The organism is Micrococcales bacterium, assembly GCA_016703125.1.
Classification (GTDB): domain Bacteria; phylum Actinomycetota; class Actinomycetes; order S36-B12; family UBA10799; genus JADKAV01.
In genome coordinates this window covers 114432-170999 of the sequence record JADJCR010000015.1, presented here as the reverse complement: position 1 = coordinate 170999, position 56568 = coordinate 114432, and the positions used below count along the sequence as shown (strand labels likewise).

Genomic DNA, 56568 nt, shown 5'->3' with positions numbered 1-56568 from the left:
GCCGCCACCAACGGCCTGCACCACTGGCTGTGGACCGGGTTCGTGCCCGAGCCGGGGAACATCCTGGTGTACGAGCACGGCCCGGTGTTCTTCCTCGTGATCGGGTACAGCTACCTGCTGCTGCTCGCCGCCCTGGCCATCGTCGTGGTGGCGTTCGGCCGGCACGACGACAGTTACCGCGGGCAGTTCACGTTGATGCTTGTGCTCGCCGCGTTCCCGATCCTGGGGTCGATCGCCTACGTCTTCGGGTTCAGTCCTTTCCCCGGCCAGGATCCGGCGCCGATCGCCTTCGCGGTCACGGCGGTGGGGATGACATGGGCGACGTTGCGGCAGGGTCTGCTCACCGTGGTCCCGATCGCGCAGGAGTCGGTGCTGGAGAACCTGCACGACGCCGTGCTGGTCCTCGATGCGGCCGACCGGGTGGCGATGGCCAACGCGGCGTTCTACAACTGGCTGGGGATCCGGCGGCGGGATCTTGCCGGCACACCCGTGGCCTCGGTGCTCGCGCCGTGGCCTGGGCTGCTGCAGACCGTCGACTCCGACCGCGATCACACCGATGTCTTCATCGAGCACCCCACCTCCCGCCACGTCGACGTGCACCGGGTAGTGGTCAGCGATGAGCGCGACCGGGTCCGCGGCCGGGTGCTGGTGCTGCGCGACATCAACGCCCTGCGCCTGACCGAACTCGAACTGCGTGACGCCAACGAGAAACTGACCGCGCAACTGGTGACGATCCAGACGCTGCAGGACGGGCTGCGCGAGCGAGCTGCGCGACCCGCTGACCGGCTTGCACAACCGGCGGTACCTCGAGGAGACGTTCGGCCGGGAACTGGCGCGCGCCGAGCGCGAGAACACGCCGCTGTGCATGTTGATGCTCGACCTGGACCACTTCAAAGCGCTCAACGACGAGCACGGGCATGCTGCCGGCGATCAGGTCCTGCGCTGGCTGGGCGACCTGCTGCGCGCCCGGCTGCGCCCCGGCGACATCGCCTGCCGGTACGGCGGTGAGGAGTTCATCATCCTCATGCCGTCAGCGCCGCTGGAAGTGACGCGGGAGCGGGCCGAGCAGTTGCGGGCGGCCCTGCCGCAGTTGGTGGGCACAGCCTCAGGCAACCGCTACCCGCAGGTGACGCTGTCAGCCGGGCTGGCGGCGTTCCCCGACCACGCCCGCAGCAGCAGCGAGTTGCGGCGGTGTGCGGATGTGGCGTTGTACGCCGCGAAACGGGCTGGGCGCGACCAGGTGGTCGTCTACAGCGAGCGGATGGGTTTCACGCCCGCACCGCGGGCCTGATCACGGCTGGGGCGGGCCCCAGAAGAACATGTCGAAGCGATCCGCGCCGGCAGCCACGGCCTCGGCGTACATGAACGCGCCGTCGTACAGCGGGGCGTCGAGGATGATCCCGTCGAGGCCGTCGGGTACCAGTTCGTGCAATTCGTGCAGGTCGTCGAGGTTCTTGACCCCGCCCTCCGCGATCACGTGCGCGTCGGTGGCGTCGCAGAACTCCTGGAGCAGGTGCCGGTCGTCGTGGCGCCAGCGGTGGTGCTCGGCGATGTCGCTCACCACGTAGCGGCTGCATCCGGCCTGGTCGAGCGTGGTGGCCACGGCAAGGGCGTCCGGGCGGCGGATGTCCAGCGCGACGGCCAGCAGATCGCCGTGCGCACCGAGCGCGTTCTGGGTCCACGTCAGGTCGGTCGGCTCGATGACGATGCGGCTGGGCTTGGCGGCCATCGCCGCCTGCAGTGCGGCCTCGGTGGCGATCTGGGAGGCCAGTTGCACGTGCGCGCCGGTGGCGCGGGCGATGGAGGCGTAGTTGGTGTCGCCGGGGTCGTTGTCGACCACGTGCACCCAGGCCGCGCCCTGCTCGGACCATGCGGCGATGGCCTGCTCCGCGGTGCCGTACTCGGCCTCCGTGCCGGGGACGAACGGGAGTTGGGCGGTGCCCTCGGTGACGGTGACCTGGGGAAGCAGCGCCAGCGGGTACAAAGTCATAGGGCCAGCCTAGTGGCCCGGCTACTCCGGTGACGGGCGGCGGCGGGAGGCCTTCAGCGACGAGCGCTTGCGCTTGGCGTCCATGCGGCGGGTCTGGGATGCGGCGCTCGGCCGGGTGCGGCGACGGCGCTTCCGCTTCGGCGCCAAGGCCGACTCCACCCTGCGGACCAGGCGGTGGCGGGCGGCCTGCCGGTTCTGCAACTGCGAGCGGTGCTCGGAGGCGGTGATGACGAACGGGGTGCGCAGGGCGTGCCGCTGGTAGGGGGTCAGCGCGTGGGAGGTGCGGGGGTCCCAGGTCAGCTCGACGCGGGAGTCGCTGGTGTTGACCGACTGCCCGCCGGGGCCCGAAGAACGGCTGAACCGCCAGTGCAGTTCGGTGGCGGGGATGGTCAGGGAGTCGTTGACGACGAGGTCGCCGGTGGGGTCAGGCATCGGCGATCACCCAGGTGTCCACGCGGATGTCGTGGCGCTGCGCCGGGATGCGCTCGAACACCTCGTCGTGCCAGATAAGGGCGACGGTACGGGCCTGCGGGACGGTCGGCACGAAGCGGTCGTAGTACCCACCGCCCTGGCCCAGGCGATGCCCGGTGGCGTCGACGGCCAGCGCGGGGACGATGACGGTGGCGGGTTCGGGGAGGGGGACGGGTTCGGGGGTGGGGCCCGGTCCGACGCCCCATGCCCGCCACGGGCGCGACGAGATGGCGGGGGTCCAGTGCAGGACCCGGCGGGCCCCGGCGATCGGCAGGTACACCTCGTCGCCGCGGGCCAGCAGTGCCTCGATGAGGTCCTCGGTGGGTGGTTCGCCGGGCAGGGCGACGTAGCAGCACACGACGCCCCGGGGGACGGCCGCGAGCACCCTCGCGGGGTAGCCCGAGTCCGGCACATGCCCGGCGGCACGGCGCGCACGCACCATGGCGCGCAGGTGTGCCTTGTCCATGCCGGCAAGGCTAGTGCCGCGTCAGCCGAAGAGGCCGCGCAGTTCGGCGTCCACGGCGGAGGTCGTGTCCACGACTGCGATGTCGGCGGGGTCGCCGGACTCCGGGCGCAGCAGGGTCTGCTCGGTCATCGTGGCGCGCACCGCGTCGGACAGGAATCGGGAGGGCTGGGACCAGGAATGCCGGTCGCCGGTGGGGCGATGGTGGTAGCGCAGCGGCACGTACACGTTGAGGTCGTGGCGGGCGCGGGTCACGGCCACGTAGAACAGTCGCCGCTCCTCCTCCAGGCCGTTACGGTCGGTCAGGGCCATGTCCGAGGGGATGTTGCCGTCGGCGGCGTGGATCACGTGCACCACGTCCCACTCCAGGCCCTTGGCCGAGTGCATCGTGCTGATCACCAGCCAGTCCTCGTCGATGGCCGGGGCGCCGGCCAGATCGCCGGTCGACCGCGGCGGATCCAGGGCGTGGTCGGCGGCGACGTCCGACAGTCGGGGCAGGGTGGCGGCGGCCTCGACGAGCACATCGAGGTCGGCCAGGCGCTCCTCGCCGTTGTCGTAGGCCGCGCGGATCAGCGGTGCCATGGCCTGTCGCAGTGGGTCGGCCTGCTTGGTTGCGACCGCCCGGGCCACGGCCTCCGCCGCTTCCTGGGCGCCGGCCGGCAACTCGTTGAGGGCCAGGGGCCAGCGCAGCAACACCTCGGCGTCCTCGCCGTCGTCGAGCAGACCCAAGGCGGTCAGGGCGCGTTTGGCCTTCGTCGGCCCCACCCCGGGCAGCAGTTGCAGGACGCGGAACCAGGCCACCTCGTCGCGGGGGTTGTCGGCGATCCGGAACGCGGCCAGCAGGTCCTTGACGTGGGCGGCCTCCAGGTAGCGCAGGCCGCCGTACTTCACGAAGGGGATGCCGCGGCGGCCCAGTTCGATCTCGAGGCGGTCGCTGTGGTGGGCGGCACGCACGAGCACCGCCTGCTCCTGCAGGGCCACCCCGGCTTCGCGCTGGGCCAGCACCTCCTCGCAGACGATCTGGCTCTGGTGGTCCTCGTCGGCGCAGCGGACCATCCGGGGCAGGGTGGCTGGCGCCGGGGCGGCGGCCCGCAGTCGCGTGGAGAAGCCCGCCGGGGCGTCATCGGCCAGAGTGTTCGCGGTGTCCAGGATCGCCTGCGTGCTGCGGTAGTTGACGGTGAGTTGCAGCGTGGTGGCGCCGGCGAAGTCGGCCTCGAAGTCGAGGATGTGGCGGGGGTCGGAGGCGCGGAACGAGTAGATCGCCTGCGCGTCGTCGCCCACCACGGTGATCCGGTCGTCGTGCCGGCGCAGCAGTTGCAGCAGTTCGACCTGCAGGGCGTTGACGTCCTGGTACTCATCGACGAGCACGTGGTCGTACATGCCGCCGAGGCTGCGGCCCACGAGGTCGTCGCGCAGGGCCTGCCGCCAGTGCAGTAGCAGGTCGTCGAAGTCCAGCAGGCCCAGCCGGCGTTTGCGAGTGAGGTACGCGGCGCACACCGCGCCGATCGGTTCGACGAGGTCGCTGGCCCACGGGGCGATGGCGTTGACCACGTCGGCCACCGGGGTGCCGGTGTCGACGGCGCGGGAGTAGATGTCGAGCAGGGTGGACTTGCGGGGCACCCGCCGGCCACCGGGCAGGTCCTTGAGCGTCTCGTCGCGCACCACGTCCATGACGTCGGCGGCGTCGGCCGGGTCGAGCACGGAGAAGCCCTCCGGCAGGCCGAGTCGCGCGGCGTGCTGGCGCAGGGTGCGGTGGGCCACGGAGTGGAACGTGCCGCCGGACACGCGGCCGGACTTGTACCCGATGCGGGCCAGGCGGGCGTGGCTGCGTTCGACCATCTGCCGTGCCGCGCGGCGGGTGAAGGTGAGCAGCAGGACGCGCTCCGCGGGGACGCCATCGGCCACGATGCGCGCCACCCGGGCACTGAGCGCGGTGGTCTTGCCGGTGCCCGCGCCGGCGAGCACCCGCAGCGGTCCGCCGTCGAACTGCGCGACCGCTCGCTGCTCGTCGTTGAGTCCTTCGAGGAGACCGTCTGCGTACATGTGTTCGAGAATAGCCGGTGAGACTGCTCGACAGGAAACTTCCCGGCGATTCGCAGTACGTTCGCAGCGGAGCGAAGGAGATGGAATGTCCAAGAAGATCTCGCGTGTCGACAAGTACCAGGCCAGCGCTGACGCCGTATGGGCGATGTTGTCCGACCGCGCGTACGTCGACAGCAAGTACCAGGCCCTCGGTGACATCTCCACCGATGTGCAGACCTTCGACACCTCGGACTCCGCGATCACGCTGAAGGTGGAGCGGATCGTGCCGGCCGACCTGCCGGACTTCGCCAAGAAGATCCTGGGCGACACCAACAAACTCGTGCAGACGGAGCACTGGACCGCCAGTGGCGGCAGTTACGTCTGCGACCTGCACATCGACTTCCCCGGCAAGCCGCTGAAGGTCACCGGCCGCCTCGAGGTCAAGCCGACCGGCGACGCGAGCGCCGACTGGGTGGTCAACATGGACGTCAAGGCCAGCGTCCCGCTCATCGGCGGGAAGCTGGAGGGGGTCGTGGAGAAGGAGACCCTGGCCAGCCTGGACAAGGAGTACGCCTTCAACCAGGAGTGGCTCGCCGGGCACTGAGCGACGCTGCTCGTACCATCGAAGGGTGCGCGCCCTTCTGCTCGAGAACATCCACCCCGATGGTGCCGCGGCGCTGGAAAGGGCCGGCTACGCCGTTGAAAGCCTGGACCGGGCGCTGGCCGGCGAAGAACTCGCGCGCCGGCTCGAGGGCGTGCAACTGCTGGGCGTCCGCTCGAAGACGCAGGTGAGCGCGCAGCACCTCCGCGAGGCGGACTCGCTGCTGGCCGTCGGAGCCTTCTGCATCGGCACCGACCAGATCGACCTGGCAGCGGCGACCGACGAGGGGGTCGCGGTGTTCAACGCCCCCTACTCCAACACCCGCTCGGTCGTGGAACTCGCGCTGGCGGAGATCATCGCGCTGACCCGTGGGATGGTGCAGAAGAACGCGCTGATGCACCAGGGCGTGTGGGACAAATCCGCCGCGGGGGCGCACGAGGTGCGCGGGCGCAGCCTGGGGATCATCGGCTACGGCAACATCGGCGCGCAACTGTCCGTGCTGGCCGAGGCGCTGGGCATGGTCGTGTACTTCTACGACACCGTCGACAAACTCGCGCTGGGCAACGCGCGCCGGTGCGGTTCGCTGGCCGAGTTGCTGGCCGTGGCCGACGTGGTGACGTTGCATGTGGACGGCCGTCCGGGCAACGCCGGACTTTTCGGCGAGCCGCAGTTCGCTGCCATGAAGCCCGGGGCGCTGTTCCTCAACCTGTCCCGCGGCTTCGTGATCGACACCGCCGCCCTGCGCGAACACCTGGTCAGCGGGCACCTCGGCGGTGCGGCCGTCGACGTGTTCCCCGTGGAGCCGGCGAGCCGGGGTGAGGAGTTCCGCAGCGAACTGCGGGGGTTGCCGAACGTCGTCCTGACCCCGCATATCGGTGGGTCCACGTTGGAGGCACAGCAGGACATCGGCCGTTTCGTCGCCGGGAAACTGGTCGACTTCGGCACTGACGGCTCAACGGTGCTCAGCGTCAACCTGCCGCCGCTGAGCCTGCCTGAGCATGAGGGCACGCACCGGCTGGCGCACCTGCACCGCAACGTCCCCGGTGTGCTCGCGGCGATCAACTCGGTGCTGGCGGCGCACGGCGTCAACGTCGAAGGTCAGTTGCTCGGAACCCGCGGGGAGTCGGGGTACGTGCTCACCGATGTCGGGGTCGACTACGCCGACGAGGTGCTCGACCAGCTCCGCGCCCTGCCCGAGACCGTGCGGTTGCGCGTCCTCTACTGAATCGCGACTTCGAAGGTATCGAGGGTCTGATGGTGGTGGCTGTGCCGTCACCCGAGTGACGGCCCGCCGTTCAGCGCGCTGATCCCGCTGCCGACCAGGATCGCTCCCACCCCGAGGCCGGCGATGATCGCGGCTTGCGCGCCGTAGCGGTCCAGCCACCCCGTGACCCTCCCGGTGACCGCGTCGCGGTGCTGGGGGCCGGCCCACACGTACGCCGCGACGATCGCGGTTTGGATGGCCAGCGCGGCGGCGGCATAGACGAGCACAGCGAACACCACCTCGACCACCGGCAGGTTCTTCGCGCCCACGTTGACCATCGCCACGATGAACACCACGTCCAGCAGGCTCTGCACGACGACCAGGATCGCGCCGAACCCGAACAGGCTCACCCCGGGCAGGTCGAGGCGGCGGCGCAGCGTCCCGGAGACCTCGGGGGTGCCGCGGCCCTGGCGCTGCTGCCACCACAGGTACAGCGCGAACCCGGCGAACAGCACCCCGCACGCGATCTCCACCGCCGGCTCCAGCCAGGGGTACTCCTTGGTCACACGCAGCATCACGTGACCGGCGCCGATCGCGAAGGCGACCCCGAGGACCATGATGCCCATCGCCGACCCGGCGAGGAACCACACCGAACGCCGGATGCCGTGGGGCTGGGTCAGCAGCAGCGGCATCACCGCGACGCCGACGGGGTCGACCGCTGCCAGGCCCAGGAAGCCGAGGGACACCAGCAGGCTGAGCACTGGTCGAGTCTGCCAGCAGGTGGGTGCGTTCGCGTGGTTAGCCTGGTGGGCATGCAGGCAGCGGTCGCGGCAGGTGCCCCGGGCACGGTGGAGGTGGCCCTGGAGGTCCTCGCCGAGGGCGGGAACGCCGTGGACGCCGCTGTCAGCGCCGCTTTCGCGATGCCGGTCACCGAACCGGGGCTGGCCAGCCTGGCCGGCGGCGGTTTCATGATGGTGCACGACGCTGACGGCGCGACCCACCTCATCGACTTCTTCGCCGCAGTGCCCACTCCGCACGACCACCCACAGCACGAGGTGATCACCGTGGAGTTCTCCGGGGCGGTGCAGGACTTCACGATCGGGCCGTCGACGGTGGCCGTGCCGGGGGTGCTCGGCGGCCTGCTGCGCGCCCACGAGCAGCACGGCCGGTTGTCTCGCGAAGAGATGCTGCGCCCGGCGCAGGCACTGGCCCGCCGGGGCGCGGCGATGACCGCGGCGCAGGCGCTGGTCCTGTACTTGATCGGTCCGATCGTCACCTCGACGCCGCAGGCCGCGGCCATCTACGCACCGGGCGGCCGGCTGCTGGCCGAGGGGGAGGTGCTCCACAACGACGCGTACGCGCATTTCCTCGACGAGGTCGCGGCCGGCCTGTCGCGACTGCCGGCCGAAGGCCCGCTGCACGAAGCGGACCTGGCCGCGTACCGGGTGTTCGAGCGCGAGCCACTCCGGGTGGAACTGGCCGGCGGAACGGTGTTCACCAACCCCGCCCCGTCGCTCGGCGGCTCGATCATCGCGTACGCGCTGGCTGAACTGCCCGCCGAACCCACCGCGCTGGACCTGCTCACGGCACTGCGCGACGCCACCGACCACACCAAGACGCTGGCGCCGACGTCGGTGCGCGGCACGACCCACCTCAGCGTCACCGACGGCGTGCAGACCGTCGCCATGACGGTGAGCAACGGTAGTTGTTCGGGAGTGATGCTCGGTGACACCGGCGTGCAGCTGAACAACATGATGGGGGAGAGCGACCTGCATCCCGATGGGCTGGCCTCACCGGTGGGGTCGCGCATCCGGTCGATGATGGCGCCGAGCCTGGTGGAGCGCGACGGGATCGTCACCGCCCTCGGGACCGGGGGCAGCGAGCGCATCCGCAGCGCCCTGACCCGGGTCATCGCGGGGCTGTTGCGCGGCGTGCCGCTGCAGGAAGCCATCGACGCGCCACGGGTGCACCTGGACAACGCGGGGGTGGTGCAGGTGGAGCCAGGGTTCCCCGCCGGGCAACTCGCATCTCTGCCGGAGCCGGTTTCGCACTGGCGGCACAAGGACTTCTACTTCGGTGGCGTGCACGCGGTGTCCAGTGACGCGGTGGCGGCCGCCGACGCCCGCCGGGGCGGGCACACCGGGCGCTTGTAGGGCTGGGCCAGGCGTTGGCCTACCGGTTGTCCGAGGTGGTCATGCCCAGCGAGGCCCGTGCGGCCTCCAGGCGGGCCACCGGGACCCGGAACGGCGAGCAGGACACGTAGTCCAGCCCGACCTCGTGGAAGAAGTGCACCGACTGCGGGTCGCCGCCATGCTCCCCGCACACGCCGAGGTGCAGGTCCGGACGGATCTCGCGCCCCTCGGTCGAGGCGATCTGCACGAGCCGGCCGACACCCTCGGCGTCGATGCTCTCGAACGGGGAGACCCCGAACACGCCCTTCTCGAGGTACAGGGAGAAGAACCCGGCCTCCACGTCGTCGCGGCTGAAGCCCCACGTGGTCTGGGTGAGGTCGTTGGTGCCGAAGGAGAAGAACTCCGCGCTATTGGCGATCTCACCGGCGGTCAGGGCCGCGCGCGGCAACTCGATCATCGTGCCGATCGGGAACCGCAGCGTGCAGCCGTGCTTGCTGGCCACATCGGCGAGCACCTGGGAGGCCTCGTCGATGATCAACTCGAGCTCGTGCACCGAACCGACCAGCGGGACCATGATCTCCGCTTTCGGGTCGCCGCCCAGACGCTGGCGGAAACACGCGGCCTCCGCGATGGCGCGCACCTGCAGCGCGAAGAGGCCCTTGACCACCAGGCCCAGGCGCACCCCGCGCAGGCCCAGCATCGGGTTCGACTCGTGCAGCCGGCGCACAGCACGCAGCAGGCGCAAGTCGGCCTCCTTGGGCTTGCCGTGCTCCTCGGCCACAGCCACTCGCACCGACAACTCCGTGAGGTCGGGCAGGAACTCGTGCAGCGGGGGGTCGAGCAGGCGGATCGTGACGGGCAGGCCGTCCATCACCTCGAGGATGCGGATGAAGTCCTTGCGCTGCAGCGGGAGCAGTTCGGCCAGTGCGTCCTCATGCTCCTCATCGGTGTCGGCCAGGATCAACTTCTCGACGTACTGCTTGCGTTCGCCGAGGAACATGTGCTCGGTGCGGCACAGGCCGATGCCCTGACTGCCCATGCGTCGTCCGCGGGCGGCGTCCTCTGGGGTGTCGGCGTTGGCACGCACCCTGAGGCGGCGGTTCTCGTCCGCGTGACGCATGATCCGGTCCACCGCGTGGACCAGTTCGGCGGTCGGACCGTCGGCGTCGTCGAGAGCGGCGTCGATGCCGGCGTCGAAGTACTCGACCACCGGGGAGGGGCGGACCTCGACCTGACCGTCGAAGACCTCGCCGGTGGTCCCGTCGATGGAGATGACCTCACCCTCGACACGGCGGGTGCCGTCGGGGAAGGTCAGGGTGCGGGCCACGGAGTCGATCTCCAGCGCTTCGGTCCCGCACACCGCGGTCTTGCCCATCCCGCGCGCGACCACGGCGGCGTGGGAGGTCTTCCCGCCACGGGTGGTGAGGATGCCGGCCGCGGCGACCATGCCGGGCAGGTCGTCGGGGTTGGTCTCCCGGCGCACCAGGATGACCTTCTTGCCCTCGGCGGCAGCGGCCACGGCGGCGTCGGAGTCGAAAACGATCTGGCCGACGGCCGCACCCGGGGACGCGGCGGTGCCCTTGACGGAGGACTTCGGGGCGTTGGCCCGGTCGAACTGCGGGAACATCAACTGGCCCAGTTGCGGGCCGGTCACCCGACGCGTGGCCTCGTCCATGTCGATGAGGCCCTCGTCGACCAGCTGCACCGCTATCCGGAAGGCCGCACCGGCGGTGCGCTTGCCCACGCGGGTCTGCAGCATCCACAACTTGCCGCGCTCGATGGTGAACTCGATGTCGCACAGATCCCGGTAGTGGTTCTCCAGGGTCGTCATGATCTTCATGAGCGTTTTGTACGGCTCCGGCTCGAGCACTTTTAGTTCGTGCAGCGCCAGCGTGTTGCGGATGCCGGAGACCACGTCCTCACCCTGCGCGGACTCCAGGTAGTCGCCGTAGACGCCGGGGGCGCCGGTGGCGGGGTCGCGGGTGAACGCCACGCCGGTGCCGGAGTGCTCGCCGGAGTTGCCGAAGACCATGGCCTGCACGTTGACGGCGGTGCCGAGATCGTTGGGGATGCGCTCCTGGCGGCGGTAGAGCTGGGCGCGCGGGGTGTTCCACGAGCGGAAGACCGCCTCGATGGCACCGAGGAGCTGGTCGCGCGGGTCCTGCGGGAAGTGCATGCCGTGGGAGGTGATGATGTCCTCGTAGCGCTGTACCAGCTCTTTGAGGTGGTCTGCGGGGATCAGCACGTCGGAGGCGACGCCGCTCTCCCGCTCCACGTCGGCCAGGGCCTCGGCGAACAGGTCGCCGTCGAGGTCGAGCACGGTCTTGCCGAACATCTGGATCAGGCGGCGGTACGAGTCCCACGCGAAACGCTCGTTGCCCGACTGTGCGGCCAGGCCGTGCACGGACTCGTCGTTGAGCCCGATGTTCAGGACGGTCTCCATCATGCCGGGCATGGAGAACTTGGCGCCGGACCGCACGGAGAGCAGCAGCGGGTTCTCCGGGTCGCCGAGGGTGCGGCCCATCTGGTGCTCGAGGTCGTCGAGGCTCGCGCGCACCTGGGTGAGCAGTTCCTTGGTCATCGCGCCGCTTTCGAGGTAGGCGCGGCAGGCGTCGGTGGTGATGGTGAATCCCGGTGGCACTGGCAGTCCCAGGTTGGTCATCTCGGCGAGGTTGGCACCCTTGCCGCCCAGGAGGTCCTTGAGGTCCTTGTTGCCTTCGGAGAACGCGTACACCATCTTCTCGGTCATGCTCTACATTCTGCCGCGCCAGGCAAGACTTCGTGCACCGGTCGGTCAGATACGGGGGGTGGGTACGCCCGGGTCCTCAGTCCGTGACCACGTACCGCGGGTAGGTCCGCTTGGCCGCGGCGGCGGCTGCGAGATCGATGTCGCGGAGGACGACCGGCTCGCCCGCCGTGGTGACCGCCAGTTCGCCGCCGTCGGGATCGATGATCCAGCCCGCCCCACCCATCACCGTGCCCGCAACCTCCTCCGCGCGGTTGCTCGACACGCAGAACGCGCCGCTGGTCACGGCGTGCACGGCACCGCCGGCGAGCCACTTCTGGGTCGTCTCGATGGGCGTGGCCCGCGGCACCACGATCACGTCGGCGCCGGTGAACGCGTGCTGGGTGAACCACATCTCGGTGCAGACGGTGATCCCGAGCCGGCCCACGGGGGTGTCCGCGACCGGGAAGTGGACAGGCCCGCGCCGGTACCAGCTCGCCTCCCAGAACCCGGTTTCGTCGGGAAGGTAGGTCTTGGCGTGCACCACGTGCAGTCCGGTGTCCGCCGACCACCAGAAAGCGTCGTTGAATCCGTCGGCGCGCGCCACGGTGCCCACCACCACCCGGGCCGGCAGATCGGCCAGTCGCGAGAGGTCCTGCTGGGCCGCGGCTGCCTCCCAGGCCGTCGGCAACACCTCACGGGTCGCGCACAACCACGGCATGAAGGCCAGTTCCGGCAGCACCAGCAGGTCGACCGGCTCCACCGCACGGACGGTCTCCCACGTGCGCTGCGGGTCCGAACAGTCGATCCCCAGCGCCGCGACTTTCACCGGTGGGCCCGGGTGCGCGCTCTGGTGACGGCGTCCCCGATCGCCACCCCGGCCGGTTCGGAGGCCAGGTAGTGCGTCTCGCCGTGCATGCCCAGGCCCAAGCTGGCGAAGGTGTCGATGGCCTGTGGATACCACAGATGGATGCCGTCGCCGCCGGTCACCCAGTCGCCCTTGTTGACGAGGTTCACCCAGGTCGTCACCGGGCCGGTGGGGAACTGCCCGCGGTACTCCGCGAGGGTCCGCCGCCAGGGTTTGCGGGCCATCGGGCTGCCGATGGTCAGCAGCAGTTCCACGTGGGTGTCCTTGGGCAGGTAGTGCAGCAGATCGAACGCGACCACGGCCCCGAGGCTGTGCCCGACGATCAGCAGGTCGCCCTTGGGCAGTTGCTCGAGGCATCGGGCCCGCACCGCCGCCCTGACCTCGGGATTGGCCCGGTAGCGCTGGATCTCGGGCATCCGGCTCATGAGGAACCGGGTGACCCATTCCTTGGGGAAGAAGTCGTAGGGGCTGGTGGGGCGCCGGGTGTAGGGGTGCATGCCCAGCCGGACCATGCGCTGGTGGCGGGCGTAGTCCGCGGACGGCTCGGTCGCCTCGATCTCGCGCTCGGGCATCGAGGCGAGCACGTCGTGCAGGACGTCGGCGTAGTCCACTTCGAAGACGTCGATGTCGTCGGCCAGTGGCTCCCGGCCGGATGTGGTGAGGCCGGTGTTGATCGCGCCCACCCAGTCACCGCTCTGGGCCCAGCGTCCGTGGATGAAGACCAACGACGCTTTCACATCTTCACTGTAAGACGCGTTCGATCAGACGAGTTCGTAGTCCCCGGCCTCGGCCAGCGCGAAGCGGACCTGCTGCGCGTCGAGCGCCCCGGTGGCGTCCACGGTCACGGTGGAGACGCCATCCGGGACGAGGTCGACGCTGACGGCCGAGACGCCGTCCAGCGCGGTGAGTTCCTCGGTCACGGCGTGCACGCAGTGCCCGCACGTCAAACCGCGCACCTTCAGTTCCTGGCTCATGACCGCACCAATCTGGCAATGGCTGCCGATAGTTCCAAGACTTTCGCCTCCGGGTCGACGCCCTCCTGGCTGGCCTCGCGCACGCAGGTCTGCAGGTGCTGCTCGACGAGTTGGATGGCGAACGACTCCAGCGCCCGGGTGGTGGCCGACACCTGCGTCAGCACATCCACGCAGTCACTCTCGCTGTCGATGAGCCGCTGCAGGCCGCGCACCTGTCCCTCGATGCGGCGCAGTCGATGGATCTGCGCCTTCTTGGTCTCGTCGTCGATCTGCATATGGGCGACCTTTCGTCGTTCGGGGCAACACGATACGCCACCGGGGTATTCCCACGGCGTCATGCCATGGCGCCGCGGAGGAAGGGGGAGAGGTTCGGTCATCGGGGAGCGAAACTGCGCGGTTGGATCGCTCCCGGGTGTCGGTTTCGCTAACGCCTGGCGCTGGAGTGGGCGAGTGGGGGCGGCGTCGGCTTCGCTGGGCCTCCGCGGCGGAAGGGGGGAGAGGTTCGGGCGTCGGGGAGCGAAACTGCGCGGCCGGATCGCTCCCGGGTGTCGGGGTCGGTAGCACGGGGTCGCGGTTCCCGCGGTTGCGTGCGCGCTTGGTGGATCGGGGAGTGTTGCGGTCATCGGGGAGCGAAACTGCGCGGTTGGATCGCTCCCGGGTGTCGGTTTGGCTAACGCCTGGCGCTGGCGCGCACGCTCGCCCGTAGCGCCTGGTGGTCGCCGCGGTTGATGTCCGCGTAAGACGTGGCGAAATCCGTGATGGCCTCGTCGAAGTCGTCGTCGTCGCCGAGGTACCCCGCGATCAGGGCGGAGTTGCCGCCCCGAGCGTGCGCCCGGGCCAGTACCGCACCGCAGACCTGGCCGTAGATGGACAGTTCGTCGGGGTCCAGATCACCGGGCTCGATGGCGCCCTTCATGTCCTGCAACTGCCGCACGTAGAAGTCGAACGGGTGCGCACCGAAGCTGTGGGACCAGCCCAGGAGGGGGTCGCCGACCACTTGCAGCACCCGCTGTCCCACGACCACCCGCTTGCCGGATTCGCCGAACTCGCTGGGGCCCAGGTACGGCTCGAGCACTGATTGGGTCGCCTGCTTGACCTGCAGGATCAAGTGCTCCTTGTCCCCGGTCTGCAGCAGCAGCACCAGAGCCAGAGTGCCGACGCTCCCGACGCCGACGACCTTCTGCGCGACGTCCACGTAGGAGAACCGCATCAGCAGCGCGATGCGATCCGGTTGCAGCGTGGCCAGGTACTGCGCGTAGACGGCGGCGAGGTCCTGTTCGACCCGAGCGGAGTCGGCCTGCGGGACCGGCACCAGCAAGGGCGGGTCGGCCCGGAACCGGCGGACACCGTCGACCTCCTCGGTGAAACGGGCCACGGCGCTGTCACCCGTGCGCTTGCCGGCGCGTCTGCCCGCCTTCTCCACGGCCTTGCCCAGCGGGGTCTTGCGCGCCGCCTGCAGCAGGTCGTCGAAGTCGAGTGCCGCCGACCAGACCGTCAGAGCCGGCATGCGGCACAACGTCTCCATCGTCTCGCGGTAGGACCGCACCGCCGCCAGGGAGGCCTTGCGGATCTGCTTGTCCTTGTGGTCGTTGACCTCGCCGGCCACCGCGAGGCTTGCGGCCATCCGCTTGACGTCCCACTCGAACGGCCCCGGCAGCGTCTCGTCGAAGTCGTTGAGGTCGAAGACCAGCGTGCGTTCTGGGGAGGCGAACAGCCCGAAGTTCGCGATGTGGGCGTCGCCGCACAACTGCACCGTGATGCCACTGTTGGGCGTGCGGCTCAGGTCGTCGGCCATGACGATGGCAGCGCCGCGCAGGAATGCGAACGGGTCGGCGGACATGCGATCGTGGCGCAGGGCGATCAGTGACTGCAGGCGGTCTCGCTCCTGCCCGGCCAGCAGGCCGAGTGCGTCCCCGCGCTGCTCGGGAACTGCGGCCAAGGCGTCCAGCGGTACCCGCTTGCGGGTCGCGCGACCCTCGGCGCGGCGCTTGCGCCGGCTCGGGCGGGGTGTGCCGAATGCGGCAGCGCTGCCTGTGCTGTCGGACATGTCTCTTGCTTACCCCGTCGCCGCACCGGTTGCGTGCTGAACGCGGGCAGCCTGCGAGACTTCGGGCATGGTGGATCTGGAGGAGGCGCTGGCCCTCACTGCAATCGACGCCGGCTGGACCGCGGTGGTCCCGGAGGGCTGGTCGCAGGGCCGTACGACGTTCGGCGGGCTGGTCGCCGGGTACCTCGTGCGTGCCGCGCAGGCAGCCGACGAGCGATCGATCCGCAGCGCGGACATCTACTTCCTGGAACCGGTGGCGCCCGGGCCGATCAGCCTGCGCCTCGACGGCCGCCGGGCCGGCCGGAACATGACCCACCTGGCGGTGGTGCTGGAGCAGAACGGGAAGCAGGCGGCTGTGGGCCGCTTCCTGCTGGCTGCACCGGGGGCGGGGCCGCTGGACAGCGTGCCGGACGTGCCGGAGCCGGAACGCACCTTCGAGCAGGCCGTCGAGGCGCCGCACATCGAGGGGCTCACGCCGGTGTTCCTGCAGAACCTGCAGGTGCGCTACGGCGAGGGGGACTTCCCGATGAGCGGCTCGCAGCGCGCGGTGACCGGCGGCTGGGTGCGCAACCAGGGTCCGGCGCTCGGGGTCGCGGCACTGATGTGCCACATCGACGCCTGGCCGCCCCCGGTGATGTCGCTGGTGTCCAAGCCGGTGGCCGCCAGCAGTGTGCGCTGGCACGTGCACTTCCACGGTGACGTGGACAACTGCGACGGCCAGCAGTGGTCGTGGCTGCGCGAGGAGGCAAGCTGGCGCAGCGGCCCGCTGTCGACCGTGACCGGGATGCTGGTCCGCAACGGGGTACCGGTGGCCTACAGCGAGCAGACGCAGGTGATGTACGTCTGAGGGTGCGTTGCGTTGCCCACCCGCCGTGCCCCAGCACCTGACACACTGGCGGACATGTTCCGCCGCCGAACCGCACACTGGTGGCTCGCGGCGTACCTCGTGGCGTCCCTGGTCAACGTGTTCGTGTCCGTGCCGGTTGTTGATATGACCTCGAAGACGCTGCTCATGCCGCTGCTGCTGGCCTATTTCGTCTCCAGCCTCGATGGCCTGCGCAATCAACTGGTGACCTGCGTGGGCGTGGCGCTCGTGTTCTCCTGGGTGGGCGACCTGCTGCTCATGGGCGATGGCGACATCTTCTTCGTGCTCGGGATCGCCGCGTTCCTCGGCGCGCAGATCTGCTACATCGTCGGGTTCCGCCCCTACACCGCACTGGGTCCGCTGCGCCGCCGGCCCTGGCTGGCGCTGCCCTACCTGGTGTACGGGGTGCTGCTGCTCGCGTTACTGCTGCCGGGCCTCGGGGGTCTGGCCGTAACGGTGGTGGTCTACGCCGCGGCACTGGTCACGATGGCGGTCCTGGCCACCGGGGTCTCGCCGGCGGCGGCGGTGGGTGGTGCCTTCTTCCTGCTCTCCGACAGCCTCATCGCGCTGACCGAACTGTCCGATGTGCTGCCGGACGGTGCCAGCGCGTTCATCATGCCCACCTACCTCGTCGGGCAGTTGCTGCTGGTGGTCGGGGTGCTGCAGAATCTCGGCCGGGTGCGCAGTGTGCGTGACCTGCTGCCCGCTTGAGAGTCAGTCCAGGAACTCCTGCGGGTCGGCCGGTTTGCCGAAGTAGAATCCCTGGCCGCGCTGGAAACCCAGGGCCGCGGCGGCCTCGGCCTGGGCCCGCGTCTCGACCCCCTCGGCGACACAGGACAGGCCCAGGCGATCGGCCAGGCCGACGATCTCGGCGAGCAGTCGTTCCGGTGCGCCCCCGCGCGTCGCGTAAACGGTCAGCGCTCGGTCGACCTTCAACGTGGTGGCCCGCACGTCGGGCAGCGTGGCAAGGTCCACCGGCACGCGCCCGAACGCATCGAGGGTGACGCCCACGCCGTGCTCGGCCAGCGTGTGCAGGCGGGACAGGGAGGCGGGGTCCGCGGCGGCCGGCAGCACCACCTCCAGGTCCAGCCGGTGGGCGGGCACCCCGGCTCGGTCCAGGCTGGACAGCACGGTGTCGGGGAAACTCTCCTCGGCCAGTTCGGTCCAGGACACGTTGGCCGACACCCGCACCCGCTCGGGCAGCGCGGCCGCGAACCACAGCGTCTGCCGCAGGATGCTGCGGCCGATCTGGACGATCGCCCCGGTCTCCTCCGCGGTCTGCAGGAAGTCCGCCGGGGACAGCCGCCCGACCGCGGGCAGGTCCCAGCGCACCAAGGACTCGTACCCGGTCATGCGCCCGTCGCGCAGGTCGACGATCGGCTGGACGAGCATGCGGATCTCGTCGTTGAGAGCCGCCGTGCGCAGTGCCGGTGCGATCTGGGCGGGGTCGCGTTTGGCGTCGCGGTCGGCCGGCTCGAAGACGTGGACCGAGCCCCGCCCGTCCAGTTTGGCCGCGTACATCGCCGCGTCAGCATCGGCGAGCAGCGCGGCGATCTCGCGGCTGTCCGGTGCGCTGCGGCCCGGATGCATGGCGATGCCCACACTCACCCCGAAGTGCAGCGGTCGGCCCTCGACGACGATCGGATGAGTGAGGGCGGCCTGCAGGTCCTTGGCGAACACCTGGGCGGTCTGTTCGTCGGCAATGTCCTCGAGCAGCACGACGAACTCGTCGCCGCCGAAGCGCGCCACGACGTCGGACTGGCGCGCAGTGTTCTGCAGGCGGCGGGCGATGGCCTCGAGGACCTGGTCACCCACGGCATGGCCCTGCGAGTCGTTGATCTGCTTGAAACGGTCGACGTCGCAGAACAGCAGGGCGACGCCGCCGCCGGTGCGCGCCGAACGGATCAGCGCCTGGCCGAGACGGTCGACCATCACCATGCGGTTGGGCAGACCGGTGAGGGGGTCGTGGGTGGCCCGGTGGGCGAGCTTGGCGCTGCAGGTGTTTGCGGAAGGAGATGTCGATGTGCCGCACGACCGCGCCCCCGGCTGGCAGCGGGTCGACCTGCAGGCTGAACGAGCGACGCCCAGCGTCCACGTCGGTGTCGTAGTCCGACTGGAACCCCGGCAGCGCACCGGCCAGGACGGCGCGGATCCCGTCGGCTGCGATGCGCGCCGGGCGGGAGCCCTGCGCCTCGAGCGTTGCCGGGTAGTGCGTGCCCACTCGGCTCCTGGCCACCACCGCACTCTGCGGGGCGGGAGTGTCGGACCATGCCCCGTTGACCCGCACCACCACCCCGTCGGGGTCGAGGACGGCGGCCTGGTCGCTGAGGGCTTCGAGCACGCCGTCGGCCGCGCCGCACTGGAGCAGGCGCAGCACCCCGGCAGCCTCGTCGAGGATCCGCTGCAGGAGCGCTGGCGGCTGGTCGGTGACCACGGCGATCACCGCGACCGGCTCCGCGGCGGGGTCGGCGGGCGTGCGCACGAGCGTGGGCGGGGCGCCGAACACCTCGGTGAGGCCGGCAGGGTCCGGCAGCCGTTCGGGCGCTCCGGTCACCCCGTGCGCCCCTGCCAGCGTCCATCCGTCGGGGGTCGCCACCCACAGGGCGGCCCGGTCAGCAGCCAGGCGCGCGAACACTGCCTCGACCACGAATCGCAGACCGCTCGCAGGATCGCTCACGGTGGGAATGATCGGCGGGTGCCGGGGGTCACCTTGAGGCCGGCTACTCCGTCTCGGGCGGGTGCGGTGGTGCGATCGCCGGACCGGTCGCCACGCCGTGGCCGTGCTCCTCGAACCGCTTCTGCGAGGCGACCACCTCCCGCTCGGCGGCCTCCCTGCCCTCCCATGTCGCCCCCTCGACGGACTTGCCGGGCTCGAGGTCCTTGTAGACCTCGAAGAAGTGCTGCACCTCAAGGCGGTCGAACTCGGCCATGTGGTAGATGTCGCGCAGGTGCTCCAGCCGGGGGTCGGCGACCGGCACGCAGATCAACTTGTCGTCGCCGCCGGCCTCGTCGGTCATACGGAACATCCCGATGGTGCGACAGCGGATCAGGCAGCCCGGGAACGTGGGCTCGTCCAGCAGGACCAGCGCATCAAGGGGGTCGCCGTCCTCCCCGAGGGTGTTGTCCACGAAACCGTAGTCGTGGGGATAGCGAGTGGACGTGAACAGCATGCGGTCGAGTTTCAGGCGTCCCGACACGTGGTCGACCTCGTACTTGTTCCGGCTGCCGGCCGGGATCTCGATCGTGACATCGAATTCCACTGTCGCTCCTGACTCCTGCTGGTATGGCCTAGTGTTCACCACGTGAGGGTGTCGAAGCCTGTCAGGGCCGGGGCCACGGCGCTGCTGGCGATGGGACTGACCGTCACACTTCAGAGTGCCGCAGGTGCCGTTGATGTGCCACCGGACTACCAGGTGCTCGCACCCGTGGACGGTATCCGGCCGGTGGACCGCACGCGCCTGGCCCGCAAGGTCGACGCCGCGTGGAAGGACCGCGCACTGGGTTCGGTGAAGGGGTTGGCGTTCGACGCTTTCGCCAGTCCGGCCGAACTTGAGGTGGAACGGGCGGCAGACTCCGCGCTGATGCCCGCATCGACCACGAAGCTGCTCACCGCCGCTGCGGTGCTGAAGGTGTTCGGCCGGAGGCGCGCTTCGTCACCCGGGTGACGCGCGACGGCTCCACGATCGTGCTGGTCGGCGGCGGTGACCCGCAGTTGACGACATTTTCCACCGGGCGGGGGATCAACGCCAACGCCTCCTTGGCGCGCCTGGCCCGGCTGACGGCTGCTGCTCTGCGGGAGGCCGGCGTCGGTGCGGTGCAGTTGCGCTACGACGCCTCGTTGTTCGCGCCACCGGCGCAGGCGCCCTTCTGGGGTGACGACTTCCTGACCATCGGCGTGGTTGCGCCGATCACGGCGCTGTCGGCCGACGGCGGGCGGGCGAACCCGCCGGCCGCCCCGCGCTCGGCCGATCCGCCGCGGACCGCCGCCGAGGCGTTCGCCCGGTTGCTCCAGAACCGTGGTATCGACGTGACGGGGCCGCCGCAGCCGGGCAACGGATCGGGCGAGGCGATCTCGCAGGTATCGTCGCCGCCGCTGTCCGACCTCGTGGAGCACATGCTGCTCGTGTCCGACAACACGGAAGCGGACATCCTGGCCCACCACGTGGGCCGTGAGGTCCTCGAGGCACCCACCTTCGCCGGCGGGGCCAGGGCCACGCTGGAGGTGCTGGCCGATCTCGGGATCGACACCGAGGGCCTGGTGCTCAACGACGGCAGCGGCCTGTCGCGCGACAACCGCATCAGTCCCCGGCAGTTGGTGCAGGTGCTGAACACGGCAATGCAGACGGATCCCGGTCGGCTGTGGCCGGTCTACACAGGGCTGCCGGTGGCCGGTTTCGACGGTTCGCTGGCGGTGCGGTTCGCCTCGCCGGCTGCGCGTCCGGGACGCGGCGCGGTGTCCGGGAAGACCGGCACGCTCACGGGGACGTCGGCGCTGGCCGGGCTGGTCAGCGACCGCGACGGGCAACTGCTGACGTACGCGGTGATGGCCAACGACATCAGTGTCTGGACCGCCTCCGGGGCGATCGATGAACTGGTGGCCCGGGTGGCCGGATGCCGGTGCGCCGGGGATTGACGGCCGGGATCAGGGGCCGGCTTTGCGGCGGAACTGCTTGTCGCCGCTGGCCGGGCCGCGGGTCTCCGGGGCCTTCTGCTTGCGATGCTCCTCGTGACCCTCAGCGGAGTCGTGCGGGCGCTTGCGATCCAACGCCTCGCGCATCTTGGCCTTGATGTCTTCGTTGTCCGTCATGGGCGCTCCCCTAGTCGACGAGTCCAGCCTCGCATACCCTGACAGGCGATGACGAGGCACTTCCAGTCCACGCCCGATTCAGGCAAGCTCGCCGTGGCGGGTGAGTGGGAATGTGCCGTGGGATTCCGGCCGGGGGAGGTGCCGGACCTCGGGGGGATCAGCGATGAGGTGGCCTGTGAGGCGTTCTTCGGGGACGCCTTCTTCGGTGTCCGGCGGCGGGGTCCCGTCGCGGCGCTCGAAGCCTTCGTGACGGCTTTCACCGGCGCCATGGCCGCAGCTGCCGACGGCCCATCGTTCTTCACCGCGGTGCGCACGGACTTGGGGATCCCATTGCGGGAGACGTTCCTGTTCGCCGAACTCGGGGCGGAGGGCGCCTGGCACAGTATGGGCGCCGTCCGCCTCGACATGCCGGTGGTGTGGGAGAAGATCACTGCCACGCCGGTGTGGCAGGACACGACACATGCCAAGGCGGTCGAGTTCTGCTACGACAACGGCGACGATACGACCCACTGGTTCGCTCTGCCTGTCTCGCGGGACGGTCGGATGGTGCCAGCATTGCTGTCGCAGGCACTGCTATTCGAGCAGGCGCTGGCCCACCCGGCGTAGGTCGGGGGGGCGGCCGGGCTGGACGACATGGCTGAGCACGACCCGAACAATGGTGTCGACCGCATCGGTGAGGTGAGGCCCGGCGACCTGGGGGTGGGCGGCCAGCAGACCGGCCTCGGCCCGGGCCGAGGCGGTGTCCAGCAGGGGTAGCGATTGTGAGGTGAGCAGCGGCAGCAGCGGTGACGGGCTGCCGGCCGCGGCGCCGAGGGCCGCCTTGAGCAGAGGGTTCTGGGCGGCCAGTGCGAACACCTGCGTGCCCGCGCGATGTACCGAGTCCCCGGGGGAGTCCCCGGCGGCCAGGCCGGCGTCGACCACCTCCAGGAACCGCAGCAGTTCGCGGGTGATTAGCGCCTCGGCCACCTGCTGCTTGTTGCCGAACTCGTTGTAGACGCTCTGCCTGCTGACTCCTGCCGCGTCGCCGAGGCGGGCCATCGTGATCCCCGCCCAGCCCTGTTCGGCGGTGATGGTGAAGGCGGCGTCGAGGATCCGGTCGCGGGTGCTCACGCCGGGACGAAGTCGATCTTCTCGCGCACACCGCAGTCCGGGCAGGCCCAGTCGTCGGGCACGTCTACCCACGCCGTGCCGGCCGGGAAGCCCTCGCGGGGTTCGCCGGCGTCCTCGTCGTAGACGTAGTCGCAGCTGTCGCAGCGGAAACGGCTCATGGCGCCGACGGTACCGGGGGTCCGGACACCACAAGTGGGCGCTGCGCGGCGCTGGCTGCCCGTTTCCGCCCAGTTGTGGGCCGGGTATGTGCGGTTCGTCCCTTTTGGGCGGGGGTGCGGACACCATAAGTGGGCGTGACGGGACCGGTGTCGCCCAGTTGTGGCGGGGTCATGGCGCAGCCGACGGCACCGGATACCGCGAGAGGACCTTCTCCCGCTTCCCGGGCAGGATGTTCGCGCGGCCCATGTCGCCGCCGAAGTGGGCGGCGACCCGCGGGTCCATCACGCGGTACCACAGCGGCGGGAACAGTGCCAACAGGATCATCCCCGCGTAGCCGGTCGGCAGCACCGGCGCCTCGTCGACGTCGCGAAGGGCCTGGTAGCGGCGGGTGGGGTTCGCGTGGTGGTCGCTGTGGCGCTGCAGGTGGTACAGCAGCACATTCGTGGCGATGTTGTTGCTGTTCCAGCTGTGGCTGGCGCGTACGCGCTCCCAACGTCCGGTGTGCTCCTTGCGGCGCAACATCCCGTAGTGCTCGAGGTAGTTGACCGCCTCCAGTAGCACGATGCCCACCGCCGCCTGCAGCATCAGGTACGGCAGGATCGCGATCCCGAAGCCGATCAGCAGAGCCGCCCACAGCACCATGGACATGAGCCAGGCGTTGAGCACGTCGTTGCGGATCGACCAGTACGACTGGTTGCGGCGTTTGAAGCGGGGCTGCTCCAGGCGCCAGGCGTTGTGCAGGCTGCCCACGACGGTGCGCGGCAGGAAGCCGTAGAGACTCTCCCCGACCCTGCTGCTGGCGGGATCTTCGGGGGTGGCCACGCGCACGTGGTGACCCCGGTTGTGCTCGATGTAGAAGTGCCCGTAGAACGACTGTGCCAGGGCGATCTTGGCCAGCCAGCGCTCAACCTTCTCCTTCTTGTGGCCGAGTTCGTGGGCGGTGTTGATCCCGATGCCGGCGACCATCCCCACCGTGAGGGCCAGCCCGGTCTTGTCCACCACGCTCAGGGCGTCGCCGGCCCACAGCCAGCACGCCCACAGCAGTGCGGCGTACTGCAGGGGGAGGAAGGCGAAGGTGATCCACCGGTAGTACTTGTCGACCTCCAGGGCGGCGATGACGTCGTCGGGCGGGTTGTCCCGGTCGATGCCCGCCAGCAGGTCGATCATCGGGATGACGGCGAAGATCAGGATCGGCCCGATGAACCAGAACACCCCCCACCCGGTGACCGTCGCCAGGGCGCCACCGAGGAAGGGGAACAGCGGCACCACCAGGCCGAACAGCCAGAGGTAGCGCTTGTGGTCGGTCCACTCCATGATCGCCTCCGCAGGTTTACAGGAGGGTAGCCTTTGTAAAGTCAGCGGTCAAGCAGGGCTTCCTCGAAGAACCCGATGACCCGCTGCTCCCAGGCGCCCGGATCCGTGGCCAGCGCACCCACGTGCCCGGCACCCTCGACGGCCCAGATCTCGACCGTGGGACTGTCTGCGGCGTGGTACGTCGCTGCGTACAGTTCGTCGGGCCGCTGGCCGGCCGTGATGAGCAGGACCGGCCGGTCGCCGATGGCCGACAGGGACTCCTGCAGGCCGCCGGGAGCGGAGTACGGGGTCAGCAGGCCGGTGATGGCCTGCTTGGCGTGCTCGAGGCCGAGTTGGAGCCCACCCCGGGTGCCGTAGCGGTCCGGCAGCCAGGCCAGGTCCGCGGCCACGCGGTTGGTGGCGCCCTCGGCGACGACCGCGGCGATGCCGGGATCACCGGCGGCGGCCCCCAGCACCTGCTCGCCACCCATGGACAGCCCGAGGGCGCCGACCGAGCGCACGCCCGGTTGCGCGGAGGTGAACGTGACCGCAGCCGTCACATCCTCGTCCCCGGCCCATCCGAAGTCCATCGCCCGGCCGCTGCTGGCACCGTGCCCCCGCGGGTCGTAGACCAGTACCCCGAAGCCCGCTTCAGCCAACCGGCCGGCCTGTTCCGCGGCGCCGGTGCGCGAGGAGCCGGACCCGGGAACCACCACGACCGCCGCGCCGTTGTCCGTGCCGGCGTACCACCCGCGCAGCGTGACGCCGTCGGAGGTCTCGAAGACGACCTCGCTGAAGCCGGCTGGCGGTTCCCCTGGAGTATCCGCGGCCAGGGGCTGGGTGGTCAGCAGGGGGATCACGAGCAGGTACAGGCCGATGAGACCGGCCAGGGCCAGGCCGGCTGCGCCGAGGAGCCGGACCGGCCAGGACAGTGCGCGCAGGAGGATCCGGGAGCCGACGGCCACCAGGAACACAGCGGCGACCACGGCCACCAGGGACAGGGTGAACCGCCCAGCAAGGACGTGGCGGACACCGACCGCGAGCCCCAGGGCGAGGCCCACTACGCCCCAGATCACTAGCAATGCCCCGGTCCCGCGGGCCTGCGAGCGCCGGACGGCCAGCACGCTGACGGCCGCGATGACGACCACGCCGGCCTTCGTCCAGATGCCCGGGCCGGACAGCGCTAGGAGGCTGAACGCCACCGTCAGGATCGCGGCCGTCAGCCAGTTCCGCAGTGCTCGCTCGCGCACGAATCCAGGCTACCGGCCACTAGGGTGGCTGCATGCAGATCGAGATCAAGCACTCCCCGGCCTTCGCCAGCGCCACCCTGACCCTCGGGCCCAACGAGCAGATCAAAGCCGAAGCCGGCGCGATGGTCTACAAGACCCCGAGCGTGAACATCGAGACCAGCACGCAGGGCGGCTTCATGAAGGGCCTGCGGCGTTCACTGGGCGGCGAGAGCTTCTTCATGAACACGTTCACCGCCGGCCCGGAGGGCGGGGAGGTCGGGGTCGCACCTGAACTCGCCGGGGACATTGTGACGTGGACGCTGGCGGGGCAGACCGTGTTCCTGCAGTCCGGCGCGTACCTGGCGTCGGCGATGGGGGTCGAGGTCGATTCCAAATGGGGTGGGGCGAAGACGTTCTTCAGCGGTGAGGGCTTGATCATCCTGCGGGTCAGCGGGCACGGTGAGGTACTCGTCAGTTCCTACGGGGCGATCGAATCGCGAGAACTCCAACCCGGCCAGACCCTCACGGTCGACACCGGGCACGTGGTGGCGTGGTCGGAGGGGGTCACCTACCAGGTGCGCAAGGTCGGCAACTGGAAGTCGACCTTCCTGTCCGGCGAGGGTTTGGTCGTCGACCTCACGGGCCCGGGCGTGATCTACACGCAGAGCCGCAGCCCGCAGGCCTTCCTGAACTGGCTCATCCCCAAACTGCCCACCAACAACAGCAACTGAGCGAGCCTCAGGTCCGGTGGACCCGGGGGGTCATGATCCCCGGGTGGTCGGCCGGCAGGCTGCGCCGGATCGCCCACCAGCTCGTGGCGATCACCAGCAGCACCATCGGCCAGCCCAGCAGGACGCGGGAGATGCCCAGGCCCACCAGGTTGTCGGTCAGGTACAGGGGTGTGTTCACCGCGGCGCGCACGAGGAACGATCCCGCCCAGATCCACGATGCGCGGCTGTAGGCCCGCACCAGATCCGGGTCCTGGCGCCACGCGGTGCGCTGCCCGATGGCGAACCCGATGACCACTCCCAGTAGCGGCCAGCGGGCCAGGATCGACGCCGCCCACACCAGTGCGGAGGCGATGTTGGCCAGCAGGCTGGGCAGGAAGTAGTCGGCGGCGTTCCCGGTGCGCGCGGCGACCACGGCGGCAATGGCGACTCCGGCCAGACCTCCGACGACCCGCACCGGCTTCTCCCGGCGGACCAGCCGTGCTCCCGCCAGTACGGCCGCCGTGAGCAGGGCCGCCACCAAGGCGGTCGTCAATTGTGATCCGGTCACGAGGTACGCGACGACGAAGACCACACTGGGCAGGGCCGACTCCAGGGCCCCGCGCCGCCCGCCGAGCAGGTCGTGCAGCGGGTTGGAGGTCACCGAACCGGGCACCGTCCCATCATCGCCGAGTCCGGTGGCGCGCGTGGTGCACCGCCCCTGCCCTAGCCTCGAAGCCGAGGCTGAAGGAGGTCCGGTGTCCGATCCGCTGTGCCGGCTGACCATCGGTAGTCGCGAGGCCGTGGCCCTCGCCCCCGCTCTGGTCGAAGGCAGCGCGGACATGCTCGGCCTGTCGACAGCCGACCGGGTGCGGCTGCGGGCGCTGACCGTCGAGGTCCTCGATGCGGTGCTGCGCGACGCTTTCGGCCCCGACGACCCGGTGGACCTCGACATCGAGGTCCTGCGCGATCCCGGCGACATGACTTTGGTCCTGCGCGACCGCGGCGCGCCCCTGGACTTCGGCACGGCCTACCCCCCGCGGGTGGCCGAACTCATCCGGCTGGGTTTCGCCGACGGCCTGACGTTCGCCAACGAGGGCCGAGCCGGCAACCGCACGGAGATCTCCAAGCGCCTGCGCTACGAGACGGTGAGCGAGGACGAGCAGTTCATCGCCGAGACCGAGTCCGACCCCACCCCGGCGCCGACCGTCGGTGAGGACGGTCAGGTGGTGGTGGACATCCGGCCCATGACCCTTGACGACGTCGTGGGGGTCGCCCGGTTGTTCTACCGCTGCTACGGCTACACGGTTTCGTACGCACCGGTGGTCTACGAACCGGAACGCCTGGCGGAGATGGTGCAGAGCGGCCGGCACCTGGCCACGGTGGCGGTGTCGCCGGATGGGCGCATCGTGGGGCACCTGGCCAGCGAGGTGCACGACCCGGATGCGACCACCGGGAAGATCGGGCTGCTGGCGGTCGACCCCGGCTACCGACGTCACGGGCTGTCCCTGCGCATCGGTTTCGCGCATGTCACGCGGCTGCTCGAGAAGGGTTTCGTGGGGCAGTACACCGAAGCCGTCACCGTGCACCTGGGCAGCCAGAAGGCGGCGCTCACAGGTGGCGGGCACGAGGTCGGCCTGCTGCTGGCCGCGCAGTCCAACGACTTGGACTTCCGCGGCTTCGACTCCGACGACCGGGTGCGCAAGGCCGTGATGCTCTTCTATGGTTCGTTTGGCAAGACCCCGCCGCGGGAGTGCTACGTGCCGCCGATCTACCGCGAGGTGGTGGAGCGCATCTACTCCGAGGGCAAGTTGCCGCGCACCGTGCACTCGCAGTATGAGCGCAACGCCGCCGCGAGTGAGGCGAAGTCCCGCTTCCGGCTGAGCCTGCGGCACGAGACCGGCGTGGCTTTCGTCTATGTCGAGGACTACGGGGAGGATTTCCTGGAGAACCTGCAGGAGCAGGTGCGGCAGTTGCGCATGAACCGCTTCGAACTCATCCTGGTCGTGCTCCCGCTCGGTGATCCGGCTACCAGTTACTTCGGGTCCGGGCTGCAGGAGATCGGCCTGTCGTTCAGCGGGATCTACCCGGAATACGCCGACGGGGATGTCCTGGTGCTGCAGAACCTCAACAACGTCGAGGTGCGGCCGGAGGAGATCAACGTGGCCTCCGACATGGGCACGTACCTGCGCGACTTCGTGCTGGCGGACTACAAGCGCGCCGCCGAACGGGTGGCGCAGCGGGAGCGCTCCCGGGCGCACATGGCGCGCATCTACGAAGCGCTCGACTGACGTGTCCGAACCCGCCGAGGCGCCCGGCAGAACACGGCTGCCACTTCCGGTTCTGCCGCTGTCGCTGACCTATCTGGCGGTGGCGCTGAACATGACGATCGCCAGCGTCGCGCTGCCGACGATCTCCACCGAACTGTCCGCGACTGCCGACCAGTTGGCGTGGATCGTGAATGCCACCCCGATGACCTCGGCGGCGTTCATCCTGTTCGCCGGGGCGTGGAGCGACCGTGTCGGCCGCAAGCGCATGCTGCTGCTCGGCAACGTCATCTTCCTCATTTCGGCGCTGCTCTCCGGCATGACCAACAGCGTGGAGATCCTCATCTTGCTGCGGGCGCTCACCGGGCTGGGTTCGGCGCTGGCCATGCCGTCGGCGATGGCCTTGACCTTCGACGTCACACGGGGCACCAGCCAGCGCACCGCGGTGGGGATCATGGGCGGCACCCAGGCGATCGGCGCACTGCTCGGGCCGCTGCTCGGTGGCGCCGCCCTGGTGACCTTCGGCTGGCACGCGGCGTTCTGGTCGGTGGCGCCGATGCTGGCCCTGGCGCTGGTCATGAACGTCCTGTGGCTGCCCAAGGACGAACCGGCGCCAGTGCGGTCGATGGACAACGGCGGCGCCACCCTCACCGCGGTGGCCGGCGTCGCCTTCCTGTATGCGGCCGTCAGCGCCGCCTCCTCGCCGGACCGCTGGGTCTGGATCTCGCTGGGCATCGGCCTGGTCGCCAGCGTGGCTCTGGTGTGGTGGGAGCGGCGAGTGCCCGAACCGCTGTTCGACCCGGCCATCGTGAAGCGGCGGACCTTCCTTATCCTGACGCTGACGGTGTTCCTCGTGCAGTTCACCCTGGGTGGTCTGCTGTTCCTCAACACGCAGTACGTGCAGCTGGTCCTCGGGTTCTCCGCGCTGGCCGCGGGATTGTTCCTCATGCCCGCGCTGCTCATGTGGACGGCCAGTTCGGCCACAGCCGGTGTGACCGCGAAGCGCTTCGGCGCGCGCAACATCACGGCGGTGGCGCTGGTGATCACCGGGATCGGGCTGGTGCTCACCAGTTCCGGCGGCCGCAGCCCGTTCTACCCGGTGCTCATCCTCGGCCTGGTCCTGACCGGCGTGATGGGCGTGGCACCTGCGCTGATGACGCACACGTCGGTGAGCAACTACCCGGATGAGCGGCGCAGTGTCGGGTCGGCGATCAACAGCATGGCCGTGCGGTTCGGGCTGGCCTTCGGAGTCGCGGCCTACGGGACGCTGCTGGCCGTCACCTACAAGGCCGACGTGGCCCCGGCGGCCGCGGGACTGTCCGCGCAGGACCAGTACGACGCCCTGGAGAGTCTCGGTGGCGCGCTCAACGTCGCGCAGCGTGCCGATGTGGCCGGACTGGCCGACGCCGCGCGGGATGCCTACGTCGCCGGCTTCCGGCTCACGCTGGTCGTGGCGGCCGCCGTCCTGGTGGTGCTGGCGGTGATCGTTTGGCGCGGATTGCCCGCGCGGCTGGACAGCCCGACCGAGAAGGAGGAGCAGACATGAACGAGGCCCTTGCCCACTGGCGGAGCCTGCAGTCCGAGGTCCGCGACAGCGCGGCCTGGACGCAGGACCTGATCGACAAGCAGACTGCGGCCGGCCTGGTGTACCAGGGCAAACCGGCGATGCTGGTCGCCGAACCGCAACTGCTCACCGAGGCCGAGGTGGCACAGGACCAGGCCGTGGCCACCGCCGTGGTGGCCGCGCTGGTGGCCGCCGGCCGCCGACTGCTGGCCGAGCCGGCGTTGCAGGACCGCTACACCCCGGGCTGGCTGGACGGGGTGCCCGACGCCGACCTGTTCGCCATCCCTGCCGGTTACCCCGAGCCGATCGTCTTCGGGCGCCTCGACGGGGTGCGCACGCCGGAGGGCCTGCGGGTGCTGGAGTTCAACGGCGGCCTGCCCGGCGGCATCCTGCCGGCCGACGGGTCCGCGGCGCTGCTGGCGGGCACCGATCTGGCCCAACGCTTCGCCCAGGAGTATCCCTTCCGCACCGCGACCGCGGGCGAGGACGTCATCGACGCGATGGTGAAGACCTGGCACGACTTCGGCGGGACCGGACTGCCCTACACCGTCGTGGCGATGCCCACCGAACTGACCGCCATCGCGGCCCCGGCCATCGGCTACCTGACGAGCGTGGCGACGCCGCGGGGGATCGAGATCGACGTCGCCGACCCCGGGGAACTGGTGTTCAGCGAGGGCCGCCTGCGGCACAAGGGCCGGGCGGTGGACGTCCTGGTCCGCGCGTTCTTCACGCCGATGCTCAGTTACCTGGGGGAGCGCCTCGACGGGATCAAGGCGGCGTTGCGCGCCGAGTCCCTGTGCATGATCACCAGCCTGCAGTCGGGGCTGTTCGGACTGAAGTCGCTGTTCGCGATGGTCACCGATCCCGCGGTCGACCTCGGCGTCACCGACGACGAGCTGGCCCTGGCGCGCGAGCACCTGCCGTGGACCCGGCTGGTGGCCGCCGGCCCGTCGACCGACGCCGGCGGCAGCATCATCGACCTGATCGAGTACGTGAACGCCAACCGCGACCAACTGGTCGTCAAACCCACCGAGGGGTACGGCGGGGCCGGCGTGGAACTGGGCTGGACGCACACGCCGCAGTCCTGGCGGGAGGTCGTCGACCGGGCCGCCGCTGGCGGGCATGTGGTGCAGCAGCGGGTGCCGATCCTCACGGAGCACTACACGGTCCTGGAGGAGGGCTTCCCGGTGCGCGGCTTCAACGGCGACCACAACCCCCTGCTGTGCGCGGGCAAGGTCGCCGGCTACTACGTGCGGCTGGCTCCTGAGGGCTCCGGGATCACCAACGTGACCGGCGGCGGGGCGAGTGTGGCGCCGACGTTCATCCTGCCGTGAACCTCACTTCTTGTGCATGCGTGAGCGCAGATCCGCGGCCTTCGCCTCCAGGTCGGTGAAGAAGTCGGTCCCGGTGATCTCCCGGACCGTCTCCTCGCGCTTGGTGGCGTCGATCTCCACACGCAGGCGCTGCACCTCGTTGCTCAACGCCCGTTCGCGAGCGGCGACCTTGCGCGCCATCACAGTGAAGGACTCCGCGAGGTCGGACATCTCGTCGGGGAAGCGCGTGCGCGGCGCGACGTCGAGATCGACGTCGTACTCGCCGTCAGCGATGCGGCGGGTGGCGGCAGTGAGCCTGCGAAGCGGGCGGACCAGCAGGGTGGACACGAACAGCACCAGCAGGATCAGCAGGACGTAGCTGACCGCCAGCACGGGCACGACCTGGGACACCGCCCGCTGCTGGACGTCCTGCACGTACTCCAGCGAGAAGTCCATGCCCACGGCGGCGATGGTGTTTCCCTGCTTGTCGACGATCGGGCTGAAAGCGGAGATCCAGGTGCCGTACGAATCGGTGTTCTGCGGCTCGAACGTCGTCCCCTGCAGCCCCTCGCGCATGTAGGTCAGCGTCGAGTCCGGGGCGGTCCGGGCCACCGGATCCTTGAACGGGCTGCCCGAGGCGACCAAGTAGACCAACTCGTCGCCCTCCAGCATGAACGTGTAGGGGCTGATGGAGGGGATGGTCGCGCGCACCGATGTGAGGTCCTCGGCGATGCGCTGGTAGGCGCCGGTGCGCTTCGGGCGCCCCTCGGTGGGCAGTTCCGCCACCGCGGCGACGGCCTTTTTCGGCAGGTCCCGGGCGGCACCCTCAGTGGCCTCCAGCAGTTGCGCGGTGAGGCGTTTCATCGCCATGTCGCTGGCGTAGTGCACCACCCAGATCGCGATGAACGCGAAGACCACGGTGAAGGCGGCGGCGAACGCGGTCAGCAACTTCCACCGCATCGGGAACCGCCATCGGCGCGGCGTGGGTGACTGGTTCATATCAGCCGCTGGACTGCCCGCCGGCGCCCTCCCGAAGGTGCCCGGCGATCATCCGGATCCCCTCCGACCACGGGTGATCCGGGTGGGTCATGCTGAACAGCCCGGCGGAAGCGTTGATCACCATCTGCGTGGACAGCGGCAGGATCGCCGCGGTCGGAGCGCCGTACGCCTGGTCCATCTGGGCGCGCAGGTCGTCCATGTCCACCGGCTCGGGCACCTTGTTGAGCACCAGCAGCAGGTTCGGCACCGACAGTCGCCGGGCGATGTCGACGGTCACCGCGGTGCCCTGGAAGTCCTGCTTGTCCGGGCGCAGCAGCAGGAGCAGGACGTCACTGACCGTGATGGACAGCATCGTCTCCTCGTTGAGCCCCGGGTGGGTGTCGATGAACAGGTAGTCCAGGTCCAGGCCCTCGGACAGGTCCCGGAACCCCTCGTTGAGTTTGATCACGTCGTAGCCGTCGCGCAGGATCCGCGCGATGTCGGAAGCCCGCATGCTCGCCGGCACGAGGAACAACTGCCCGCCGTCGGTGGCGCCGACCCGGTCGGTGACGTCGTGCACCGCCCCCGTGATGTCGATCCGGCCCCACAGGTAGTCGTCGAGGGTCTGCTCCACGGTCTGGTCGAAGCCGAACAGCGTGTGGATACCGGGGCTCTGGACATCGGTGTCGATGATGGCCACGCGCGCGCCCGCAGCGGTGAGGTTCGCCGCGACGTTGGCGGTCGTGTTGCTCTTGCCCGTCCCGCCGCGGAACGAGTGGACGGAAACAACGGTGGTCACGGTCCGAGTATTCCGCGCGAGGTCCGACGTTGCTTGCCGGTCCCCCCGCGCCCGTCTGCGGATGGCTGAATAGAGTGGGCAGCGATGCCGAAGGAGGCCTGCCGCCGATGAACGCCTTGATCCTGGTCGCCGTGCTCATGCTCATCATCGTCGGAGCGATCCTGGGGTGGGCCGGGGAGATCGGCAAGGGCGGCGAGGCCGCCAAGTCCGGCGTAATCCTAGTGGTGCTGTCGCTGATCGCCGGTTACGTGGTGGCCCTGGCTTCCGGCTCGATCTGAGCGGCCGCGGGGGCCTCGGCCGGTATCGGGGAGAGTTGCCACAGTCGGGGAGCGTTCCAACCGGTCTTTTCCGCCCCCGGGTGTCCGTTTCGCTCCCGGGTGGGGCTGGTTCGGGGTGGCGGAGGGCGCGGCCGGTACCCCCCGACCGCCTCACCGCACGCGCAGCAGCACCTTGCCCAGCGCCCTGCGCTCGTCGAGGTCGGTGAGGGCGGCGGCCGCGTCGTCGAGGTCGTACACCGAACCCACCAGCGGCGACAGGCTGCCGTCGTCAAGCATCGGGGTGAGGACCTCCCACTGCTCACGCAGGAACTCGGGCCGCGCCAGCCAGTAGGCGCCCCAGCCGACCCCGACGACCGAGATGTTGTTGAGCAGCAGCCGGTTGACCTTGACAGTGGGGATCTCCCCGGCCGTGAACCCGATGACCAGCAGCCGCCCTTCCGGTGCCAGGCTGCGCAGAGAATCCGTGAATCGGTCACCGCCCACCGGGTCGACCACGAGGTCCACGCCGCGGCCGCCGGTCGCCGCCGACACCGCTTGCCGGAATCCGTCGACCGGAACTGCCGAATCCGCACCGGCGCGGGTGGCGATCGCCGCCTTCGCCTCGTCTGACACGACCGCGATGACGGTGGCGCCCATGGCCTTTGCCATCTGGATGGCGGCGGTGCCGATCCCGCCTGCCGCACCGTGCACAAGGACCGTCTCGCCGGGCTGCAGCCGGCCGCGGGTGCGTAGCGCGAAATCGACGGTGAGGTAGTTCATCGGAAGCCCCGCGGCCGCCTCCAGGGTGATGGCGTCGGGCAGCGGGAACACCATCCGGGGGTCGGCGGCCACCGCCTGGGCGAAACCGCCGAGGCCCGGGAAGGCCGCCACCCGGTCGCCGGCGGTGAAGCCGCTGTCAGCCGGGGCCGACCGCACGAGCCCGGAGACCTCGCTGCCGGGGATGAACGGTGGGGGTGGTTTGATCTGGTACTCACCGCGGGACAGCAGGACGTCGGGGAAGGTGACACCGGCGTAGTGGACGTCGATGACGACGTGCCCGGGGGAGTCCGGCTCGTCGGCGTCCTGTACCCGCACCGCGGCGGGTCCGTCGAGGGAGGTCACATGCACAGCTCGCATGGGAAGTGAGCCTACCGAGGCCGATCCGCGCAATTACCCCGGGCGCGGCTGACCGATGCGCGCCTGCGGGCTGCCGGGCATCGGGAACCGGCGGAGCGGATCGAAGTCCATGGCAGGCACCGGTGGCGAGAAGAGGAAACCCTGGACCTGGTCGCACCCGAGTTCCGTCAGGCGCGCGGCCTGCTGCTGGGTCTCGACACCCTCGGCGACGACGATGCGGTCGGTGGCATGGGCCATCGCCAGGACGGCCCGCACGATGGCTTCGTCGCTGTCCTGGCCACCGAGCCCCGACACGAAGGAACGATCGATCTTGACGATGTCGGCGGGCATGTGGCGCAACGAGGACAGGCTGGAGTAACCGGTCCCGAAGTCGTCGATGGCGATGTGCAGCCCGCTGTCCCGCAACTCCCGCAGCACGTTCAGGGTGTTGCCGACGGCGTCCACGACGGAACTCTCGGTGACCTCCAGGGTCACGTCCGCAGGGGCCACGCCGTGGGTCTTCAGCAGGCTGTCCACTGTGGCCGGCAGCGAGGCGTCCGATAGTTGCCGGGGCGAGACGTTGATGGAGATGCCCAGCTGCATCCCGGCATCGCTCCAGCGGCGGCTGAGGGCCAGGCCGATGTCCAGGACGCGCAGCCCGAGCGCCGCGATCAAGCCGGTCTCCTCGGCCACGGGGATGAAGGCCGCTGGCGGTAGCAACGTGCCGTCGAGGTCGCGCAACCGGACCAGCGCCTCGGCGCCGACTGTGGCGCCGGTGACCAGGTCGACCACCGGTTGCAGGTGCGCCTCCACCCGGTTCTCGGACAGTGCCTTGCTCAGAGTCTCGCGCATGGCCATGCGCATCTGGACCCGCCGGTCGAGGGCCGTCTGGTAGACCACGACGCGGTCGCGGCCGAGGTCCTTGGCGCGGCTCAGCGCGACGTCGCCTTGTCGCAGCAGCTCCTCAGCGCCGCAGTCCCCGTTGCTGATGGCCACGCCGATGCTGACCTGCATTTCGTGTCGGCGACCGTCCATGGTCAGCGGCGCGGCCACGGTCCGGCGGATGTGCTCGGCGACGTCCGTGACCTGGCCGGCCGCCGGATGCCCGGAGGTGACGATGACGAACTCGTCGCCACCGAGCCGGGCGACGGTGGCGTCCAGCCCTGCCGCGGTGCGGATCCGCTCGGCCATGGCCAGCAGGACCCGGTCACCGGTGTCGTGACCGAACGTGTCATTGATGTGCTTGAACCCGTCGATGTCGCAGCACAGCAGGGCGACACCCGCGGGGATGCGGGTGGTTCCAGGGGCGGCGTGGGACAGCCGTTCCACCAGTGCCTGCCGGTTGAACAGGTCGGTAAGCGGATCGTGTGTGGCCCGGTGGACCAGGCCCGCCTCCGCGGCGCGGGCGTCGGTGATGTCCTGCACGAGTGCGATGACGAAGGGGTCGCCGGCTTCGTCGGCGTCGACCAGCGAACTGGTGACCCGCACCGTCAGTTCCACCCCGTCGTGGCGGCGAACGTGCACCTCGTGCTGCGCCGTGCCGTCAATGAACGCGGTCGGTCCGGGCAACTCGAGGAACGTCACGACGTCGGTGAGGTGGCGCCCCACCATGTGCTCGGGCGACAGGTTCAACAATCGGCCGAAGGCTTCGTTCACCTCGAGCAGCCTGCCGTAGTTCGTGCCGGTCCAGCGCAGTCGCGCGGTCGGCACCGGGGAGTGGCTGAACACCAACTGCAGGAGTCGTTCGCGACGGATCTCCTCTGTGCGGTCCAGGCTGACTCCGCCGACCCCGACGATCTCCCCGTGTTCGTCGCGCAGCGGGAACTGCGTGGTCATGTGCGCGGTCACGCGGCCGTTGACGGTCAGCGTGTTGTCGAACCGCAGCCGCTCGCCCGTGGTGAGAACGTGCCCGTCCTGTTCGCGGAACCTTCGTGCGAGGTCCGGTTCGTAGAGGTCCTCGGCGGACTTGCCGATGAAGTCGGAGGGCTGCAGGCCCAGTTTGTCGGCGAGCGCGTCGTTGGCGTCGACGTAGACGAACCGGTCGGTGTCGGCGTCGTAGCGCTTCAGGAACAGTTGGGCCCCCGCGCCATCGAGCGCGCTGTACAGGATCTCCGCGGATTGTCCCGCCTCCACGTCCTGTATGTGGACCCGTTGTGCGTACACGGCCAGCATCAGCACCCCGAGGCCGGTGACCAGCAGGTAGGTCTGGGCGACGACCAGGGCATGCACCGGGTCGCCGTCCTCGGCGAACAGCCCGATTCCGCGCACGGTGATGAAGGCCAGCCACACGGCGATGCCGTTGAGCAGCGCCGAGGTGACGAAGGGCCCGAAGCGCGCGGCGGCCCATCCCAGCGCGAGCACCAGCAGGAACAGCGGTGTGCTCCCCAGGGTGCTCTGCACGTCGTTGCCGGTGATCGCCCACATCAGCGTCGCAGTGATCGCTATGAGTGCGAGGAGTTCCAGCGTGCGGCGCGTGGGCCGCCACGAATGGGGTGCCTGGAATGTGAGGGGCAGACTGCCCGCAATGATGATGCCGGCGGCGGCGGCGAGCATGGTGCGGGTCCCGCTCGGAGTGAACGCCGGTGGGGTCTGGAACTGAGTGGCGGCCAGGCTGGCCAAGGACGGCACCAGCACTGCGGCCAGTACGGCCACGCCGGTCAGTCGGATCACGTCAGCCGGTTCGGTCAGCCGGCGCAGGCCCATGCCCCAGCCGGAGAAAGCCAGCAGGCTCATGGCGAAGATCCCGGTGATCGTCGTGGCGAGGCCGACGCGCAGCGGGAACTGGAAGGCCAGATGCAGGATCGGTGACCACAGCGCGTACCACAGCATGATCCACACCAGTTGGTGGCGGCCGAGGCGCAGCGTGACCCCGGTGATGAAGCCGAGGCCCAGGGCGAGCAGCGACAGCGGCGATGGGCGCACGATGCCCACCTGGGTGCCGACCGCGACCACGACCGGGATGCCGATCAACGCGGGCAGCAGCGAGCGCAGGGTGCTGGTGCCCGCCGTTGTGCCCATCAGACTCCTGCCCGGAAGTACAGGCATCTGATGCTAGGGGTGGCGGGTGCAGAATGTCCGCTTATGTGCTGTCCGGTCGGTTGGTTGCGGGCCAGTGGGCGCGCTGGTTGCAGAGGGGAGAGACACGGACGCCGGGGAGTGATCGAACCGGTATTTATCGCTCCCGGGTAGTGGTTTGTCTCCCGGGTGAGGCTGGAGGGCGCCGCCAGCGCTCCTCGGTGGCCGCGGGTTTCGTAGGCGGGAGTGGTTCGGACGTTGGGGAGTGAAGGAGACCGGTTGGATCACTCCCGGGTGTACGGATCTCTCCCGGGTGAGGCTGGAGGACGCAGCCAGCGCTCCGCGGCGGACGCGGGTTTCGTAGGCGGGAGTGGTTCGGACGTTGGGGAGTGAAGGAGACCGGTTGGATCGCTCCCGGGTAGTGGTTTGTCTCCCGCCTTTGCCAGCGCCACGACGTTGCGGCAAAGAGGGCACCGCCCCGGGCCGGCACATCGGGCCGTGTTAGGTTCTGGGGCATGTCGCGCCGCACGATGTTGACCTCCCGCCGGGAGATCGACCACATGCGCGTGCACGCGATGTCCTGTCCCTGTTGCTGATCCTCGATCGCCGGACACTTCTCCCGATTTCCGCAGTACCTCTGTATCCGATCCCATTCATCACCAGGAGGAACCATGACCATCCGCTTGGGCGACATCGCCCCCGACTTCACCGCCGAGACCACCGACGGCCCGATCCGCTTCCACGACTGGAAGGACGGGACGTGGGCGGTGTTCTTCAGCCACCCTGCCGACTTCACACCCGTCTGCACCACCGAACTGGGCCGGACCGCTGCGCTGCAGGCCGAGTTCGACAAGCGGGCGGTGAAGGTGATCGCCATCTCCGTGGACCCGTTGGAGTCCCACCAGAGCTGGGCGGGCGACATCGGCGACGTGGGGGGCACCGACTTGAACTTCCCGATCATCGCCGACCCCGACAAGGTCGTCTCGGAGACCTACGGGATGATCCATCCCGGTGAAGGTGACACCTCGACGGTGCGGTCGGTGTTCATCATCGACCCGGCGAACAAGGTGCGTCTGACTCTCACCTATCCGAAGTCGGTGGGCCGCAACTTCGACGAGATCCTGCGGGTCATCGACGCGCTGCAGCTGACCGACCTCGTGCCGGTGTCGACGCCGGTGGACTGGGAGCCCGGGCAGCGGGTCATCGTCGCCCCGACCATCTCCACCGAGGACGCCAAGGTGAAGTTCGGCGAGGTCGAGGAGGTCAAGCCGTACTTGCGCTGGACCCCGCAGCCGCAGGTCTGAGCCGAAGGGTGTGGGGAACCGGCGACCGTTCCCCGCACGCTCCTTCGTCGCGTTGGATGGGGCTCGTGCAGTTGGTTGACGCTCCTCGTCGCCTGAGTGTCAACCAACGGCATGAGCCCCATCCAACTGCATGAACGTCAACCAACGGCATGAGCGTGTGGGCCCCTCTGGCGAGGAGCGCCATCTCGCACCACGATGGTCGTGTGCCCAACCGTCTTGCCGGCGCCCTGTCGCCCTACTTGCAGCAGCACGCCGACAACCCCGTGGACTGGTGGGAGTGGGGTGACGGTGCGTTCGCGGAGGCGGCCCGCCGGGACGTCCCCGTGCTGCTGAGTGTCGGTTACGCCGCCTGCCACTGGTGCCATGTGATGGCCCACGAGTCGTTCGAGGACCCGGGCATTGCGGCGCTGATGAACGAACGGTTCGTCTGCATCAAGGTCGACCGTGAGGAGCGCCCTGACGTCGACGCGGTCTACATGGCTGCGACCACGGCGCTGACCGGGCAGGGTGGCTGGCCCATGACAGTGTTCCTCGACCATCAGCGCCGGCCCTTCTACGCCGGCACCTACTTCCCGCCGCAGCCGCGTGCGGGCACGCCGGGCTTCCCCCTGGTCCTGGAGGCCGTATCCGACGCCTGGCGCGACCAGCGCGCACGGCTCACCGCAGCGGCGGTGCGCATCTCCGAGGCGATCAGCGGCGGGATGCCGCCGGCCGGCACCCTCGACGAGACCGTCGCTGCACGCGCACTCGAGGGCCTGCAGTCGTCGTTCGACACCCGGCACGGTGGGTTCGGTGGTGCGCCGAAGTTCCCCCAGCCGATGGTCCACGAGTTCCTGTTGCGCCACCATGCCCGCACCGGCGACGGGCAGGCCCTGGCCATGGTCGAGCGCACTCTGACGGCGATGGTCGCCGGAGGGATGTACGACCAGGTGGGCGGTGGCTTCGCGCGATACAGCGTCGATGATCGCTGGCTCGTCCCGCACTTCGAGAAGATGCTGTACGACAACGCGCTGCTCCTGCGGGTGTACCTGCACTGGTGGCGGCAGACGGGGTCTCCGCTGGCAGCCTCGGTGGTGGAACAGACCGCCGAATTCCTGCTGGCCGAGATGCGCACGCCGCAGGGGTGTTTCGCCGCGTCGCTGGACGCGGACTCCGAGGGTCACGAGGGCACGTTCTACGTGTGGACCCCCGACCAGGTGAGCCAAGCCGGTGGGGACCCGGCGGCGTTGGGGGTGACGGAGGCCGGGACGTTCGAGCACGGGACCTCGGTGATCCAGCGGCCGTCCGATCCCGACTGGGAACAGGTCCGCCACCGGCTGTTCGAGGTGCGCGTCCAGCGCCCGCGGCCGGCCCGCGACGACAAGGTGGTGCTGGCGTGGAACGCATGGACGGTGTCCGCGCTGGCCGAAGCCGGGGCGCTGCTGGACCGTGCCGACTGGGTGGCAGCAGCTGTGGAATGCCGGGATGCCCTTTGGGCGATCCATGCCGACGGCGCCCTGCTGCGGCGGGTCTCCCGGGACGGGGTGGCGGCTGGTGCGGGCGCGGTGCTGGAGGATTACGCGGCACTGGCAGCAGCGGAGTTCACGCTGGGCGCGGTGACCGGCCTGCCGCTCGATCGGGGGCTGGGCCTGGTCGAGCAGGTGAGACGGGAATTCCTGGCGGCCGGCCGGGACACCCTGGCCACCGACGTGCCCGAGGGGTCGGTCGATATGGCCGACAACGCCACCCCTTCCGGCTGGAGCGTGGCAGCGGAGGTCCTGCTGACCGCGTCGGCCCTGACCGGTGAGGCGGCCTACCGCGCACAGGCCGAGGACGTGCTCGCCCGTGCCGTGCACCTGGTCGACCACCCGCAGTTCTGGGGTCACGGATTGTCCGTACTGGAGGCGTGGCTCGACGGTCCGCGCGAGGTGGCGCTGGTCGCCCCCGCCGGTTCCGCACTGCACGACGCGGCGCTGCGGGGAACGGCGCCCGGGTTGGTGATCGCGCTGGGCGGGCCGTTGTGCGAGGGCCGTCCCCGGGTCGATGGGCGGGACACCGCGTACGTCTGCCGGCAGTTCGTGTGTGAGGCTCCGACCACCGACGAGGAGGTCCTGGCCGGTCAGGTCGGTGGGGTCAGCGGGCGGGGCCCAGCCAGGCCAGCAGGGCGGCCGTGACCTGCTCCGGTGCCTCGTTCTGGACGAAGTGTCCGGCGCCTTCGACGAGCACGATGTCGGGTTCGTTGCCGTAGGCGATCGCGCGGCGCAGGCTCTGCGATGCGATGAGGTCCAGGCCGAGGAACCGGTCCTCGACGCCCCAGATGATGAGCACGGGAGCCGTGACCCGCCGCAGGTGCCGCAGAGCCATGGGTCTGCGCAGGGCGCCGCGGTACCAGTTCACCGGCCCGCGGGCGTCCTCTGGCGTCTGGAACGCCCTCGACGTACGGCGCGAGGTTGTCGTGGTTCCAGGCCTTGCGGTTGTACGACCCGCCGATGAGCGCGCGGGGCATGTGCCGGACGACGAACTTCTCCGGCAGCCGGGGGATCTGGAAGAAGAGCATGTACCAGGACTTGGCCAACTGCGCGGGGTTGGTGGCCACGGCATGCGAGAGCACCGCAGGGGGCGGGCAGTTCAGTGCCACCAGGCGCTCGACGCGGTCGGGGTGCACGTGGGCCAGCGTCCAGGCGACCCCGCCGCCCCAGTCGTGACCGACGACGGTGGCCGTGTCCGCCCCCATCGCCTCGATCATCGCCACGATGTCCTCGGCGAGGTCCGCCGTCGCGTACGACCCGTCGCGCACCGACCCGCCGTACCCTCGCTGATTCGGTGCCAGCACCCGGTACCCCGCGGTGGCCAGCGCGGGGATCTGGTGGCGCCAGGAGACGTTGAGCTCCGGGAACCCGTGCAGCAGGACGACGAGCGGGCCGTCCTCCGGGCCGTCGATCAGCGACTCGAAGTCGCCGCGGGTGGTGTGCAGGATCGCCATGACCCCAGGGTCTCAGTGAGGGCGTCCGCGATCACGGGAAGGATGTCGCCGATGGGCTCGCGGAGCACGACGTCGGCCTGTTCGTCGTACGGGGTCGGGTCGGCGTTCACGATGGCCAGGTGCCGGGCCATGTCAGCCAGCCCGGCGGCGGGCATCACCGTCAGCGTCGTGCCGATGGCCACCAGCAGGTCGGCCCGGCGGGCGGCGTCGATCGCGGCGTCGATGACCGCGGGGTCGAGGCGCTGGCCGAAGGATATGGTCGCGGTCTTGAGGATCCCGCCGCATGCCAGGCAGCGCGGGTCGGGCTCGGGCCGGGCCAGCGTCTCCTGTGTGGGTGTGCGCTGCCCGCAGTCGAGGCACTCCACCTCCCAGATGGTGCCGTGCAGTTCCACCACGTCGACCGACCCCGCCGACTGGTGCAGTCCGTCGATGTTCTGGGTGAGGACCGGACCGAGCCGGCCGACCCGCTGCAACCGGGTCAGGGCCACGTGCCCGGCGTTCGGGCGCGCAGCCCAGGCCGGATGGCTACGCCGGCCCTCCCACGCGCGGCGCCGGACCTCTTCGTCCTCGATGTACGTCCCGATGTCGAACATGGCCGCCGCGCCGGGGTTGCGCGTCCACAGGCCGTTGGGTCCGCGGAAGTCGGGAATGCCGGAATCGGTCGAGGTTCCGGCTCGGTGAGTGCGACCACCCGGTCGCTTCGCCCCCAGAGGTCGATGAGGGCCTCGATCTCGTCCATGCCTTGGCGGGTACGCCGTGGCTTCCGACGAACAAGCCAGCGATCGCCGCCCAGGATGGGCTGACCAGCAACTCGCCCTAGGATGGCACCAGGATGTGACGAGCAGGCCGCCAGCAGGGCGGACATGACCCAACTGCGTCTTCTTGTCCAGTGGGGCAGCAAGGACGCGCTCGATGAACTCGTGCAGTTGGCCGGGGAACTCGGGGATCGTCATGAACTCCAGCGACTGGCGTCCGGGGGCAGCCAGGACGCGCAGGACATTCTCGCTGAGATGGACGAGTCGGAAACCCCCTAGCCGTTCGGCGAATGTTGGTGCCGCGGGGTTGGGTCAACCTCCCGCGGCTCGCGCCAGCGGCTCACCACGCGGGCGGTCACCAGCACCAGCCCCGCGCCGATGCCTCCCAGCAGGAGGGTCACGAGGCCTTCGGCGTCGGGGGAGAGGCTCAGCGCGAACAACTGCGACAGCGCAGGCACGAACAGCACGACGAGGAACGCCCCGATCATGGACAGCACGATCGCCGCGCGGATCGGGTTCATCGGCCGGGCCGACACCGCCAGCACCGTGACGGTGACCATGAACAGTGCGATCGTCGCGTCCGTGCGCGCCTCATCGACGTCTTTCAAGGTCAACGCGACGTAGTACGTCGCGAACGCGGTGGCCGCGGCGATGAGGCCGGAGGGCGCAGCGAACACCATGACTCTGCGGAAGAAGCCGGGCCGGAAGCGCTCAGCATTGGGCATCAGGGCCAGGAAGAAGCCCGGGATCCCGATGGTGAGCGCGCTGATCAGGGTGAGGTGGCGTGGCAGGAACGGGAAGGGGACTTCGGCCACGCCGGTGGCCAGGGCCAGCATCAGCGCGTACACGCTCTTGGTCAAGAAGACGTCGGAGACCCGCTCGATGTTGCCGAGGATGCGCCGGCCCTCCGCGACGACGGCAGGCATGGACGACCACTTGCTGTCCAACAGCACAATCTGTGCCACTGCCCGGGTGGCCGGCGAGCCCGACCCCATCGCGATCCCGAGGTCCGCGCGCTTGAGGGCGAGCACGTCGTTGACGCCGTCCCCGGTCATCGCCACCGTGTGACCGTCCGCGCGCAGGGCGTCGACCATGTCCTGCTTCTGGTCGGGGTTCACGCGGCCGAAGACGGTCGCCCCTGCCACGGCCGCCACGGGGTCCTGCGTGCGCGCGTCGACGGGTGCCTGCGCCCCGGGGACGCCCGCACGCGACGCGATGGCGCCCACAGTGGCGGCGTTGTCACCGGAGATGACCTTGACCGCGACGTCCTGGGCGAGGAAGTACTCCACGGTCTGCGCGGCATCGTCTCGCAACTGCTGGTCGATGACGACCAGCGCCACGGGGGTGGTCGCCGGCAGGGGCGTGTCCGCGTCCACCTCGGTGTCGGCACGGGCGAGCAGCAGAACCCGGGCACCGGTGCCGGACCACTCGGTGGTGTCGACACGGGCGTCGATGACATCAGGCGCCCCGATCACCCACCACACGCCGTCGAGGTCGACCGCCGACCACTTACGGGCAGAGGAGAACGGTACGCTCGCCCGCGGCCGCGGACCGTCCGGGTAGGCCGCGGCAAGCGCGATCATCGTCGGGTTCGGTTGCTCCTCCGCGGCGGCCAGCGCGGACAGCACACCGTCGGGCACGGGTCCGCCGAGTTCGACCACCTTGCGCACTGTCATGCCCGGTGCGGTCAGGGTCCCGGTCTTGTCCACGCACACGACGTCGACGCGGGCGAGGGTCTCCACCGCCGGCATGTCCTGGACCAACGCCTTGCGCTGCGCCAGCCGCAGGACCCCGACGGCCATGGCGATGCTGGTCAGGAGCACCAGGCCCTCGGGGACCATGGTGACGACCCCGGCAATGGCCCCCGGATCGCCTCCGGCAGGGTCTGGTCCGCCTGCAGTTGGCTCCAGGTGAGCAGGGCGCCGACCGGGATCAGCGCATAGCTGATGTACCGGATGAAGCGGTTGATCGAGTCGCGCAGTTCCGAGGCGGTCGGCTGGAACTGGCGCGCCTGTTCGGTGAGCCGCCCGGCGAACGAGTCCGCCCCGACGCGAGTGACCTGGTAGGTCGCGGATCCGGACACCACGAACGACCCGGACATCAGCTCGTCGCCGAGCGCCTTGCCCACCGGGTCTGCCTCGCCGGTGAGCAGGCTCTCGTCCACCTCCAGGCCGGAGGCGTCGAGCACCTGACCGTCCACGGCGATCTGGTCACCGGTCGCGACCACGACGACGTCGTCGACCACGAGGTCGCGCAGCGACACGTCGGTGGGCCGGCCGTCGCGCAAGACCGTGGGCCGCGCCTCATTGAGCAACGACAACTTGGCCAGCGTGCGGGCGCTGCGGTACTCCTGGATGGTCCCGATGAGGGTGTTGAACACGATGACCAGACCGAACAGCGAGTCCTGCCAGGGCGCGACCAGCATCATGACGACCCACAGCGTGCCGATGAGCCCGTTGAACCACGTGAACGTGTTGGTCCGCAGGATGCTGGCCAGACTGCGGCTGCCGGTGTCGCGCACGTCGTTGACCTGACCCGCCGCCACCCGCTCGCGGACCTCGGCCGATGACAGTCCGTGGGTCGCGAGGGAGGCGCTCATCGCTCCACGCTAGTCGGGAGGACCCGATTTAGGACTGGTATGTCGGGCGCCCGCAGGCGTACGGTAGGGGCCACGCGGTGCCGATGCCGCGAGCCCGGGAGGCGACATGTCCACCACTCGAAACCGCTCACTCCGATTCCTGGTCGCCGTCGGTGCCGGCATCGCCGCGATCGCCGCGCCGGCACTTCCGGCCACGGCCGCGCCCGCTCAATGGGCCCCCACTGTCGTCGCGCCCGGTGCGGTGATCAGCGCCTACGGCGACAACTACGGTGCGATCGCCCTGGCCATGACCGGTGGCGCCGTCGGCTGGTCCTACGACTTCGGGACGAAGAGGGGGGCCTTCAGGCGCGCGGTGCGTGAGTGCAAGTCCGCGTCGGACTACCCGTGGACGTGCAAGAAGATCGCCTGGGTGAAGAACGGCTGCCTCGCGGTTGCGGTTCGGTGGGACGGAAACTACGTCGACCGCTATGGCTGGGGTGCGGCTAACAGCAAGCGGCAGGCCTACCTGCGCGCGCTCGACGAGTGCGGCTTCCAGTGCAAGCGGCGGGCGTACACCTGCACGACGCGCTGAGCCCGTCCGCGGTCTCACTCCACCACGGCCACCGTGGGATGGTCGGCACGGCTGAGTAGCGCCATGGTGATGCCGGCGAGCACCAACAGGGCCCCCAGGGCCTGCACTGCCGTGAGCCGTTCGTCGAACCACCACCAGCCGATCGCGGCGGCCCCGACCGGTTCGAGCATGGCCAGCACGCTCACCGTCGTGGCCGGGATCCAGCGCATGGCGGCGGTCTCCGAGGCGAACGGGACCACGGTGCCCAGCGACACGATCCACAGCAGCAGCACCGCCACCGGCACGACCGCTGCACCGAGTGCCGCGGGCAGCGTGATGGGGGTACCCAACGGTACCTGCCAGACGGCCACGATCTGGGGCACGACCAGGGAGGCGGCCAGCCAGCCCACGGCCGCGATGGTGAAGCCCCAGAAGCTCACCACGAACGGGTCGTGGTCGGTCACCAGGCGCTCCCCGACGATGAAGTACACGGCGAAGCACCAGCCCGCGGCCAGTGCGCTGAGCAGACCGATGGGATCCAGGTCGCCGAACTGCGCGCCGGCCACGAACGCCAGACCGGTGAGCGTGACCGCCAGCGCCGGCCACAGGATCGGGCGCACCGGTTGCTTCTGCGCGAAGCGTGCCCACAGGGCCACCCACAGTGGGGCGAGGAACTCGATGAGGATGGCCAGGCCGATGGGGATGCGGGCGATCGCCTCGAAGTAGAAGGACTGCAGCAGTCCCAATCCGACCACGCCGTAGAGGATCAGCCGGGGCCAGTGCGCGCGCGCGACCGGCAGCCGCGCCCAGCGGTGCGTCGCGGCGATGACACCCAGGAGCAGCAGCGCCGCGCCGATCGCTCGCAGTTCGGCCAGTGTCCACGCCCCGATGCCGTCGTCGAGCACGAGCCGGGAGACGCCGGCGTTGATCGAGAACATGACGACCCCGACGAGAACCAGTGCGTAGCCGAACCGGGGATGGCGGGTGGTGGTCACTGGTGGCGCAGCCATCGCCGCAGCACGTCGCGGCCGGTCCGCACCTCCGAGAGCGCCACGGCCTCGTCCTCGCTGTGAGCGATGGCTGCGTCCCCGGGCCGTATTGCACCGCGGGGATCCCGGCGGCGATCAACTGCCGCAGGTCGGACCCGTACGTGGCGCCGTGCACGCGGGCCACGTCGCCGGAGATGTCCTGGTGTGCCTGGGCGAGTCCCCGGACAAGCGGGTGACCGGCGTCAAGACCGGCGGAGGCGAACCGCCCGCCGGGCCATTCGACATGCGCGCCGGTCCCGGTCAGCGCGCGTTCGAAGGCGGCCATGGCGGCACTCAGCGGCTCGCCGAGCCGCACGCCGAACCGTCCCTCCAGAGTCACCTCGGACATCACCGTCGACGCCCAGTCGCCACCGGCGATGCGCCCGACACTGATCGGGTAGGCGATGGGCCATTCCGCCAGGAGCGCGGGGACGTCGGCGGTGCGCTCGGCCTCCAGCGCCCGCAGCCGGTCCAGCACGTCCGGGACCGCGTCCAGCGCGTTGTGCCCGTCCCAGCGGCGCGCGCCGTGGGCGGCCACCCCGGGCAGCGTGATCCGGAAGGTCAGCGAGCCGGCGTTCGCGGGGATGATCGCCAGGGACGTGGGCTCCGGGATGACGCACTGGTCCGCGCGCAGGCCGTGGCGCAGAGCCAGGAAGGCTCCGATACCGCCGTCCTCCTCGCCGCTGACGGCGCACACGGCGACATCGCCCCCCGCCTCCTGCGCGGCGTACATGCCAGCCACGAGCCCGCTCTTCATGTCGACCGAGCCGCGTCCGCCGATCGTGCCGTCTGCCACCGCCGGCGCCGGGCCGCCGGGCACGACGTCGGTATGGCCCAGGATCAGCAGGCGTCCTGTGCTCCCCGGCGGTTTGCCGATGACCCCGGTGACGGTCGCACGAGCAACCTCCATGCCGGGGTACGCCGGGTCGTCGCTGCCGGCGTCGGCCGGGTCCTCCCAGACCTCGACGTCCCAGCCCCACCTGCGCAGGCGGTCGGCCACCCATTGCTGGGCCTGGGCCTCAGCCGCCGTGCCACCCACGGATCGGACCTCCAGCAGTTCGAGCAGGTCGGCGATCATCGGCTCCACGCCTCCAGCCTCCCACCGAGCAGGCGTCCACTTGACACATGTAATGCTATTCAGGAATATGAATGTAGCGAAGGGGAGTATCCGGTGAGGCGGCCCGCCTCATCATGCGGCAGTCGTCACTACGGCGAACGCCCGGTTGTCGCAGACCTCCGGTCCGGGAGAGACCTTCGGCGCACCGATGTGAAGGAGTCCTCGTGATCGTGCCGTGGTGGGCTTGGGCGGCCGTCCTCGCCGTCATCCTGCTCATGCTGGCCATCGACCTGTTCGCCCACCGGGACGCCCATGTGATCGGGGTCAAGGAGGCGGCGGCGTGGTCTGGGTTGTGGGTGGCGCTGGGGGTGGGCTTCGGAGCCGTGATCTGGTGGTGGGCCGGTGCGGAGTTCGCGGGGCAGTACTACGCGGGGTACCTCATCGAGAAGTCGCTGGCCATCGACAACGTCTTCGTATGGGCCATTATCTTCAGCTACTTCGCAGTGCCCCGGCAGTACCAGCACCGGGTGTTGTTCTACGGAGTGGTCGGTGCGCTGGTGTTCCGTGGTGCGTTCATCGCGGCGGGCTCGGCGCTGATCGGCTCGTTCGCCTGGATCCTGTACGTCTTCGGCGCGTTTCTGCTGGTCACCGGGTGGACGATGATCAAGAGGCGCGCGGAGCACCTGGACCCCTCGCAGTCGAAAGTCATGGCGCTGTTCAAGCGCGCGGTGCCGACCACCGACGAGTACCACGGGCAACGGTTCTGGGTCAGGCAGGGCGGGAAGTGGCTGGCCACCCCGCTGCTGGCCGTCCTGGTGCTCGTGGAGACCACCGACATCATCTTCGCCGTGGACTCCATCCCGGCCATCTTCGCGGTGACGCAGGAACCGTTCCTGGTCTTCACCGCGAACGCCTTCGCGATCCTCGGGTTGCGGGCCATGTACTTCTTGCTCGCGGACCTCATGCACCGCTTCGTCTACCTCAAACTCGGACTCGGGCTGGTGCTCATCTGGGTGGGGGTCAAACTGCTGCTGCAGGTGGACGTCTACAAAATGCCGACCTGGCTGAGCCTGGGCGTGGTCGCCGGTATCATCGCCGTGAGCATCGCCGCCAGCCTCTACGTCACCCGACGTGGAGTATCGGCCGCGCCGCTGGGTAGGGTGATCGACGGCGATGGGAGCATGGATGAGCACCGATCAGCGCAGGAAGTGGACGTTCCTGACGAACCACGGCCACGTGCTGGTCTACATCCACCGCAACCCTGAAGCCCGGGTCCGTGACATCGCCATGGCGGTCGGTATCACCGAGCGCGCGGCCCAGACCATCCTGGCCGACCTCGAAGAGGGCGGCTACCTGCAGAAGACGAAGGTCGGGCGCCGCAACACCTACAGCGTCAACGCCCGAGGTGCGTTCCGGCACCCCGAGGAGGCAGGTCAGCGCATCGGCGATCTGCTGAGCCTGTTCGACTAGCCTTGGCCATCGTCGAGCGTGACCCGCTGCCGAGAATCCCGCTGGAAACCCGACAGGAGTTGCACGACTGGCTCGCGGACAACCATGCGGAACACCGGGGCTTCTGGCTGGTCCAGTGGCGATCGGGCACAGGCAGGCCCGCCATCGTGTACGACGACATCGTCGAGGAGTGCCTGATCTTCGGATGGATCGACAGCACGGTCCAGCGCTTCGACGAGCAGCGAAGCGGTATGCGGTTGACGCCGCGCCGGCCCAACGGAATCTGGTCGGCGCTGAACAAACAGCGGTTGGCCCGCCTCGAGGCTGCGGGGCTCATGCAACCCGCCGGTATCCGCGCCGTCGAGGTGGCGAAGGCCAACGGCATGTTCACCTTCCTCGACGACATCGACGCCATGGTCCTCCCTGAGGACCTGGCTCTGGCCCTCGGGGCTCTGCGGCCGGTGTTCGACGGGTTCAGCGCCGGGCGGCGCAAGCAGGCCCTCTACTGGATCAAGTCGGCCAAGCGGGACACGACGCGCGCCGACCGTATCGCCAAGGTGGTGGCTGCCGCTGCGGAGGGGCGCTCCCTGTTCTGAGGGTCCATGGCGGGAGCCAGGGTTCGGCCGCCGGGGCCGGTACCCGGGAGAGATCCGGTCAGCGGGGAGCGTTCCAACCGGCGCAGGTGAGCGGGTTCGGCGGGGGTCGGAGGCCGTAGCTGTACCCGGGAGAGACCCGGTCAGCGGGGAGCGTTCCAACCGGGTTGGATCACTCCCGGACTGTGGTAACGCTCCCGCCTTCGGCTGGAGCGCGCGTTCGGCGTTCGGTCGGTCGCCGTAGCTGTACCCGGGAGAGATCCGGTCAGCGGGGAGCGTTCCAACCGGGTTGGATCACTCCCGGACTGTGGTAACGCTCCCGCCTTCGGCTGGAGCGCGCGTTCGGCGTTCGGCCGGCGGGCCGAGGTACCCCGCCGGCCGGGCGACCGCCTCAGCCCGGAACCTGCAGGACCCGGGCCGACCGGTCGAACAGTGCGGTCCAGTCCATCATCCACGTGGCGATCACCGGTCGCGGATCGCTACCGGTGCCGTGCCAGTCGTCGGGGGCGCTGAGGTAGGCGTCGATGGCCTGCCGCAGGTTGAGCACGGCCTGCGCGGTGGGGAAATCCGGAAGTTGGTGGCTGAACATGGCGGCGTCACTGTCGGCGTCGAAGGCCGGCTGCAGGTCACACCACTGGCCGGTGGCCGCCATCATCTGGTCGCGCACGGTGTTGGTCCCGGCCAGCAGCGGACCCACGAGCAGGTCAGGGATGGCGCGCTGATCGCCTCGCAAGGCCACGATCCCCGCGGCCTGCGGCATCAGCCGGGCGGCGAAATCGACGTGGTGCACGGTGTTGGCCAGCGCGGTCCACCGCTCGAGGGGGACTGCCTTCGGTGGCCGCTGGACGATGGACAGGTCCAGGGCTTCAGTGGCGCGGTCGAGCGCGCTCTTCGAGCGGTTGCGGTACTCGCCAAGCAGGCGCCGGTCGATGGCGCCCCCGGCCATCCACTCCGACGCCGCGACGTAGAAGTCACACGCCGCCTGCATCGCCTCGCGCAGCCGTGGGTACAGGCTCTCCACCACGCCGCGTGGCCACATCAGCAGGCTCACCAGCAGGCTGACGCCGAGCCCGAGGGCGACGTCGATCAGGCGGGCCGCCGCGGTGTCCAGGCGTGCGGGCGTGAGGATGGAGAACATCACGATGACGACGAAGCTGAAGCCCGCCTGCCCGATCGCCAGTGAGAGGGTGCCGGGGGTGTAGGCGGCCCAGAACAGCGCGATGGGGAAGAGGATCCACCACACCGGCGGGTTGTTGCCGATCACCTCGATGAAGATCACGGACACCAGCACGCCGATCGTTGTGCCCACCAGGGCCTGGCGAGCTGTGCGTCCGGTACCCAGGGCATCGAATCGGAGAGCGCTCAACGTGCCCAGCACGATCCAGAACGGGTGTTGCAGTGACACCGTCTTGGCCACGGCGATGCTCAGGGAAAGGGCCACCGCGGAGCGCACGGCGTTGCGGAACCAGGGGGAGCTCCACGACAGGTGCATTCGCAGCCGCTCCCAGGTGGTCGGGGGCCGAACCGGCGCGATGCCTGGCACGCCGGGGAGATCCGCCGGCTGGTCGCCCGGCTTCGGCGACATGATGATGGTCTGGTCGAGGATGCGGGACGCGATGAGGGTGGTGATCCGCACCGGGAACGTGTCCTCGACCTGCTCGCGCAGGTAGGTCGCCGACTGGTCGTGGCGGTGGCGGTCGAGCCAGTCGGCGGTCTCGTCGAGGTTCTCCCCGCGGACATCGAACAGTTCTTGGGACGACAGTGGTGTGCGGTCACCGCGCAGCCGGCCGCCGCATCGGCGCAGGCAGGACGAGGTCAACTGGCACAACCGCGCCGTCATCTCGCGCACCTCCGGATCCTTGTCCTCGCAGACGTCCTCCCAGTGCTGCAGGTAGCGCAGCCGGCTCACTTCGTCGACGAGTTCGGCCAGTGCCCGGTCCGCGGTCGTGACACCCGAGGGGCGCAGGAGGTTGCCGTCGTACTTCGCGTGCAGGGCGACGATGGCGTCGTTCACCCGATCACGGACGGGGTCGAGGTCGGCCGGCCCGGCGCCGTGGACCCACCGCAGGTCGGCAGCGTCCGCAACGGCGTCCAGCACGTCGGCGATGAGCCCGCGGATCGGCTGATTCGGGTGCGCGGGCCACACGAAGACGGCGGCCAGCCCGGCGGCCAGGCCGCCCAGTGTCCACGAGGCGATGTCGGGAAGGACCACGGCCGGGGTCGATGCCGTGAGTGCCAGCACGGTGGCCAGCAGGAGCACGCTCTGCGCGGCGCCGATCAGTCCGCGCAACACGGCCAGCATCCCCACGATCATCGCCACCACTGCCATCGCGGCGATCGAGGTCCAGCGTTGCTGGCCGGCGTAGGCGCCCAGCAGGATCAACGGGATGCCTGCGGCGGTGGTGACCATGTACGCGAAGAACCGCTGGTTCAACGGCCCGCCGAAGTCGGCGAAGACCAGCAGGGACAGGCAGGCGAAGGCCCCCATGAGGGCGCCCTTCTCGACCCACGGGATCTGCAGTAGCAGTCCGAGGGTGACAGGGACGACCAGGGCCACACGGGTGCCCCGGCGCAGCGCGCGACGGCTCGGGTCCTTCGAGATCAGCCACGCGCGGGCCTTCGTGAGCACACGCCGCAGCGTAATGCTCAGACCAGCACGAAGGCTCCGCGAACATCGCCGGACTCCACCCGCTCGAGGGCCCGTGGCGCCTCACCCAACGGGAGGACCTCGTACTGCGTCCGGACACCCGCGGCGGGGACGACGGCGAGGAAATCGCGCACGTCCGCACGGGTCACGTTGGCCACCGACCGCAGACTGCGCTCCCACCACAGGTCGTCGTAGTCCAGTTGCGGGATCCGGTCGAGGTGGATGGCGTTGATGGCCACCGTGCCGCCGCGGTCCACCGCCTTCAGCGCTGCCACGACGACGTCGCCGCTGGGGGCGAAAGTGATCGCGGCGTCCAGCGGCACCGGGACCTGCTGGTCGTAGGTGCCGGCCCACGCCGCACCGAGGTCGCGGGCGCGAGTCACCTCAGCCAGGGAGCGGGTCACGACGTATCCCTCGCAGCCCCAGTGGTTCGCAACCTGGATGGCGATCGTCGCCGACGCCCCGAAACCGAAGAATCCCACCCGGCGGCCCGCGGACTGCGGGCCGATCCCCGCCACCCGCAGGCTGCGGAAGCCGATGACCCCTCCGCACAGCAGCGGTGCGATCGCCACCGGGTCGCCGGCGGGCAGCAGGTGCACGAAGTCCTTGTGCGCGGTCACGAGTTCGGCGTACCCGCCGTCGCGGTCCCACCCGGTGAACGTCGCGGCCTCGCACAGGTTCTCCTGCCCGCGGCGGCAGAACCGGCACGTACCGCAAGCCCGGGCCAGCCACACCAGACCGACCCGCCGGCCGTGCAGAGGCCCGGGGCTGAGCACCTCGCCGACCACCTGATGGCCGGGGATGAGTGGGAGGCGGTGGGGCGGCAGGTCACCGCGCAGGATCTGCAGGTCGGTGCGGCACACCGCGCTGGCCTCGACCCGCAGCAGGACTTCGTCGGGGCCGGGCACGGGGTCGGGCCGCTCGCCGGCGGCGATCCGGTCGATGGCGGTCATGGTGACGGCGCGCATGGGTCCAGTGTGCCGCGCGTCGGCCCTTTGGCGAGTCACCCGCCAGCGTCAGCCCGGCCGCACCGCCGCGCGGCTCAGGCGGTCCCGCACGGCGGCGGCCAGGGCGGAACCGTCGGCAGGGGGGATCGTCCACACCACGGCCAGCCCGCGGGCATCGGCGTCGCGCAGGGCGCGGTACAGCATCGCGGCGAACTCGCGGGTGTCCGCCGGCGAGGCCAGGCGCACGGCACCCGGCGGGGTCGCCACGCCCGCAAGCGCCAGGAACCCCTCTCCAGCAGTGGCGTCGCCGCCCAGGTGGACGGCGGCGGCCGGTGCGTAATGGGATGCGAGCCCTCCGGGCGCGCGCACCCGCGAGGACCCGCGATCCAGTGCCACCCCGGCGATCTGCTCGATCTGGGCGACCTCGACAGCACCCCAGCGCAGAACCCGTGGCGAGTAGCCGGTGCAGTCGAGGATCGTCGATTCCACCCCCACCGGGCACTCGCCCCCATCGAGCACCACGTCGAGTGCGGGATCAAGAAGGTCGCCGATGTCGCTGACCACATCGCCGGCGCAGGTGGGCGACACCTGGCCGAAACGGTTCGCGCTCGGCGCCGCGACCGCGCCCGCAGCAGTGATGACGGCCAGCGCGACCGGGTGCGCCGGGCAGCGCAGGCCGACGGTGTCCTGCCCGCCGGTGAGATAACGGGGCACCTCGTCGGCGGCGGGCACCACCAGGGTCAGCGGGCCGGGCCACAGGGCCTGCGCCAGCGCGTGGGCGTATCCGGGAACGTCGCGGCCCCACGTCGACAGGGCGTCCGGACCGTCGACGTGCACGATCACCGGGTGATCGGAGGGCCGCCCCTTGATCGCGAACACCCGGCCGACCGCGGCGGCATCCAGCGCGTGCGCGGCCAGCCCGTAGACCGTCTCCGTGGGCAGGCCGACCACCCCGGAGCGGCTGAGCGCCGCCGCGGCCGCGGCGACGGCCGCCCGATCCACCGCAGCGTCGTGCCAGGCGGTTCTCACAAGGTCAGCGGACACAGCCATCGGTCGACCACATTGCTCCTGATCCGGGAACAGTTCTCGTAGTCAATCGTCCCGATCGCCGGGTCGACCTGTGACGGCGGCCTGCCCGTGACCACCCAGACCCGGCTCGCGCCGTCCAGATCCCGCTCCAGCCAGCCCTGTAGGGGCGTACCGGTGAAGTCCTTCTGCACCACGTGCACCGCGACGCCGGCCGTCAGGGCCTGGGGCAGCAGGAAGGTGCTGGGGTACTGGCCGTCGACCAGGACGACGTCGCCGGGAGCCACCGCTGCGAAGGCGCCTGCCTCCACCTCGTACCAGCGGTCGCCGAAGGGCACCCGACGGCTCTGTGCGGACTGCGTCCAGGTGCCGGCGAGGACGGTGATCAGCAGGCCCACCGCGAGCGCGACCCGGGGGCTCACCCAGAGCGTCAGCGCCCAGACCACGAGCACCCCGACGAGCATCTCCGCTGGGATCGCGTACCGGATCACCCCGAACAGCGCCAGCCACACGAACGTGCCGGTCAAGGTGAATACCAGCACGGCGATCCCGGCCCGGGTCAGCCGGCGTGCGGCCAGCAGGATGAGCACGATCGCGGCCACCAGCAGCAGCCACCGGGGATCGCGCACCGGCAGGTCGAGTACGCGCGCATCGCCGGTGGCCATGTCCCAGGGCCACAGCAACCAGCCGCGCAGTCCGGCCACCCCGTAGCGCTCGTCGGTGAGATCGGCCGACGGGTACCAGGGGCTGGCGAACACGCTGTTCCAGAACGGGAACACCGGGGACTGGTAGGTCCGCCACAGACTCCAGGCCCACCAGGCGCCGGTGAGCAGCCAGCCACCCAGGGCACCCAGCAGCCACCACCCGGCGCCACGCCACCGCACGACGAGCACCGCCACCAGCATCGCCACGCTGAACGGCACGCCGGTGTACTTCAGCCCTGCCGCAGCGCCGGCCAGCACCCCGGCCAACAGCGGCTGCTCGCGCAGCACCAGCAGCAGGCCGCCCAGCAGCAGGCCGGCCAGCAAAACGTCGCTGTAGCTGGTCCCGACCTCGCTGCGGAACCCCGCCCCGACCATCCCGAGCACCGCGGCGGTGGTGCTCGCGGCCAGCAGCCATCCGCCGGTCAAAGGCAGCACCCGGGCGGCGACGCGCCGGGTGATGACCGCAACCACGCCCGCCAGAGCACCCAGCAGGGTCTGTGCCGCCATCGGGGGCAGCGCGGTGGCGAGCAGGTAGAAGGGAACTTGTGGGAGCGGATTCTGGAAGCGGCCCCCGTAGAGGTCCGGGTCGGAGAAACCGCCGTGGAACAACTGCCAGGGGTACCAGTAGTGGTACTGCAACTGGTCCCAGTTGGCGTCCTGCGTCAGCAGAGCGGCGGCGGCGGCGCAGGCGAGCACGAGCACCGCATCGACAACCAGGTTCCAGCGCCGCACCCGGTCATTCTTGCCTGCCGGCTAGGAACGGTAGACGTAGACCTTGGTACCGACGGGCGAGGAGTGGTAGATCTCACGCGCGTCCCGGTACACGCGCACGTTGACGCACCCCAGGGACGCCCCGTTGTAGCCGTCCCGGTGGAATCCGGGGGAGTAGTGCACAGCCTGCCCGCCGCTGAAGAACAGCGAGTACGGCATCGGGGTGCCGGCCAGGTCGCTGATGAGGTAGCGGATCTTGGAGAAGACCCGGAACCTGCCATTGCGGGTGGGGGTGGCCTCGGCACCGAAGCGCACGTCAGTCACGAGCTTCTGATCGCCGTTGACCATCATCCGCAGCACCTGTTGGGTCTTGTCGATGCACAGCACGCGGCCGGTCTTGCAGGCCTTGGGCAACGTGCCGTTGCCGTACAGCTTCTTCAGTTTCAGGGCGGGCTTCTGGGACACGTTGCCGGTGGGCCAGTAGCCGAGCTTCTCCTGGAAGGACTTGTACGCCTTCACGGTCTTCCGGTCGTAGACCCCGGTGGTGGGAGCCGGTTTGCCGACGCCGTTGAGCTGCTCCTGGATCCGTTCCACGGACTTGCCCTGCATGCCCGGGCGGATCTTCGCCTTGCCCGCGTACACGTCCTGCAGCGGCGGGGCCTTCTTGATCTCCGGCGTGGGGCTGGTCGTTGGCGTGGGGGGGGTCGGCGCGGGGGTGTCCTCCGCGGGCAGCAGGAAGACGGCAGCAGCAAGGGCGTCGATCACCACCCCAGTGTCTCCCGTACGCCGCGGCGGATCAACACCGCCTTCGGACGATCTGCGCGCGTGTCGTGGCCGCGCTGGCGTCTAGCCTTGCTGTCGTGGCCGATGAACGGCAACTGCCGGTGGATCCGGATGCGTCCCCCTTCCGGGCGCGGGCGCGGCGGGGGCGCTCCTGGGACGTCGTGCTGGTCATCGCCGCCGGCGGGGCGATCGGCGGTGCCGGGCGCTATCTGTTGACCCTCGCGCTGCCCAGCGCCGGGTTCCCGTGGGCGACGCTGGTGGAGAACGTGCTGGGCTGCTTCCTGCTCGGGGCTCTGATCGTCTTCCTGCTCGACGTCTGGGCGCCCCACCGGTACTTGCGGCCCTTCCTGGGGGTGGGCGTGCTGGGCGGGTTCACCACGTTCTCCGCCTACACCGCGGAGACCCGTGCCCTGCTGCTGGCCGACCGGGCGCCGACCGCAATGGTCTACCTGTTCGGCAGCGTGCTGCTGGGACTGA

At 70.0% G+C, this 56568-nt stretch carries 54 protein-coding genes and 2 pseudogenes (2 of these 56 running past the window's edge); 23 read left to right on the top strand and 33 right to left on the bottom strand.

Features of this window, described 5'->3' with window-relative positions:
* Together IPG68_15970 and IPG68_15965 are read left to right on the top strand one after the other, a co-directional pair.
* On the top strand, positions 1–1008 hold the 3' portion of the coding sequence (locus tag IPG68_15970; GenBank protein ID MBK6764662.1) for a PAS domain-containing protein. It extends 339 nt beyond the left edge of the window; only the last 1008 of its 1347 coding nucleotides appear in the window; its start codon lies off the left edge, out of view; the stop codon is at positions 1006–1008.
* A 16-nt stretch (positions 1009–1024) separates the two neighbouring features.
* Positions 1025–1291 (top strand): diguanylate cyclase, encoded by a 267-nt coding sequence (locus IPG68_15965; GenBank protein ID MBK6764661.1) that lies wholly within the window; start codon positions 1025–1027, stop codon positions 1289–1291.
* Here IPG68_15965 and IPG68_15960 read toward each other — a convergent pair whose 3' ends face one another.
* From IPG68_15960 to IPG68_15945, 4 genes are read right to left on the bottom strand one after another with little or no spacing between them, the layout of a single operon-like run.
* Positions 1292–1990 carry a hypothetical protein gene (locus tag IPG68_15960; protein ID MBK6764660.1) on the bottom strand — a complete coding sequence of 233 codons (699 nt, stop codon included), beginning with the start codon at positions 1988–1990 and terminating at the stop codon, positions 1292–1294.
* 21 nt (positions 1991–2011) lie between these two features.
* Entirely contained in the window at positions 2012–2422 is a 411-nt protein-coding gene (gene arfB / locus IPG68_15955) for an aminoacyl-tRNA hydrolase (GenBank protein ID MBK6764659.1), read from the bottom strand.
* Positions 2415–2927: a 5-formyltetrahydrofolate cyclo-ligase gene (locus tag IPG68_15950; GenBank protein MBK6764658.1), complete on the bottom strand. Its 513-nt coding sequence runs from the start codon at positions 2925–2927 to the stop codon at positions 2415–2417. The genes arfB and IPG68_15950 overlap by 8 nt, the downstream gene beginning before the upstream one ends.
* A 21-nt stretch (positions 2928–2948) precedes the next feature.
* The gene (locus IPG68_15945) at positions 2949–4967 is read right to left on the bottom strand and encodes an ATP-dependent helicase (GenBank protein ID MBK6764657.1); all 2019 of its coding nucleotides are present in this window, start codon (positions 4965–4967) and stop codon (positions 2949–2951) included.
* An 85-nt stretch (positions 4968–5052) separates the two neighbouring features.
* Between IPG68_15945 and IPG68_15940 the strand changes: the two genes are divergently transcribed.
* Together IPG68_15940 and serA are read left to right on the top strand one after the other, a co-directional pair.
* Positions 5053–5550 carry a DUF2505 domain-containing protein gene (locus IPG68_15940; protein ID MBK6764656.1) on the top strand — a complete coding sequence of 166 codons (498 nt, stop codon included), beginning with the start codon at positions 5053–5055 and terminating at the stop codon, positions 5548–5550.
* Between the two features lie 25 nt (positions 5551–5575).
* The gene (gene serA / locus IPG68_15935) at positions 5576–6772 is read left to right on the top strand and encodes a phosphoglycerate dehydrogenase (GenBank protein MBK6764655.1); all 1197 of its coding nucleotides are present in this window, start codon (positions 5576–5578) and stop codon (positions 6770–6772) included.
* Between the two features lie 47 nt (positions 6773–6819).
* On the opposite strand, the gene IPG68_15930 is transcribed toward serA, so the two are convergent.
* Positions 6820–7512, bottom strand: coding sequence for a GAP family protein (locus IPG68_15930; GenBank protein ID MBK6764654.1), 693 nt, complete (start codon positions 7510–7512; stop codon positions 6820–6822).
* A gap of 51 nt (positions 7513–7563) precedes the next feature.
* On the opposite strand from IPG68_15930, the gene IPG68_15925 reads away from it, so the two are divergent.
* On the top strand, positions 7564–8904 hold the full coding sequence (locus tag IPG68_15925) for a gamma-glutamyltransferase (protein ID MBK6764653.1): 1341 nt from the start codon (positions 7564–7566) through the stop codon (positions 8902–8904).
* 19 nt (positions 8905–8923) lie between these two features.
* Here IPG68_15925 and IPG68_15920 read toward each other — a convergent pair whose 3' ends face one another.
* The 6 genes from IPG68_15920 to IPG68_15895 all read right to left on the bottom strand — a co-directional run bounded on the left by IPG68_15920 (position 8924) and on the right by IPG68_15895 (position 15497).
* The gene (locus IPG68_15920; GenBank protein ID MBK6764652.1) at positions 8924–11632 is read right to left on the bottom strand and encodes a pyruvate, phosphate dikinase; all 2709 of its coding nucleotides are present in this window, start codon (positions 11630–11632) and stop codon (positions 8924–8926) included.
* Between the two features lie 76 nt (positions 11633–11708).
* The gene (locus IPG68_15915; protein ID MBK6764651.1) at positions 11709–12437 is read right to left on the bottom strand and encodes a carbon-nitrogen hydrolase family protein; all 729 of its coding nucleotides are present in this window, start codon (positions 12435–12437) and stop codon (positions 11709–11711) included.
* Positions 12434–13213 (bottom strand): alpha/beta fold hydrolase, encoded by a 780-nt coding sequence (locus IPG68_15910; GenBank protein MBK6764650.1) that lies wholly within the window; start codon positions 13211–13213, stop codon positions 12434–12436. Before IPG68_15910 ends, IPG68_15915 begins: the two co-directional genes overlap by 4 nt.
* 24 nt (positions 13214–13237) lie before the next feature.
* Positions 13238–13450 carry a heavy-metal-associated domain-containing protein gene (locus tag IPG68_15905; GenBank protein MBK6764649.1) on the bottom strand — a complete coding sequence of 71 codons (213 nt, stop codon included), beginning with the start codon at positions 13448–13450 and terminating at the stop codon, positions 13238–13240.
* Complete coding sequence (locus IPG68_15900; GenBank protein ID MBK6764648.1) at positions 13447–13725, bottom strand: metal-sensitive transcriptional regulator; 279 nt, start codon at positions 13723–13725, stop codon at positions 13447–13449. The genes IPG68_15905 and IPG68_15900 overlap by 4 nt, the downstream gene beginning before the upstream one ends.
* Positions 13726–14120: 395 nt before the next feature.
* Positions 14121–15497, bottom strand: coding sequence for a DUF2252 domain-containing protein (locus IPG68_15895; protein ID MBK6764647.1), 1377 nt, complete (start codon positions 15495–15497; stop codon positions 14121–14123).
* Between the two features lie 67 nt (positions 15498–15564).
* Here IPG68_15895 and IPG68_15890 point away from each other — a divergent pair, with 67 nt between their 5' ends.
* Positions 15565–16344, top strand: a complete 780-nt coding sequence (locus tag IPG68_15890) for a thioesterase family protein (protein ID MBK6764646.1) — start codon at positions 15565–15567, stop codon at positions 16342–16344.
* A gap of 54 nt (positions 16345–16398) precedes the next feature.
* Entirely contained in the window at positions 16399–17073 is a 675-nt protein-coding gene (locus IPG68_15885; protein ID MBK6764645.1) for a lysoplasmalogenase, read from the top strand.
* A gap of 3 nt (positions 17074–17076) precedes the next feature.
* Here the strand turns inward: IPG68_15885 and IPG68_15880 are convergent, their stop codons facing one another.
* Positions 17077–18495, bottom strand: a complete 1419-nt coding sequence (locus IPG68_15880) for an EAL domain-containing protein (protein ID MBK6764644.1) — start codon at positions 18493–18495, stop codon at positions 17077–17079.
* A 587-nt stretch (positions 18496–19082) separates the two neighbouring features.
* Complete coding sequence (locus tag IPG68_15875) at positions 19083–19622, bottom strand: inorganic diphosphatase (GenBank protein ID MBK6764643.1); 540 nt, start codon at positions 19620–19622, stop codon at positions 19083–19085.
* Between the two features lie 48 nt (positions 19623–19670).
* On the opposite strand from IPG68_15875, the gene IPG68_15870 reads away from it, so the two are divergent.
* Together IPG68_15870 and dacB are read left to right on the top strand one after the other, a co-directional pair.
* Entirely contained in the window at positions 19671–20027 is a 357-nt protein-coding gene (locus IPG68_15870; GenBank protein ID MBK6764642.1) for a D-alanyl-D-alanine carboxypeptidase, read from the top strand.
* Entirely contained in the window at positions 20024–20995 is a 972-nt protein-coding gene (dacB, locus tag IPG68_15865; GenBank protein MBK6764641.1) for a D-alanyl-D-alanine carboxypeptidase/D-alanyl-D-alanine-endopeptidase, read from the top strand. Before IPG68_15870 ends, dacB begins: the two co-directional genes overlap by 4 nt.
* A gap of 9 nt (positions 20996–21004) precedes the next feature.
* Here dacB and IPG68_15860 read toward each other — a convergent pair whose 3' ends face one another.
* Entirely contained in the window at positions 21005–21169 is a 165-nt protein-coding gene (locus IPG68_15860) for a DUF5302 domain-containing protein (protein MBK6764640.1), read from the bottom strand.
* Positions 21170–21217: 48 nt separating this feature from the next.
* Here IPG68_15860 and IPG68_15855 point away from each other — a divergent pair, with 48 nt between their 5' ends.
* Positions 21218–21775 (top strand): hypothetical protein, encoded by a 558-nt coding sequence (locus IPG68_15855; protein MBK6764639.1) that lies wholly within the window; start codon positions 21218–21220, stop codon positions 21773–21775.
* Here IPG68_15855 and IPG68_15850 read toward each other — a convergent pair.
* The 4 genes from IPG68_15850 to IPG68_15835 all read right to left on the bottom strand — a co-directional run bounded on the left by IPG68_15850 (position 21743) and on the right by IPG68_15835 (position 24981).
* Positions 21743–22279: a TetR family transcriptional regulator gene (locus tag IPG68_15850; protein ID MBK6764638.1), complete on the bottom strand. Its 537-nt coding sequence runs from the start codon at positions 22277–22279 to the stop codon at positions 21743–21745. The genes IPG68_15855 and IPG68_15850 overlap by 33 nt on opposite strands.
* Positions 22276–22437 carry a rubredoxin gene (locus IPG68_15845; GenBank protein MBK6764637.1) on the bottom strand — a complete coding sequence of 54 codons (162 nt, stop codon included), beginning with the start codon at positions 22435–22437 and terminating at the stop codon, positions 22276–22278. The genes IPG68_15850 and IPG68_15845 overlap by 4 nt, the downstream gene beginning before the upstream one ends.
* A gap of 169 nt (positions 22438–22606) precedes the next feature.
* On the bottom strand, positions 22607–23752 hold the full coding sequence (locus tag IPG68_15840; protein ID MBK6764636.1) for an alkane 1-monooxygenase: 1146 nt from the start codon (positions 23750–23752) through the stop codon (positions 22607–22609).
* Between the two features lie 41 nt (positions 23753–23793).
* A complete protein-coding gene (locus IPG68_15835) occupies positions 23794–24981 on the bottom strand; it encodes an alpha/beta fold hydrolase (protein MBK6764635.1) in 1188 nt (395 codons plus the stop codon).
* A gap of 32 nt (positions 24982–25013) precedes the next feature.
* Here IPG68_15835 and IPG68_15830 point away from each other — a divergent pair, with 32 nt between their 5' ends.
* A complete protein-coding gene (locus IPG68_15830; protein ID MBK6764634.1) occupies positions 25014–25691 on the top strand; it encodes a TIGR00266 family protein in 678 nt (225 codons plus the stop codon).
* 7 nt (positions 25692–25698) lie between these two features.
* Here IPG68_15830 and IPG68_15825 read toward each other — a convergent pair whose 3' ends face one another.
* Entirely contained in the window at positions 25699–26454 is a 756-nt protein-coding gene (locus IPG68_15825; GenBank protein ID MBK6764633.1) for a DUF3159 domain-containing protein, read from the bottom strand.
* Between IPG68_15825 and IPG68_15820 the strand changes: the two genes are divergently transcribed.
* From IPG68_15820 to IPG68_15810, 3 genes are read left to right on the top strand one after another with little or no spacing between them, the layout of a single operon-like run.
* The gene (locus IPG68_15820; GenBank protein MBK6764632.1) at positions 26426–27958 is read left to right on the top strand and encodes a GNAT family N-acetyltransferase; all 1533 of its coding nucleotides are present in this window, start codon (positions 26426–26428) and stop codon (positions 27956–27958) included. The genes IPG68_15825 and IPG68_15820 overlap by 29 nt on opposite strands.
* 1 nt (position 27959) lies before the next feature.
* Entirely contained in the window at positions 27960–29480 is a 1521-nt protein-coding gene (locus IPG68_15815) for an MFS transporter (GenBank protein ID MBK6764631.1), read from the top strand.
* Complete coding sequence (locus tag IPG68_15810) at positions 29477–30832, top strand: hypothetical protein (GenBank protein MBK6764630.1); 1356 nt, start codon at positions 29477–29479, stop codon at positions 30830–30832. Before IPG68_15815 ends, IPG68_15810 begins: the two co-directional genes overlap by 4 nt.
* A 3-nt stretch (positions 30833–30835) precedes the next feature.
* Here IPG68_15810 and IPG68_15805 read toward each other — a convergent pair whose 3' ends face one another.
* On the bottom strand, positions 30836–31771 hold the full coding sequence (locus tag IPG68_15805) for a HAMP domain-containing protein (GenBank protein MBK6764629.1): 936 nt from the start codon (positions 31769–31771) through the stop codon (positions 30836–30838).
* 40 nt (positions 31772–31811) lie between these two features.
* Positions 31812–32588 carry a MinD/ParA family protein gene (locus IPG68_15800; protein MBK6764628.1) on the bottom strand — a complete coding sequence of 259 codons (777 nt, stop codon included), beginning with the start codon at positions 32586–32588 and terminating at the stop codon, positions 31812–31814.
* A 107-nt stretch (positions 32589–32695) separates the two neighbouring features.
* On the opposite strand from IPG68_15800, the gene IPG68_15795 reads away from it, so the two are divergent.
* Positions 32696–32866 (top strand): hypothetical protein, encoded by a 171-nt coding sequence (locus IPG68_15795; GenBank protein MBK6764627.1) that lies wholly within the window; start codon positions 32696–32698, stop codon positions 32864–32866.
* A 150-nt stretch (positions 32867–33016) separates the two neighbouring features.
* On the opposite strand, the gene IPG68_15790 is transcribed toward IPG68_15795, so the two are convergent.
* Both IPG68_15790 and IPG68_15785 read right to left on the bottom strand, forming a co-directional pair.
* Positions 33017–33982 carry an NADPH:quinone oxidoreductase family protein gene (locus tag IPG68_15790; protein MBK6764626.1) on the bottom strand — a complete coding sequence of 322 codons (966 nt, stop codon included), beginning with the start codon at positions 33980–33982 and terminating at the stop codon, positions 33017–33019.
* A 33-nt stretch (positions 33983–34015) separates the two neighbouring features.
* Complete coding sequence (locus tag IPG68_15785) at positions 34016–36979, bottom strand: EAL domain-containing protein (protein ID MBK6764625.1); 2964 nt, start codon at positions 36977–36979, stop codon at positions 34016–34018.
* A 668-nt stretch (positions 36980–37647) separates the two neighbouring features.
* Here IPG68_15785 and IPG68_15780 point away from each other — a divergent pair.
* A complete protein-coding gene (locus IPG68_15780) occupies positions 37648–38280 on the top strand; it encodes a peroxiredoxin (GenBank protein MBK6764624.1) in 633 nt (210 codons plus the stop codon).
* Between the two features lie 203 nt (positions 38281–38483).
* Positions 38484–40433: a thioredoxin domain-containing protein gene (locus tag IPG68_15775; GenBank protein MBK6764623.1), complete on the top strand. Its 1950-nt coding sequence runs from the start codon at positions 38484–38486 to the stop codon at positions 40431–40433.
* On the opposite strand, the gene IPG68_15770 is transcribed toward IPG68_15775, so the two are convergent.
* Positions 40379–41242 carry an alpha/beta hydrolase gene (locus IPG68_15770; GenBank protein MBK6764622.1) on the bottom strand — a complete coding sequence of 288 codons (864 nt, stop codon included), beginning with the start codon at positions 41240–41242 and terminating at the stop codon, positions 40379–40381. The genes IPG68_15775 and IPG68_15770 overlap by 55 nt on opposite strands.
* Entirely contained in the window at positions 41200–41835 is a 636-nt protein-coding gene (locus IPG68_15765; protein MBK6764621.1) for an NAD-dependent deacetylase, read from the bottom strand. The genes IPG68_15770 and IPG68_15765 overlap by 43 nt, the downstream gene beginning before the upstream one ends.
* Positions 41836–42063: 228 nt before the next feature.
* Between IPG68_15765 and IPG68_15760 the strand changes: the two genes are divergently transcribed.
* The gene (locus tag IPG68_15760) at positions 42064–42276 is read left to right on the top strand and encodes a hypothetical protein (GenBank protein ID MBK6764620.1); all 213 of its coding nucleotides are present in this window, start codon (positions 42064–42066) and stop codon (positions 42274–42276) included.
* Here IPG68_15760 and IPG68_15755 read toward each other — a convergent pair.
* Positions 42273–44596: pseudogene (locus IPG68_15755) on the bottom strand (HAD-IC family P-type ATPase). The gene IPG68_15760 and the pseudogene IPG68_15755 sit on opposite strands and share 4 nt — an antisense overlap.
* A 106-nt stretch (positions 44597–44702) precedes the next feature.
* On the opposite strand from IPG68_15755, the gene IPG68_15750 reads away from it, so the two are divergent.
* A complete protein-coding gene (locus IPG68_15750; protein ID MBK6764619.1) occupies positions 44703–45167 on the top strand; it encodes a DUF4189 domain-containing protein in 465 nt (154 codons plus the stop codon).
* A 14-nt stretch (positions 45168–45181) separates the two neighbouring features.
* Here the strand turns inward: IPG68_15750 and IPG68_15745 are convergent, their stop codons facing one another.
* Positions 45182–46156, bottom strand: a complete 975-nt coding sequence (locus tag IPG68_15745) for an EamA family transporter (protein MBK6764618.1) — start codon at positions 46154–46156, stop codon at positions 45182–45184.
* A pseudogene (locus IPG68_15740) lies at positions 46138–47252 on the bottom strand (M20/M25/M40 family metallo-hydrolase). Before IPG68_15740 ends, IPG68_15745 begins: the two are co-directional and overlap by 19 nt.
* Positions 47253–47365: 113 nt before the next feature.
* On the opposite strand from IPG68_15740, the gene IPG68_15735 reads away from it, so the two are divergent.
* The 3 genes from IPG68_15735 to IPG68_15725 are packed head-to-tail and all read left to right on the top strand — an operon-like array spanning position 47366 to position 49276.
* Entirely contained in the window at positions 47366–48496 is a 1131-nt protein-coding gene (locus IPG68_15735) for a TerC family protein (GenBank protein MBK6764617.1), read from the top strand.
* Positions 48405–48701 carry a MarR family transcriptional regulator gene (locus tag IPG68_15730; GenBank protein ID MBK6764616.1) on the top strand — a complete coding sequence of 99 codons (297 nt, stop codon included), beginning with the start codon at positions 48405–48407 and terminating at the stop codon, positions 48699–48701. Before IPG68_15735 ends, IPG68_15730 begins: the two co-directional genes overlap by 92 nt.
* A gap of 2 nt (positions 48702–48703) precedes the next feature.
* A complete protein-coding gene (locus IPG68_15725; protein MBK6764615.1) occupies positions 48704–49276 on the top strand; it encodes a YdeI/OmpD-associated family protein in 573 nt (190 codons plus the stop codon).
* 388 nt (positions 49277–49664) lie between these two features.
* Here the strand turns inward: IPG68_15725 and IPG68_15720 are convergent, their stop codons facing one another.
* The 5 genes from IPG68_15720 to IPG68_15700 are packed head-to-tail and all read right to left on the bottom strand — an operon-like array spanning position 49665 to position 56073.
* Entirely contained in the window at positions 49665–51902 is a 2238-nt protein-coding gene (locus IPG68_15720; GenBank protein MBK6764614.1) for an FUSC family protein, read from the bottom strand.
* Positions 51903–51919: 17 nt separating this feature from the next.
* Entirely contained in the window at positions 51920–52888 is a 969-nt protein-coding gene (locus IPG68_15715; GenBank protein MBK6764613.1) for a zinc-binding alcohol dehydrogenase family protein, read from the bottom strand.
* A gap of 48 nt (positions 52889–52936) precedes the next feature.
* Positions 52937–53917: a threonylcarbamoyl-AMP synthase gene (locus IPG68_15710; protein ID MBK6764612.1), complete on the bottom strand. Its 981-nt coding sequence runs from the start codon at positions 53915–53917 to the stop codon at positions 52937–52939.
* On the bottom strand, positions 53893–55329 hold the full coding sequence (locus tag IPG68_15705) for a DUF2029 domain-containing protein (GenBank protein ID MBK6764611.1): 1437 nt from the start codon (positions 55327–55329) through the stop codon (positions 53893–53895). The genes IPG68_15710 and IPG68_15705 overlap by 25 nt, the downstream gene beginning before the upstream one ends.
* Positions 55330–55350: 21 nt before the next feature.
* Complete coding sequence (locus IPG68_15700; GenBank protein ID MBK6764610.1) at positions 55351–56073, bottom strand: murein L,D-transpeptidase; 723 nt, start codon at positions 56071–56073, stop codon at positions 55351–55353.
* A 95-nt stretch (positions 56074–56168) separates the two neighbouring features.
* Between IPG68_15700 and IPG68_15695 the strand changes: the two genes are divergently transcribed.
* Positions 56169–56568, top strand: partial view of a CrcB family protein gene (locus IPG68_15695; protein MBK6764609.1) — the 5' portion only. The gene runs 62 nt beyond the window's last position; only the first 400 of its 462 coding nucleotides appear in the window; it begins with the start codon at positions 56169–56171; its stop codon lies beyond the right edge, outside the window.

Excerpts from the sequence above, each read along its gene's own strand:
- IPG68_15965 (MBK6764661.1), top strand. The coding sequence starts at position 1,025 with ATGCCGTCAGCGCCGCTGGAAGTGACGCGGGAGCGGGCCGAGCAGTTG.
- IPG68_15960 (MBK6764660.1), bottom strand. The coding sequence starts at position 1,990 with ATGACTTTGTACCCGCTGGCGCTGCTTCCCCAGGTCACCGTCACCGAG.
- arfB (MBK6764659.1), bottom strand. The coding sequence starts at position 2,422 with ATGCCTGACCCCACCGGCGACCTCGTCGTCAACGACTCCCTGACCATC.
- IPG68_15950 (MBK6764658.1), bottom strand. The coding sequence starts at position 2,927 with ATGGACAAGGCACACCTGCGCGCCATGGTGCGTGCGCGCCGTGCCGCC.
- IPG68_15945 (MBK6764657.1), bottom strand. The coding sequence starts at position 4,967 with ATGTACGCAGACGGTCTCCTCGAAGGACTCAACGACGAGCAGCGAGCG.
- IPG68_15940 (MBK6764656.1), top strand. The coding sequence starts at position 5,053 with ATGTCCAAGAAGATCTCGCGTGTCGACAAGTACCAGGCCAGCGCTGAC.
- IPG68_15925 (MBK6764653.1), top strand. The coding sequence starts at position 7,564 with ATGCAGGCAGCGGTCGCGGCAGGTGCCCCGGGCACGGTGGAGGTGGCC.
- IPG68_15920 (MBK6764652.1), bottom strand. The coding sequence starts at position 11,632 with ATGACCGAGAAGATGGTGTACGCGTTCTCCGAAGGCAACAAGGACCTC.
- IPG68_15905 (MBK6764649.1), bottom strand. The coding sequence starts at position 13,450 with ATGAGCCAGGAACTGAAGGTGCGCGGTTTGACGTGCGGGCACTGCGTG.
- IPG68_15900 (MBK6764648.1), bottom strand. The coding sequence starts at position 13,725 with ATGCAGATCGACGACGAGACCAAGAAGGCGCAGATCCATCGACTGCGC.
- IPG68_15895 (MBK6764647.1), bottom strand. The coding sequence starts at position 15,497 with ATGTCCGACAGCACAGGCAGCGCTGCCGCATTCGGCACACCCCGCCCG.
- IPG68_15890 (MBK6764646.1), top strand. The coding sequence starts at position 15,565 with ATGGTGGATCTGGAGGAGGCGCTGGCCCTCACTGCAATCGACGCCGGC.
- IPG68_15885 (MBK6764645.1), top strand. The coding sequence starts at position 16,399 with ATGTTCCGCCGCCGAACCGCACACTGGTGGCTCGCGGCGTACCTCGTG.
- IPG68_15860 (MBK6764640.1), bottom strand. The coding sequence starts at position 21,169 with ATGACGGACAACGAAGACATCAAGGCCAAGATGCGCGAGGCGTTGGAT.
- IPG68_15855 (MBK6764639.1), top strand. The coding sequence starts at position 21,218 with ATGACGAGGCACTTCCAGTCCACGCCCGATTCAGGCAAGCTCGCCGTG.
- IPG68_15845 (MBK6764637.1), bottom strand. The coding sequence starts at position 22,437 with ATGAGCCGTTTCCGCTGCGACAGCTGCGACTACGTCTACGACGAGGAC.
- IPG68_15840 (MBK6764636.1), bottom strand. The coding sequence starts at position 23,752 with ATGGAGTGGACCGACCACAAGCGCTACCTCTGGCTGTTCGGCCTGGTG.
- IPG68_15830 (MBK6764634.1), top strand. The coding sequence starts at position 25,014 with ATGCAGATCGAGATCAAGCACTCCCCGGCCTTCGCCAGCGCCACCCTG.
- IPG68_15825 (MBK6764633.1), bottom strand. The coding sequence starts at position 26,454 with ATGGTCAGCCGGCACAGCGGATCGGACACCGGACCTCCTTCAGCCTCG.
- IPG68_15810 (MBK6764630.1), top strand. The coding sequence starts at position 29,477 with ATGAACGAGGCCCTTGCCCACTGGCGGAGCCTGCAGTCCGAGGTCCGC.
- IPG68_15805 (MBK6764629.1), bottom strand. The coding sequence starts at position 31,771 with ATGCGGTGGAAGTTGCTGACCGCGTTCGCCGCCGCCTTCACCGTGGTC.
- IPG68_15795 (MBK6764627.1), top strand. The coding sequence starts at position 32,696 with ATGAACGCCTTGATCCTGGTCGCCGTGCTCATGCTCATCATCGTCGGA.
- IPG68_15790 (MBK6764626.1), bottom strand. The coding sequence starts at position 33,982 with ATGCGAGCTGTGCATGTGACCTCCCTCGACGGACCCGCCGCGGTGCGG.
- IPG68_15785 (MBK6764625.1), bottom strand. The coding sequence starts at position 36,979 with ATGGGCACAACGGCGGGCACCAGCACCCTGCGCTCGCTGCTGCCCGCG.
- IPG68_15780 (MBK6764624.1), top strand. The coding sequence starts at position 37,648 with ATGACCATCCGCTTGGGCGACATCGCCCCCGACTTCACCGCCGAGACC.
- IPG68_15770 (MBK6764622.1), bottom strand. The coding sequence starts at position 41,242 with ATGGCGATCCTGCACACCACCCGCGGCGACTTCGAGTCGCTGATCGAC.
- IPG68_15765 (MBK6764621.1), bottom strand. The coding sequence starts at position 41,835 with ATGTTCGACATCGGGACGTACATCGAGGACGAAGAGGTCCGGCGCCGC.
- IPG68_15760 (MBK6764620.1), top strand. The coding sequence starts at position 42,064 with ATGGCACCAGGATGTGACGAGCAGGCCGCCAGCAGGGCGGACATGACC.
- IPG68_15750 (MBK6764619.1), top strand. The coding sequence starts at position 44,703 with ATGTCCACCACTCGAAACCGCTCACTCCGATTCCTGGTCGCCGTCGGT.
- IPG68_15745 (MBK6764618.1), bottom strand. The coding sequence starts at position 46,156 with ATGGCTGCGCCACCAGTGACCACCACCCGCCATCCCCGGTTCGGCTAC.
- IPG68_15735 (MBK6764617.1), top strand. The coding sequence starts at position 47,366 with ATGCGGCAGTCGTCACTACGGCGAACGCCCGGTTGTCGCAGACCTCCG.
- IPG68_15730 (MBK6764616.1), top strand. The coding sequence starts at position 48,405 with ATGGGAGCATGGATGAGCACCGATCAGCGCAGGAAGTGGACGTTCCTG.
- IPG68_15715 (MBK6764613.1), bottom strand. The coding sequence starts at position 52,888 with ATGCGCGCCGTCACCATGACCGCCATCGACCGGATCGCCGCCGGCGAG.
- IPG68_15710 (MBK6764612.1), bottom strand. The coding sequence starts at position 53,917 with ATGGCTGTGTCCGCTGACCTTGTGAGAACCGCCTGGCACGACGCTGCG.